Source organism: Microbacterium sp. NPDC078814 (genome assembly GCF_040702645.1).
Taxonomy (GTDB): Bacteria; Actinomycetota; Actinomycetes; order Actinomycetales; family Microbacteriaceae; genus Microbacterium.
The window spans coordinates 170973-227533 of the sequence record NZ_JBFBLT010000002.1; the positions used below are offsets into that span (position 1 = coordinate 170973).

Here is a 56561-nt window from a genome sequence, read left to right on the forward strand (position 1 = left end):
GCTTCTCGGACGGGTGTGGATGCCCGACCCCGACCGCCGTGCACGGCAGCGTCCGCAGGAGCTCTCCGGAGGATTGCGGCAGCGCGCGCTCATCGCCTCGGCGCTCGCCGGGAACCCCGCGGTGCTCGTCGCTGATGAGCCCACCACTGCCCTGGACGCGACCGTGCAGGCCCGGATCCTCGTGCTGCTGCGGGAGATCGCCGACGACGGCACCGCCGTGGTGTTCATCAGCCACGACTTCGCGGCCGTGCGGCGGGTGGCGGATCGCGTGCTCGTGATGAAGGACGGCCGGATCGTGGAGTCCGGCCCGGTCGCGGAGGTGCTCGCTGCCCCCCGCCACCCGTACACGCGGCAGCTCATCGCGGCGACGATGCATGAGCCGCGGGAGGAGCGTGCGGCGTCCTCGGACGTCGTGGTCGTCGCCGAGGAGGTGTCCAAGGCGTTCGGCGGGGTGGCCGCCGTCGTCGACGCCTCGTTCACGGTGTCTGCCGGTCGGACGCTGGGCATCGTCGGCGAATCCGGATCGGGCAAGACGACCCTCGCCCGGATGCTGGTGGGCGTCGAGAGGCCGGACACCGGAGTGCTGCGCTGGACCGGAACGCCGCGCGTGCAGCTCGTGCACCAGAACCCGCTCGGCGCCTTCGACCCGCGGTGGACGGTCGGGCGGTCGCTGGAGGAGGCACTGGAGGCGGGAGGGGTGCCGCGTGGTGCGCGTCGGAAGCGGGTGGCGGCGCTGCTCGCGGAGGTCGGGCTCGATGCGAGTCTGGCGGCCCGACGGCCGGCGGCGCTGTCGGGCGGGCAGCGGCAACGGGCGGCCCTGGCCCGCGCTCTCGCGGCGGACCCGGACGTGCTGGTGCTGGACGAGCCCGTCTCCGCCCTCGACCCCTCGGTGCGCGAGCGGGTGCTCCGGCTCCTCGGGCGGGTGCAGGAGGAGCGGCGGCTCACGATGGTCTTCGTCTCCCACGACCTCGACGTCGTCGGCGCCGTCGCGGACGACGTCCTGGTCATGCAGGACGGCCGGATCGTCGAGCAGGGGCCCACGGCGGCGGTGTTCGCGGCGCCGCAGCATCCGTTCACCCGGGAGCTGCTTGCGGCCAGCGGCCCCGTCAGTCCGTGACGGTGATCCCGAGCCCGGCCGCCATCACCGGGGCGAGCTGCTGCACCTGCACCGACGAGAGCGTGGTGCCGCGCAGGCTCTGGACGTCGAGGTAGGAGAGCGCGTCGAGGCCGCGGAGGTCCACGTCCTTCGCGCGCAGGCCCCGGGGGTCGACCTCGTCGCTGCGCGTGGCCTGGAACCGGACGCGTGTCAGTTCGGCCTGCGGGATGTCGATCGTGCGGACGGCGCATCCCACGACGTCGACGTCTTCGGCGCGGGCGGCGCCCAGGTTCAGGTAGTCGATGCGCACGTCCCGCAGCTCGAGCTCGGCCACGCGGGCGTCACCGAGGTCGAGGGTCCCGATGCGGCCGCCCGTGATCCGGAGTCGACGGATGCTCGCGTTCCGCAGCCGGAGCGACGCGATGCGCGGTTCGGGCAGGTCGACGTCGAGGAGCGTGGCCCCGGTGAGGTCGATGCTGTCGGCGTCCGCCTGGACCGCGCACTGCTCGAGCGTGGCGTACGCGAGGTCGACGGTGCCCGTGAGCTCCAGGGCGGCGGCGAGGAGGTCGGCCCGGCGCGCGGCTTCACGGGGCTCCAGCACGGGCGGGAGGTCGGGCGCGGACACACGGGGTGCGGTCGGGGAGTTCGGCATCCTCCGAGGCTATGTCCTCGCTCCGACACCCTCACTCCGTCCTGCTCCGGTCCCAGGTCGCAGATCCTCACCGTGTCGCCCCCTCTCGCGCAGCCCCTGCGACAGGAGTCCCAATCTGCGACCTGGCCCCGGCCCACCGCGGCCCTGACCCAGCTCCGTGGCTCCGGGCCTCAGCCTGCGAGAGATCGCTGATCTGCGCCGCGTCGCAGGCCCTCGGCGGTTTCCTCCGACGTGGGCGGGAATCTGCGACATCGAGCGGGGGTCCGGAGGAGAGGGACTCGGGCTGCACGGGAGGGGGTGTGGGGGGAGTTGTGCACAGGGAATGGGAGGAGCTGGCCGGGGTGGGGAGCACGGGAGGGGATGGGGAGCAGCATCGGGGGCATGAACGGGATGAGGCGGGCACGGCTGCTGCAGGCGATGCGCGAGGTCGACGGAGTCGCGCGGGTCGAGCGGCTCCGGGAATACGGGGTCAGCCGGTACGACCTCGAGACGGCGGTCTCGGAGCGGATGATCCAGCGGGTGCGGGTGGGGTGGGTGGCGCTGCCCGACGCCGATCCGCGTCGGGTGACCGCGGCGCAACACGGTGTTCTGCTGACGTGCGTGACGCAGGCGCGGCGGCTGGGCATCTGGGTGCACGACGAGAGACCGCGCCTTCACCTCGCGGCCAGCCCGGGCAGCCGGGGCGGGAAGCCGCCGGAGGCCCGCGTGCACTGGGCTCGGCCTCTGGTCCCGCGACACCCCGATGCCCTGGAGGACCCGATCGAGAACGTGCTGAGCCTGGTGTCCACGTGCGAGCCGTACGAACAGGCGCTCGCGACCTGGGAGTCGGCATTGAACAAGGGGCTCGTCGATCGAGAGAGCCTGCTCCGACTCCGCTGGGGACCGCGCGCGCGGCGGCTCCTGGCCGAGGCGCTGCCGTTCGCGGATGCGGGGCTCGAGACCTACCTGCGCGTGCGACTGCGCTGGCTCCGGCTGCCGCTGCGCTTCCAGACGTGGATCGCCGGGCACCGAGTGGACGCCCTGATCGGCGAGCGGCTCGTGCTGCAGATCGACGGCGGCACGCATGTCGGAGCCCAGCGCGACCAGGACAACCGCCACGAGGCGGAGCTGAAGCTGCGCGGCTACCACGTCATCCGTCTGGGCTACCACCAGGTGATGGACGAGTGGCCCGCGGTGCAGGACCTCGTCATGCGCGCCGTCGCCCAGGGACTGCATCGTGCTCGCACGGCGTGATGTCGCAGATCCCGCCCCGGGTCGCAGGGATGTCCCCAGGTCCTGCGACGTCGAAGAGAATCCGCGGGAGGAGGAGCACGCGTACAATGGGCACACGAGCATCGATCCGGCCATCACCGGGGAGCTCTCGGAAGAACGGTCCGGCGACGGACTCAGTAGAACCGAGCGGGGCAGGCCCGTCACAGCCGCAGTGAGAGTGGTCCGTGGGTCTCTGAGCTTGTCGAGGGGACGCAGGGGCACGCGAGGTGGTACCGCGGTCCGCGAGGATCGTCCTCGCAGCAGCATCCGCCACGACGACCACTGCGAGAGACCATGACCTACCCGCGCTCCTCCTTCGGCCCCGCTGCCGACCAGGCCACCACTGTGGCGCCGAGCCCCCGCTTCCCGCAGATCGAGGAGGAGGTGCTCGACTTCTGGAAGACCGACGACACCTTCCGCGCCTCCATCGAGCAGCGCGAGGGTGCCCCCGAGTGGGTGTTCTACGACGGCCCTCCCTTCGCGAACGGTCTGCCGCACTACGGCCACCTGCTCACGGGCTACGCGAAGGACGTGTTCCCGCGCTTCCAGACCATGATCGGGCACAAGGTCGACCGCGTCTTCGGATGGGACACCCACGGGCTCCCCGCCGAGCTCGAGGCGATGAAGCAGCTCGGGATCACCGAGAAGAGCGAGATCGAGGAGATGGGGATCGACGTCTTCAACGAGAAGGCGCGCTCCTCGGTCCTGAAGTACACGCGGGAGTGGGAGGACTACGTCACCCGCCAGGCCCGGTGGGTGGACTTCGAGCGCGGCTACAAGACGCTCGACCTCGGCTACATGGAGAGCGTGCTCTGGGCCTTCAAGACCCTGTACGACAAGGGGCTCGCCTACGAGGGGTACCGTGTGCTCCCGTACTGCTGGCGCGATGAGACGCCGTTGTCCGCCCACGAGCTGCGCATGGACGACGACGTCTACCAGATGCGACAGGACCCGTCGGTCACGGTCACCTTCCCGCTCACCGGCGCGAAGGCCGAGGCGCTCGGGCTCACCGGCGTGCGCGCCCTCGCCTGGACGACGACCCCCTGGACCCTGCCGACCAACCTCGCGCTCGCCGTGGGGCCGGACATCGAGTACGTCGTGCTGCCCGCCGGTCCCGCCGGCGCCTCCGACGTGCACCAGGGACGCGCCGCTCCCTCGGCCGACCAGCTCGCGGTCGAGGCCTCCGCGCACCGCTACCTGCTCGCGAAGGATCTGCTCGGCGGGTATGCCAAGGATCTCGGTTACGAGAGCCCGGAGGACGCGCTCGCCGCGGTCGACGCCACGCTGCGCGGTGCAGAGTTGGCGGACGTCACCTACGACCGCCTGTTCGACTACTACGCGGACGAGGAGACCTACGGCACGGGGAACGCCTGGCGCATCCTCGTCGACGACTATGTGACCACCACCGATGGCACCGGCATCGTCCACCAGGCACCGGCCTACGGTGAGGACGACCAGCGCGTCGCCGGCGCTGCGGGCATCCCGACGATCCTGTCGCTCGACGACGGCGGGCGCTTCCTCCCGAACGTCACGGATGTCGCGGGCGAGCTGTGGATGGACGCGAACACCCCGCTCGTGCGGATCATCCGCGACAACGGCCGTCTGGTCCGGCTTCAGAGCTACGAGCACTCCTACCCGCACTGCTGGCGCTGCCGGAACCCCCTCATCTACAAGGCCGTGTCGAGCTGGTTCATCCGGGTCACCGACATCAAGGACGACCTCCTCGCGAACAACGAGCAGATCACCTGGGTGCCGGAGAACGTGAAGGAGGGGCAGTTCGGCAAGTGGCTCGAGGGCGCCCGCGACTGGTCGATCAGCCGCAACCGCTACTGGGGCTCGCCCATCCCGATCTGGAAGAGCGACGACCCGGAGTACCCGCGCGTCGACGCCTACGGCTCGCTGGAGGAGCTGGAGCGCGACTTCGGCACGCTGCCGCGCAACCCGGAGGGCGAGGTGGACCTGCACCGCCCCTACATCGACGACCTGACGAGGCCGAACCCCGACGACCCCACGGGCAAGAGCACGATGCGGCGCATCGGCGACGTCTTCGACGTGTGGTTCGACTCCGGCTCGATGCCGTACGCCCAGGTGCACTATCCGTTCGAGAACCAGGAGTGGTTCGACTCGCACTCCCCGGCGGACTTCATCGTGGAGTACATCGGCCAGACCCGCGGCTGGTTCTACGTCATGCACGTGCTCTCGACGGCGCTGTTCAACCGCCCGGCGTTCACGGGCGTCAGCTGCCACGGCATCGTACTCGGCAGCGACGGCTACAAGATGTCGAAGTCGCTGCGGAACTACCCCGACGTGTCCGAGGTTCTGGACCGCGACGGGTCCGACGCGATGCGCTGGTTCCTGATGTCGAGCGCAGTGCTCCGTGGCGGCAACCTCATCGTCACCGAGGAGGGCATCCGGTCCGGCGTGCGGGAGTTCCTGCTGCCGCTGTGGAACTCGTGGTACTTCTTCGCGACGTATGCGAATGCTTCGACAGGCTCAGCAACCCAGGGAGGAGCAGGCTCAGCAACCCAGGGAGGCGGGTACGAGGCATCGTGGCGCACCGACTCGACCGACGTCCTCGACCGGTACATCCTCGCGCGGCTGGGCGACCTCGTCCGCGAGGTCCGGGCCGATCTGGAGGGTCTGGACTCGACCACCGCGTCCGCGCGACTGCGCGACTTCGCCGAGGTGCTGACGAACTGGTACATCCGCCGTTCGCGCGACCGGTTCTGGGTGGGCGTGACGGACGACCCGAAGAGCCGCGAGGCGTTCGACACCCTGTACACCGTGCTGGAGACGCTGTGCCGCGTGGCCGCGCCGCTCGTCCCGCTCATCAGCGAGCGCGTGTGGCAGGGGCTCACCGGCGGGCGCAGCGTGCACCTGCAGGACTGGCCGGATGCGGATCAGTTCCCCGCCGCCGACGAGATCCGCGACGCCATGGATGCCGTCCGTGAGCTATCGAGCGTCAGCAACGCGCTGCGCAAGAAGGAGAAGCTGCGCGTGCGCCTGCCGCTCGCACGGCTCACGGTGGTCTCTCCGCTCGCGGGCGACCTCGGCCAGTTCGAGGACATCCTCCGCGAGGAGCTCAACGTGAAGACCGTCGAGCTCGTCCCGCTGACCGACGAGGCGGCCGGGGAGTACGGCATCAGCCACCGGCTGAGCGTGAACGCCCGCGCCGCGGGTCCGCGCCTCGGCAAGGACGTGCAGAAGGCCATCCAGGCCGCGCGCTCGGGTGACTGGTCCGAGACCGACGGCGTCGTGACCGCCGGCGGCATCGCGCTGGAGCCCGCCGAGTACGACCTCGTCCTCGAGACCACGGGTCGCCCCGAGGGGGAGGCCCTGGCCATCGTCCCGTCCGGAGGGTTCGTCCTGCTCGACACCGACACGACGCCGGAGCTGGAGGCCGAGGGTCTAGCGCGCGACGTTATCCGCGCGACCCAGGAGACGCGGAAGAACGCGGGACTTGACGTGAGCGACCGCATTCGACTGAGGCTCTCCTTCGCTAACGCCGACGATGCGGACGCCGTTGCCGCCGCATTCGACGCCGCGCGAGTCGCTGAAGAAACGCTGGCCGAGGAGTATGCCGTCGTGGATCCGGATGGTTCCATCGCCCTCGGATACGCAGCCGTGTTTGCGGCGTCGGCGGACTCCGTTGCCGATGCTGCTATCGAATTCGCCGTGGATGTTCCGAGCGGGAAGTATGCCAACCGCGGTGACTTCACGATCTCCGTAACCAAGATCGAGGTGGGCGCATGAGTGCGAGAGACCGGGCCGACGCCGTCTACGAGACGCTGCTGAGCCGTGCCGGGGAACGCTGGGTGCAGCCGCGCAAGGAGCGGACGGCGCGGATCCTCGAGTACCTCGACGATCCCCAGCGCACCTACCGCGTCATCCACATCACCGGCACCAACGGCAAGACGTCGACCGCGCGGATGATCGAGAGCCTGCTGCGTGCCCATGACCTGCGCACCGGCCTGTTCACGAGCCCGCACCTGGAGCGCTTCACCGAGCGCATCATGATCGACGGCGAGCCGATCTCCGATGAGGCCGTCGCCGACGCCTGGGACGAGATCGAGCCGTTCGTGGGGATCGTCGACGCCGAGCTCGAGGCGGCAGGGGAGGCCCCGCTGACGTTCTTCGAGCTGCTCACGGTCCTCGCCTTCGTCGCGGTCGCCGACGCACCCGTCGACGTGCTCGTGCTCGAGGTCGGCATGGGCGGGGAGTGGGACTCCACGAACACCGCCGACGGCGACGTGGCGGTGTTCGCTCCGATCGACATCGACCACGCGGACCGCCTGGGAAGCACGATCGCCGAGATCGCCCAGGTCAAGGCCGGCATCATCAAGGAGGGCGCCGCCGTCGTCTCCGCCCAGCAGCCCGCCGAGGCCGCCGAGGTGCTGCGCCGCGTGGCCGCGGAGCGCCATGCCACCATCGCCTTCGAAGGCGAGGACTTCGGGCTCGCCGAGCAGAAGCTCGCCGTGGGCGGTCAGCTCCTCACCATCCGGGGCCTTGCGGGGCAGTACGAGGAGGAGTACCTGCCGCTGTACGGCGCGCACCAGGGCCACAACGCCGCGCTGGCCGTCGCCGCCGTCGAGTCGCTCATCGGCGGCGCCGGCCAGGCGATCGCCGGCGGCGTGATCTCCGACGGACTCCAGGGCAGCACATCTCCCGGCCGCCTGCAGCTCCTCGGCATCGCTCCCACCGTCATCGTCGACGCCGCGCACAACCCGCACGGTGCCGCGGCGCTCGCCCAGGCGCTGGACGACAGCTTCGACTTCGACGAGTGGGGCCTGGTGCTCGGCGTCCTCGCGGACAAGGACGCGGCGGGGATCGTCGCGCGGCTCGCGCCGGCCGCCGCGCACGTCTTCGCGACCGCGCCGGAGTCGGACCGCGCCAGCGATGCCGACCTCATCGCCGATCTCGTCGAACAGGCCGGACAGCGCGCCACCGTGCACCCGTCCCTCGCAGACGCCGCGGACGCGGCCCGGGAATGGGCGGCCTCGTCGGATCGTCGGGCCGTGGTCATCGCCGGCTCCGTCGTGCTCGCGGGCGAGGCGATCGCGCTCTCCGAGGAGGAGGACTGGAAGTCGGGGTGGCGCGCATGAGTGCCGCCGCCGCCCCGCGTCGACCGCGCGCCCCGCGCACCCTCGTGCAGAAGCTCGCCCCGGTGGTGCTCGGCTTCGAGGCGATCGTCGTCTTCCTCGTCGGCCTCACCATCTTCGGCTTGAAGGCTCTGCCCGCCGGCATCGAGCAGTGGTGGGGGATCGTGGGCGGTGCCGTCGTGGCCGTGGCCTGCGTCGTCATCGCGGGCATGATCACGAAGCCCTGGGCGATCCCCGCCGGATGGATCGTGCAGATCGTGGTCGCGTTGTCGGCCATCGCCGTCCCTGCGGTGCTTCTCGTCGTCCTGATTTTCGGCGGCATGTGGGCGTATGCGACCATCATGGGGGCCCGCCTGGACGCACGACGCCCGAGCGGGGCTCCGACCGCGCAGAACGCAGACACAGAGAGTGAATGACATGGCCACCGAAGAAACCCTCGTCCTCGTCAAGCCGGACGGTGTCGCCCGCGGCCTCACCGGCACGATCCTCGCCCGCATCGAGGCGAAGGGCTACGCGCTCGTCGACATCCGCCTCGTCGAGCCCGACCGCGACCTGCTCGCCGCACACTACGCCGAGCACGAGGGCAAGCCGTTCTACGAGCCCCTGCTCGAGTTCATGATGTCCGGCCCCTCGGTGGCGATCCGTCTCGCCGGCAACCGTGTCATCGAGGGCTTCCGCTCTCTCGCCGGCACGACCGACCCCACGACCGCCGCGCCCGGCACCATCCGTGGTGACTTCGGTCGCGACTGGGGCCTCAAGGTGCAGCAGAACCTCGTGCACGGCTCGGACAGCCCCGAGTCGGCCGCCCGCGAGCTGGGCATCTGGTTCGACTGATCCCGATCCTCACGACGAAGCCCGTCCGCCGGAATGGCGGACGGGCTTCGTCGTTCTCACGGAGAGATCAGAAGAGGATCTTCGCCATCTCGCCGAGGAAGTCGAGTCCCTGCAGCTGCGCGAGGAAGATGATGAGCGCGTACGCGATGACGGTCGCCAGCGGCACCCACGGCATGAGCTTCTCGGCGCGCGCTCGGACCTTCGCGTTGCTTGTGAAGGTGCCGTTGCGGGCCAGATGGACCATCGTGGCGAAGAAGGTGGGGATCGTCACGGCCCAGGTGACCATGCACCAGGGGCAGAGCACGAAGAGGCTGTACAGGCTCTGCGCGATCAACCAGCACACGAGGCCGAAGGCGAAGGTGATGCCCGCCCCGAACGCCGCCCAGAACCACCGCGGGAACCGCGCCCCGGCGAGGATCGCGACGCCGACGACGAGCGGCGCCATCCAGCCGGTGAGACCGATGATCGGGTTCGGGAAGCCGAACACCGATCCCTGCCACGACTGCAGGTTGACGCTGCACTGGATGAACGGGCTGAGATCGCACCCGAGCGCTTCCTGCGGCTTCTCCAGCAGTGCGAACTTCTCGACGGTGAGCTGGAAGGCGGCGTACCAGCCGATGACGCTCGCGATGATCAACCACACGGCATAGACGACGGGGCGGGTGCGCTGCTCGCTCATGCTCAGGATTATCCCAGCGACGGCTATGGAAAGGGCGAGAACCGCCCGGAGAAAACGGGTGGTGAGCGACGGGATGCCGCGATCGGACCGACTTGGTGCGATAATGACCTGTGATGCGATGAACGGCGTTGCCGCGACACGCGTCGAGCAGACTTCGGGGCCCATGCCCCACGCGACCAGAGCCATGAGCCGGTCGCAGGCCGATTGAGTTCGCGGCACCCGCGGGTGCCGCATGAGATTTCACGGGACACGCAGTGGACCGTGCCAGGGAGCACGCCAGAGATGGCCGATGAGAACAATGACAACAACGCCCCCGCCCTCGACGCCCCGGCTGATGCCGTGGAGCCGCTGACGGCGCCCACCGACGCCGCAGAGCTCGAGGCGGAGAGCGAGGCTCCCGCAGCGCAGGCTCTGACGGAGGATGCTCCTGCCGAGTCCGAGGCTCCCGCGGAGTCCGAGGCGCCTGCCGAGCCCGAAACTCCTGCCGAGCCCGAGGCTCCTGCGGAGTCCGAGGCTCCTGCGGAGTCCGAAACTCCCGCGGAGTCCGAAACTCCTGCCGAGCCCGAGGTCCCTGCGCAGCCGGAGAAGCCCGCGCCGGTCACCGCCGTGTCGCTCGGACTGCTGCCCGAGGTCTTCGTGTCGCAGGTGTCGACCCAGCTGCACTTCTACGCACCGGAGATCGTCCCGCTTCCTGCTCGCCCCGGTCGCGACGACCGTGCGCCGGAGCGCGACCAGGACGATTCCGGGGGAGGCCGCCGGGGGCGTCGTCGCCGTGGCGGCTCCGAAGGCGACGACCAGCAGCGCGACGAGCCGCGGCAGCGTCAGCGCGTCGTCGAGTACATCACCGAGCCGAAGGCGATCAAGGGCTCGACGCGCCTCGAGGCCAAGAAGCAGCGCCGTCGTGACGGCCGCGACGCCGGTCGTCGTCGTCCGGTCGTGACCGAGGCCGAGTTCCTCGCACGCCGGGAGTCCGTCGACCGCAAGATGGTCGTGCGCTCCAAGAACGGCCGTACGCAGATCGGCGTGCTTGAGGACGGCGTGCTCGTGGAGCACTACGTCGCCCGCAATCAGGACGCCTCGCTGATCGGCAACGTCTACCTCGGTCGCGTGCAGAACGTGCTTCCCAGCATGGAGGCCGCGTTCGTCGACATCGGTCGCGGCCGCAACGCCGTGCTCTACTCGGGCGAGGTGGACTGGGACGGCGTCGAGACCGGCAACCAGCCCCGTCGCATCGAACTGGCGCTCAAGCCGGGCGATCGCGTGCTCGTCCAGGTCACCAAGGACCCCGTGGGTCACAAGGGCGCCCGCCTCACGAGCCAGATCTCGCTGCCCGGCCGCTACCTGGTGTACGTGCCCGGCGGCTCGATGAACGGCATCAGCCGCAAGCTGCCCGACAACGAGCGCGCGCGACTCAAGCGCATCCTCAAGGAGGTGCTGCCGGAGTCGTCCGGCGTGATCGTCCGCACGGCGGCCGAGGGCGCCACCGAGGAGCAGCTGACCCGCGACGTGCAGCGCCTCACCTCGCAGTGGGAGCACATCCAGAAGCAGGTCGAGAGCCAGCAGGCCCCCGCGCTCCTGCACGCCGAGCCCGACCTGCTCGTGAAGATCGTCCGTGATGTCTTCAACGAGGATTTCACGAAGATGCTCATCCAGGGCGAGGAGTCGCAGCGCACGATCCGGGCGTACCTGGAGAGCGTCGCGCCCGACCTGCTCGAGCGCGTCGAGGCCTATGAGGACGACGTCGACCCCTTCGACGCGTTCCGCATCACCGAGCAGATCGAGAAGGCGCTGGACCGCAAGGTGTGGCTGCCCTCCGGCGGCTCGCTCGTGATCGACCGCACCGAGGCCATGACGGTCGTCGACGTCAACACCGGCAAGTTCGTCGGCTCTGGCGGAAACCTCGAGGAGACCGTCACCAAGAACAACCTCGAGGCCGCGGAGGAGATCGTCCGCCAGCTGCGTCTGCGGGACATCGGCGGCATCATCGTCGTCGACTTCATCGACATGGTGCTGGAGTCCAACCGCGACCTCGTGCTGCGTCGACTCATCGAGTGCCTGAGCCGCGACCGGACGAAGCACCAGGTCGCCGAGGTCACCTCGCTCGGTCTCGTGCAGATGACGCGCAAGAAGCTCGGCCTCGGCCTGCTGGAGACCTTCAGCGAGGCGTGCGAGGTGTGTGCGGGTCGCGGCGTGATCGTCCACCACGACCCGGTCGTGAAGCACCGCGCGAACGGCAACGGCAACAACAACAACGGCGGCAACGGCAACGGCGGACGCCGCCAGCGCGGCAACGGCGGCAACGGCAACGGGAACGGCGGCGGAAGCCACTCCGCCCCCGCCGCCCCGCCGGTGACCCACAGCATCACCGAGGGGGCCAAGTCGGCCCTCGCGCAGATCGCCGCATCCACGATCGCGCCCGCCGGTGACGTGGTCACCGAGGCTCCGGCCGCCGAGCCCGCACCGGCTCCCGCGTCCGAGCGCCCGAAGAAGGCCCGGAAGAAGCGCGGCGACCGCAAGGGGCCGAAGACGCCGACCGAGGAGCTTCTCGACTCGGTCCTGGACGCGCTCCCGGAGCCCAAGGCGCCGGGTCAGGGTCGTGGACGGCGTCGGGTCACCACCGCCGCGCTCTCCGGCACGCCGGTGTCCGTGAGCTCGGAGGCGTCAGTGGCGCCGGTCGCGTCCGCGGACCCGGAGGCCTGACGCGATCAGGCGGGTGACCAGGTCCCTGCCGGAGACGTGCTGTGCACCGCCGGCGATGAGCCGGGGGACCGCGTCCTCAGGGACGTCGTAGTGATCGAGGTCGAAGGCCCGCGCCGGGATCCCGTGGCTGCGCGCGAACGCGTGCAGCTCGTCGAGGTTGTCGTCGCTGACAAGGTGCGCCCACAGGCGTCCGTGGGCGGGCCAGCGGGGGTCGTCGACGAGTACGGTCACTCCGTCAGCCTACGACCGGCCCCGTCACCCGGCTCACTTTGCGAGGTCGTCCGGCATCCGGTAAAGTAGTCCCTTGGTGCGCATGCCGCCTCGTCCTCGACGGCCGAAGCGGAGAGTCTTGCATTCGCGCCCGTCGTACCAGCGACGCATGCAAGCAACAGTCTTCCCGTGAGATTCTCGGAGCCGCGTGCTCCCCAACGAAACAGGTATGAAGTGGTTTACGCAGTAGTGCGCGCCGGTGGCCGGCAGGAGAAGGTCGAGGTCGGCACCATCGTTCAGCTCGACCGTGTTCAGGCTGCCCAGGGCGACAAGATCCAGCTGCCCGCCGTGCTGCTCGTCGACGGCTCCACGGTGACCACCGACGCCGACGCGCTGGCGAAGGTCACCGTCACGGCTGAGGTCGTCGGCAACCTCCGCGGCCCGAAGATCGTCATCCAGAAGTACAAGAACAAGACCGGCTACAAGAAGCGTCAGGGCCACCGCCAGGAGCTCACGCGCGTCAAGATCACCGGCATCAAGTAAGACCGAGGAGACCAGGACATGGCACACAAAAAGGGCGCAAGCTCCACCCGTAACGGTCGTGACTCCAACGCACAGCGCCTCGGCGTGAAGCGCTTCGGCGGTCAGCAGGTCCTCGCCGGCGAGATCATCGTCCGCCAGCGCGGCACCCACTTCCACCCCGGCGCCAACGTCGGCCGTGGTGGCGACGACACGCTGTTCGCTCTGGCCGCCGGTGCGGTCGAGTTCGGCGCGAAGGGCGGCCGCAAGGTCGTCAACATCGTCGCTGCTGCTGAGTGATCACAGCACCACGCTAAACATCCGGTTCGGGGCGGGCTTCGGCTCGCCCCGTCCGTGTATCTGCCGTCAGGCACCCTGAGCAACCGAAGGACTCGCACATGGTCACGTTCGTCGACACCGTCACTCTGCACCTGCGTGCAGGCAAGGGCGGCAACGGCTGCGTCTCCGTGCACCGGGAGAAGTTCAAGCCCCTGGGCGGTCCGGACGGCGGCAACGGCGGCGACGGCGGCGACATCGTGCTCGTCGCCGACACGCAGACCGGCACGCTGCTGTCGTACCACCACTCGCCGCACCGCTCGTCGGGCAACGGCGGACCGGGCATGGGCGACCACCGCTCCGGCTTCGACGGCGAGACCCTGGAGCTTCCCGTCCCGGTCGGCACCGTGGTCAAGAACCCGAACGGCGACGTCCTGATCGACATGATCGAGCCGGGCGAGCGCTTCGTCGTGGCCGCGGGCGGTCAGGGCGGACTGGGCAACGCGGCCCTGGCGACCCCCAAGCGCAAGGCTCCCGGGTTCGCTCTGCTCGGCACCCCGGGCTTCGAGGGCGATGTCGTCCTCGAGCTCAAGACCGTCGCCGACGTGGCCCTCGTGGGCTATCCGTCCGCGGGCAAGTCGAGCCTCATCGGCGCGATCTCGGCCGCACGGCCCAAGATCGCCGACTACCCCTTCACGACGCTGCACCCGAACCTCGGTGTGGTCCAGGTGGAGGACTTCCGCTACACCGTCGCCGATGTGCCCGGCCTCATCGAGGGCGCCAGCGAGGGCCGCGGGCTCGGACTCGAGTTCCTGCGGCACGTGGAGCGCTGCTCCGCCCTGCTGCACGTGCTCGACTGCGCGACGCTGGAGCCGAACCGCGACCCCATCTCCGACCTCGACGTCATCCTCGCCGAGCTGGCCGCGTACGAGGTGCCGGAGGGGCAGACGCCGCTGATGGAGCGCCCGCAGTTCGTGGCGCTGAACAAGGTCGACGTGCCGGAGGCCCGTGACCTCGCCGACCTCGTGCGTCCTGACCTGGAAGCCCGTGGTTTCCGGGTGTTCGAGATCTCCACGGTCTCGCACGAGGGCCTGCGCCCCCTCACGCTCGCCCTCGGCGAGCTGGTCGAGCAGCACCGCAAGGAGATCGCGGTCGAGGCGCCGCGCGAGCGCGTCGTCATCCGGCCGAAGGGCTCCGTGAAGCCGTTCACGATCCGCGTCGAGGGCGGCACTTACGGCAACATCTACCGCATCCTCGGCGAGAAGCCGGTGCGCTGGGTGCAGCAGACCGACTTCCAGAACGAGGAGGCCGTGGGCTACCTCGCCGACCGCCTGGAGAAGCTGGGCGTCGAGGACGAGCTCTTCCGCCTCGGCGCCGTGCAGGGTTCGACCGTCGTCATCGGCGAAGGCGACAGCATCGTCTTCGACTGGGAGCCGACGATGAGCTCCGCCGCCGAGCTCATGACCGCGCCACGCGGCACCGACCCGCGTCTGGCGCCGAACGCCCGCCGCACCACGTCCGAGCGGCGCGAGCAGTACTACGAGCGCATGGACGCCAAGGCGCAGGCGCGCGCCGAGCTGGAGGCCGAGCGCCTGGCCACCTACCGCGAGGACGAGGCGTGACCGCACGCACGCGCGCCGACCTCGCGACGGCGACGCGGATCGTCGTCAAGGTGGGCTCGTCGTCCATCAGCGGCGAGTCGTCCTGGCGCATCCCGGTGCTCGTCGAGGCGCTGGCCGCGGCGCACGCCCGCGGAGCAGAGGTCGTGCTCGTGTCGTCGGGAGCGATCGCGTCCGGCATCCCCTTCCTCCGCCTGGACGCGCGGCCCACCGACCTCGCCACGCAGCAGGCCGCGGCCGCGGTCGGCCAGAACATCCTCGTCTACCGGTATCAGGAGGCCCTGCGGCCCTTCGACATCGTCGCCGGTCAGGTGCTGCTCACCACCGGAGACCTCGAGAACCCGACGTCGCGGTCGAACGCGCGTCGCGCCATGGAGCGTCTGCTGGGGCTGCGCATCCTGCCGATCGTGAACGAGAACGACACCGTTGCGACACAGGAGATCCGCTTCGGCGACAACGACCGGCTCGGCGCTCTCGTCGCCCAGCTCATCGAGGCCGACGCGCTCATCCTCCTCAGCGACATCGAGTCGCTGTACACGCGCCCGCCGAGCGACCCCGGCGCGGCGCCCATCGACATCGTGGCCCCCGACGCCGATCTCTCCGGGCTGGAGTTCGGCGCCACCGTCGTCAACAGCGTCGGCACCGGGGGAGCGGCCACGAAGGTCTCCGCCGCCCGGCTGGCCGCGGCTTCCGGCATCGGCGTCCTCGTGACCAGCGCGGACCTCGTCGCCCAGGCGCTCGCGGGTGCCGACATCGGAACCTGGTTCGAGCCGGCCACCTCCTAGACTGGGCGGATGACCGACCTTACCCCTCAGACGCGCCTGGAGCGGGCCAAGGAGGCCTCGCGGGAGACCGCCGCCCTCACCAGCGACGACAAGGCGCGGGCGCTGGAAGCCGTCGCCGTCGCCCTCGAGGCGAACGCCGCCCGGATCATCGAGGCCAACGAGCGCGACGTGGCGCGCGGGCGTGAAAACGGCATCGGCGAGTCCCTCATCGATCGGCTCCGCCTCGACGAGAAGCGGGTGTCGGCTCTCGCAGCCGCCGTCCGGCAGGTGGCCGCGCTGCCCGATCCCGTCGGCCGGGTGGTGGGTGGCCATCGGATGCCCAACGGCGTGGCCCTCGAGCAGGTGCGCGTCCCGTTCGGGGTGGTCGGCGCGATCTACGAGGCGCGTCCCAACGTGACCGTCGACATCGCGGCTCTCGCGCTGCGATCCGGCAATGCCGTGGTCCTGCGCGGAGGCAGCGCCGCGCGCGATTCGAACACGGTGCTCGTCGACGTGATGCGCGCCGCCCTCGGGACGGCGCGCGTGACGCCGGAGGCGATCCAGACCGTCGACGACTTCGGGCGCGACGGGGCGAAGGCGCTCATGCACGGCCGCGGCTTCATCGACGTGCTCGTGCCGCGCGGCAGCGCCGGTCTCATCGAGACCGTCGTGACGGAGTCGACCGTGCCGGTCATCGAGACGGGTGCGGGGAACGTGCACATCCTGCTCGACGAGAGCGCCCCGGACGACTGGGCCTGCGACATCGTCGTGAACGCCAAGGTGCAGCGGCCGAGCGTGTGCAACGCGGTCGAGACGGTCCTCGTGCACCGGCAGGCCGCCCCGCGGCTGATCCCCCTCGTCGCGAGCGCGCTCATGAGCGAGGGCGTGGCGATCCACGGCGACGATGTCGTGGCGGGCCTCGTCGCCAACGTGATCCCGGCCACGGAGGAGGACTGGGCCACCGAGTACCTCAGCCTCGACGTCGCCATGAAGGTGGTCGACAGTCTCGACGACGCTCTCGACCACATCCGCCGCTACAGCACGGGTCACACGGAGTCGATCATCACCACCGACGCGCGCAACGCGGAACGCTTCCTGGCCGAGGTCGACTCCGCGGTCGTGATGGCCAACGCCTCGACCCGGTTCACCGACGGGGCCGAGTTCGGCTTCGGCGCCGAGGTCGGGATCTCGACGCAGAAGCTGCACACGCGCGGTCCGATGGGGCTCGCCGAACTGACCAGTACGAAATGGCTCGCGCGTGGGGCAGGTCAGACGCGCGGGTGAGGGCTAGACTGGGGGACGCTGTATCCCCACAGGACCCCCGAGACAGCACGCCACGAACGGAGTCAGGATGAACCTCGTCGCACAGATCGCGATGGCCGCCGCAGAGACCGAGCACCACGGCAACGTGGCCCTCGACACCCTGATCTTCGGAGTCATCGCCGCGATCGTGTTCGCCGCGCTCGGGATCGTGACCCTGTCGTACAAGAACGTCGCGAACCGTCACTCGGCGAAGGCCGAGGCCTGGGCGGCCAAGCACGGCAAGGACCACGAGGCGGGACACGGCCACTAGGCCCTCATGAGCACCGCGACCACGCGCGCACCGCGCATCGGCGTGATGGGCGGCACCTTCGATCCGATCCATCACGGCCACCTGGTCGCCGCCAGCGAGGTCGCGCACTCGTTCGATCTCGACGAGGTGGTGTTCGTCCCGACGGGTCGCCCGTGGCAGAAGGCGGACGTGACGCCCAGCGAGCACCGCTATCTGATGACCGTGATCGCCACGGCGTCCAATCCGCAGTTCACGGTGAGCAGGGTCGACATCGACCGCGCGGGACCGACGTACACGATCGACACCCTCCGCGATCTCAAGGCCCAGCGTCCGGACGCCGAGCTGTTCTTCATCAGTGGCGCCGATGCCGTGGCGCAAATTCTCAGTTGGAGAGACCATGATGAACTGTGGGAGTTGGCCCACTTCGTCGCGGTCTCCCGCCCAGGACACGTTCTGAGCATCGACGGCCTCCCGAGCGACGACGTCAGCCAGCTCGAGGTGCCGGCGCTGTCGATCTCGTCGACGGACTGTCGTGAGCGCGTCCGTGACGATCAACCGGTCTGGTACCTCGTCCCCGACGGGGTCGTCCAGTACATCGCGAAGCATCATCTGTATCGGAGCAAGGCATGAGCACATCGGATCAGCGAGGTCCGCTGACGCGGAAGCAGCTGCGGGAGATCCGGTTGACGGGATCCACCCCGATCATCACCGAGGAAGAGGCCAAGGCCGCCGCGGAGTCCGCTCCTCCCGCCCAGCCGCTGCCCCGCGCCGCGGAGCCCGTCGTCGTCCCCCCGGCGCCGGTCGCCGAAGGCCCCGTCGAGCCCGGTGCCGCTCCGCTGACCCGCCGCCAGGCGCGGGAGCAGGAGAAGATCAAGACCGCCTCGGTCCCGGTCCACGGCGCGGAGGATCAGGCCGCGCACGACGTCGCGGCGGATCAGCAGCCGGCGGCACCGACGGAGGAGGACGACGTCGTCGATGACGAGGTCGCCGCGGAGCCCGTCAGCGCCGCCGACGTCGCCGACACCGTCGGCACGGTGCCCCTCGTCGAGGACGAGGGTGCGCAGACGGAGTCGGCCCCGGAGGAGCTGTCGGAGGTCCTCGGCGTCCCGGCGGAGGACGAGGTCTCGGACGAGGATCTCCTCGAGGAGGAGGGCGACGACGACATCGAGCCGGGCGAGCGCCCGACCGTGAGCCCGACGTTCGGGGAGGGGGTGCTCCAGGAGGATGCACCCGCCGAGCCCGCACCGTTCCGTCCCTCGTTCGACGAGCTGCTCACCTCGAACGACTCCGGGGGCACCCAGCACTCGGCACCGAACGCCCTGATCTTCACGCCGTCGGCCGGTGAGGGTTCGCTGTCCGGGCCGGTGGCCTCCACGGGCGAGATCCTCGTCACGGGGTCCTACGAACTGCCCAAGGGGCTCGGTTCGCAAGGGCACGCTCACGGCACCACGGACGGCAAAGAGGTCGACGCCGTCCTCATCGACGGGGAGCTCCCGCCCGCGTCGTCCCCGACTCCGATCGCGGCGAGCTCCGCGGTCAGCACCATCAAGCCCGCCGGCGAGGTGATCCGTCCGCCGGCACCCGAGAAGGGCAACCGGCTGATGCTGATCGCCGCCATCGTCGCGGGCGCCCTCGCGCTGGGCCTGGGCACGGCCCTGGTCATCGCCTTCACAGGAAACGTCTTCTGATGCAATCACCCGAAACCGCCGAAGAGATGCTGCGCATCGCCGCCGACGCCGCCGTGGCCAAGGGCGGTGAGGATCTCGTCGCACTGAACGTCTCCGAGCCGCTTCCGCTCGTCGACATCTTCCTCCTCGTGACCGGCAACAGCGAGCGGAACGTCGCCGCGATCGCCGACGAGATCGAGGACCGTCTCGTCGAGTCCGGACACAAGCGCGTGCGCCGGGAGGGGCGTGCCGAGGCGCGCTGGGTGCTGCTGGACTTCGGCGACCTCATCGTCCACGTCTTCCACCAGGAGGAGCGGGTCTACTACGGCCTGGAGCGTCTGTGGAAGGACTGCCCGGTCATCCCGCTCGAAGTCGCCGAAGCGTCGGCTGACAACGCCTGACATGGCCACGCACCTGCTGACCGGTGCGGGGTCGGGCATCGGCGCGGTCCTCGCCCGACGGCTCGTGGAGCGCGGTGACGACGTCGTGGTGCTCGCGCGCGACGCGGGACGCGCGCGACAGATCGCCGAGGAGCTGCCGGGGGTCTCGACCCTGGTCGGCGACCTCGCCCAGCCGGGACGCCTCTCGTGGGCGCTCTCGAAGCAGAGTCTGCCGGATCGCATCGACTCCCTGGTGCACGCGGCCGGCGTCGTCGATCTCGGGACGGTGGGGGAACTCACCCCGGCGCTCTGGGACCAGCAGCTCGCCGTCAATCTCGTCGCCCCGGCGGAGCTCACCCGTCTCCTGCTGCCCGTGCTCCGGGTCTCGCGGGGGCACGTCGTGTTCGTGAATTCCGGCGCCGGGCTCCGGGCGAGCCCGGGGTGGTCGGCCTACGCGGCCTCGAAGCACGGCCTGCGGGCTCTCGCGGACGCGCTGCGGCAGGAGGAGGCCGAGCACGGTATCCGCGTGACCTCGGTGTATCCGGGGCGGACGGCGACGCCCATGCAGGAGCGGGTGCACCGGCAGGAAGGCCAGGAGTACGACGCGACGCGGTTCATCACGCCGGAGGCGGTGGCGACGACGATCCTCACCGCGCTCGACCTGCCGCGGGACGCCCACCTCACGGATCTCACGGTGCGTCCCCAGGGCTGAACGAGCCGATCACACCATTCTCCTGCACCTCCTCGTGAGGGTGTCAAGGCCCTTCCCTTCCCTGGCGGGGTATCGGAGGCTCGTCATCAGAGAGTCCTGGAGGGCCGACTGATGTCAGAAGTTCCTGATCCCCGTTTCGTGCTTCACCGCATCACGCCGTCGGAGTGGGTGATCAACGATCTGCGCTATCCCCCGAACGACCCGCGCCATGTCGTCGCCTGCGTGTACGAGCTCGCCGACACCGAGGTCGAGGTGACGTGGCTGCGCGATCTTCCGCTCGCGATCCGATACGGCACGGCGTTCGAGGTGCTGGAGGAGGTCGAGCGGATGCAGGGGGCGAGCCGGGCGACGCGTCCCATCGCGATCCCGCATCGACCGCCGCTGCTGGCCACCTGAGCCGGCTCCGCGTGAGAAAGGGCACCCCTCCGTGAGGAGGCGGTGCCCTTCCTGTGTCCGGATCAGTCGTCGTCGCCGGCGACGGCGGCGCGGTCGGCCTCCGCACTGTCGATCTGAGCGTCGTCCGCATCCTCGTCGAGCACTTCTTCGCCGTCCACCTCGCGCGTCGGGACGTCGTCGGCGTCCCCGTCGGCGATCGGCGGGAGAGGCGGGATCGGGGGAGTCGTGTTGGACATGTCGTCTCCTTTCGTCGGATGCCCTCTGTCTACGCCGGCATGCGCACCCTGGGGAGACCGTTGACGGGCCATGGCGGGGGCGGCTACGAAGCCCACTCCGGCTTCAGGAGGCGGGGGGCGTGCCACCGCCTCCCGGGCCGCCGCTCATGCCGGACGCGGCCTGCTGGGTGACGCTGTTCGCATAGTCGTTGGTCGGATCGCGGTAGATGGTGTGCACGTGCCCCCAGCCCGACGTGGTCACGCCGTCGACGTCGGCGCCCGCGGAGCCCTGCTGCGCCTGGAACGCGACGTACACCTTCGGGCCGGAGATCGAGAAGTCGATGCCGTTCCCGGTGCTCATGTCGTACGTCGTCGCCCCGGACCAGGCGATGACGGTGTCATCCAGCGTCTCCTCGATCTCGGCCAGCGTGGACGCCGTGGTCTCCTCGTCGCTCATCCCGGCCCAGTTCGCGATGAGCTGGAGCAGCAGGTCCCGCTGCTCGTCGGAGAGGTCGGCCCCGGACAGCCCGGCTCCGCTGGCGAAATCGCACGTGTCGCCCGGTGCGCACATGCTCACATCGCCGGAGGTCAGCGTGGCCTGCTGGTCGGCGGTGAGGCTGTCGAAGAACGCGAAGGCGTCCGTGTAGATCCCGTCGAACGGCTGCACCTCCTCGCCGTCCTCGTTCGTGTAGACGGCGGGCTGGACGCCGAGGTGCGTGGGCGCGAACGTGATCGCGTCGGTGCTGCCGTCCAGCGTGGCGTTGATACCGAGGTGATGCCCGCCGAACTGCACCTCGAAGGCGCTGTCGGTCGCCGTCGGATCGCCGAAGAAGGCGATGTAGTACTGCCCGAGGGAATCCTCGGTGCTGCTGCTGTTCTCGGCGAGGTACTCGTCGCCCCCCATGATCCCGGTGACGGTGGCGTAGGCCTCGTCGCTCAGTAGAGCCTCCAGCACGGCGAGCGCCGCCGTCTGCTGCTCTTCGGTCAGATCGGTGAGGTTCAGTCCTGCCCTCTGCACGAAGGTCACCGGAAAGTTCGACCACGACGTCGTCTTCGTCTCGTCATCGAAGTCGTACAGCACGGCCTCCCTCTGCTCGTCGGTCAGCGTTGCGAGGAAAGCCTCGGCGGCGGCGGACGTGTCGGCGATCGTCCCCGCGGTCGTTCCGGCATCCGTCGAGGCGGCGGCGGAAGCCGAGGCGGACGACGAGGCAGAGGTCGTCGGTTCGGCGGTCGTGGCTGCGGCGCAGCCGCTCAAGACGAGGCCGCCCGCGAGGACGAGGCCGGAGAGCCAGGCGAGGCGCTTCTGTGCGGGAGAGGATGTCGTGTTCATGCCTCCACGGTAGGAAGGGGACCGGTGGCAGCCCTATGATCTGTCGATGTCCTTCCTATGACGATGGAGCCGCGGCCACGCCACACCGTGTTTTTCCGGGCGATGTCCGGGACGCCGCCTCAGGCCCGCTCGCGAGATCAGGCGACCTCGCACATCGGAGCCTGTTGTCGCGCGAATGCCTGAGGTTGAGCGGGATCAGGGGAGATAGCGGTCCACGATCGTGCGGAGCTGTGCCTCGTCGGGTGCCGTGGTCACGCCGGTCACGCGCTGCAGCGTCGCGAACGGGGTCGACGCGGACCCGACGGGAGCCGGCTCGATCTGCGTCTTCCAGTCGGGAGCGATGCGGTCGAGGAGGAGGCCGAGCTGGGCACCCGTGAAGTAGGAGTAGTCGCGTTCCAGGACGGTCTGCTGATCCGGGTCGTCGATCAGAGCGTCGAGGCCGTCGGTGAAGGTGGTCTGTACGGGCGTGAGGCCTCGTGCCTTGTCGAAAGCCCGCTCGACGTAGGTCGCCGTCCCTTCGATGGCCTCCACCTCGATCTCCAACTCCAGAGTCGGCCACGTCGTGTGGCGCGCCATGCGCACCGTGGCGAGGTCGGATGCGAGGGTGGCCAGCGCCTGCGGGTCCGTCTCGGTCTCGACCTTGTCGAAGATCCGCGCCTCGACGCGGAGCAGCTCGTACTGCGCCTCCGTGTGCGGGTAGTCGGGGATGAGCCCACCGGCCACCCAGGGCCAGGCGTCGGGCGCTTCCGGATCGAGCCCCTGCTTCGTGACGTGGAAGTTCTCGTGCAGGGAGAAGCGCTGAAAGCCCTGCGACGTCGTGGTCTCGGTGTCGAGCATCGTCTGGTTGTACTTGAACGCGAGGACATCATCGCCGCCCACCTCGATCACACCGAAGTTGGACGGGGCGTACAGCAGCGCGTCCCCGACGGCGAACGTCCGGCTGATGCGGACGTCATCGAGGTGGGTGGCCCCGGGAACGTCGAGCTTCGTCATGCCGGAGGTGTCCGTGACACCGCTCATGTTGACGAGGATCGCGTGCGACCAGAAGGAGCTCTTCTCCCCGTCCGTGCGCAGCAGAACCAGCGGTTGGTCCTCATACCGGTAGGCGTCCGTCCAGATCTCCGCCGCATGTGCGGCTGCGACGTCGTACTGCTCCGACAGCTGCGTGAGCATCTCCTTGTCGGTGGCGTCGAGGCCCTCGTAGTCCGACGGGGTGGGAGCGAGGAGGCGCCAGGCGATCACCCCGCCGATCCCGAGCGCGAGGACGGCGAGAACACCGAGGATCACGGGAGCGAAGCGGCGACGGCGTCGCGCGACGGAAGCGTGCATATGTAACACGCTACCGTGACGACTGTTTCGTCTTCGTATGCTCCTCCGTCAGGCGATGGCGCGGCATCAGGCAGGGAGGGCGGTGAATGCCTGATGGAGCGCGGGCGCCTGATCTCGCGTGATGCAGCACGCCGCGGAAACACGAAAACCCCCGGCGAACCGAGGGTTTTTCGTGGACCTGAGGGGACTCGAACCCCTGACCCCCTGCATGCCATGCAGGTGCGCTACCAGCTGCGCCACAGGCCCAGACGCTGTTCCGGAGTGCTCCGGGCAACGTGAAAACACTACTACACGAATCCGCATCCGCACCAATCGGGACGGGCCGCCCGGGCGCGTCGGGGCGCGAGGAACATCCGGAGGAGCGACGGCGTTCGATCCATCGTGAGCACTCTCGACAGCATCGTGATCGGCGCCGGCCAGGCCGGGCTGTCCGCGTCGTTCCACCTGCGCCGCCGCGGGATCGAGCACGTCGTCCTGGATGCCGATGCTCGCGCCGGGGGAGCGTGGCAGCACCGGTGGGACGCTCTCACGATGCGCGACGTGCACGGGGTCGCCGAGCTCCCGGGCGACACCGCGCCGCCGCGGGACGAGCGGCGGGCCAACATCGCGGTACCGGAGTACTTCGCCGCGTACGAGGAGGCCCACGAGCTGCCGGTGCTGCGGCCGGTGCACGTCCGCCGGGTCCACGATGACGACGGCGTCCTGGTCGTCGAGGCCGACGAGGGGGAGTGGCGCACCCGCACCCTCGTCAACGCGACCGGCACCTGGACGCAGCCCTTCCTCCCGCACTATCCGGGGATGGAGACGTTCCTCGGGGAGCAGTTCCACACCGTCGACTACCCGGGTCCGGAGCACTTCCTCGGCAAGCGGGTGCTGGTCGTCGGCGGCGGTGCATCCGCCGTGCAGTTCCTCGGCGCCCTCGCTCCCCTCACCGAGACCCTGTGGGTCACCCGACGCCCGCCCGTCTGGCGCGATGACGACTTCACACCGGAGGCCGGTGCCGCCGCCGTCGCGCTCGTCGAGAAGCGGGTGGCGGCCGGGCTGCCCCCGGAGAGCGTGGTCAGTGTCACGGGTCTCATGCTGCGCCCCCAGGAACGGGAAGCGGAGCGCCTCGGCGCGTACGCCGACCGTCGACCGCTCTTTCAGCGCATCGAGCCCGACGGCGTGCGCTGGGCCGACGGATCGTTCGAGCGGGTGGACGTGATCCTGTGGGCGACGGGGTTCCGGCCGGCCATCGGCCACCTCGCCCCGCTCCACCTGCGCAGTGCCGCGGGTGGGATCCAGCTCGACCGCGGCGGCCGCGGTACGACGGCGGTGGCCGACCCCCGGGTGCAGCTCGTCGGGTACGGCCCCTCCGCGAGCACCATCGGCGCGAACAGAGCGGGGCGAGCCGCTGCGGCCGGTGTCGTCCGGGCGCTCGCGAAGACGGGAGCCGCGGTCTCGTCCTGACTGGTTCGTCGTCCGGCGCGTCCTGTGGATACGCTGGGAGGCATGCTGCGCATCGTCCTGACCGTCGTCTGGCTGCTGCTCTCCGCGTGGCTCGTGGTGTGGGTGGGGGAAGGCCTGTTCGGTGTGAACCAGCGCGAGTCGATCCTCCCGTTCGCGAGCGGTGACGGTCTCGGCGGCCCCATCGTGATCGGTGTGGCGTGGGGTCTGCTGCTCACCTTCGGCGGATCGATGTCGGGTCTGGCGCGGCGCAAGAAGGTTCGCGGGCCGGCGCAGATCGGTGTCGGCACCGTCGTCGAGATGTCGCGCACCGGCGTGACCGTGAACGACGTGCCCCAGTACGACCTGTTCATCCGGGTCAGCCCCAGCGTCGGCGACGATTTCATCGGACAGCTGCGCATGCTGCTCGACGCCGGTGACGTCGGAGCGCTGCAGGTGGGGCAGCCCGTCCCGGTCCGCTACAACGTCGACGACCCCGACACGGTCGAGCTCGCCGACCTCAGCGACCCGAGCGTCCGAGAGGCGATGCTCCAGTGGCGCATCGACCGGGGCCTCATCGACCCGTCCCAGGTCCGCGCGCGTACGACGGGGACCCAGGTGCCCGCGTCCGTCGTCGAGGTGCGTCCGACCGGACGGCGCCGTGAGGGGCAGAGCGAACTCGCGCTGAAGGTGCTCGTGGCCCCCGAGGGGGCAGAGCCGTGGGAGGCCGACACCACCGTGTTCGTCTACCCGCAGGCCGTGTCGCGCCTGCAGGTCGGGGCACCGATCTGGGCGTTCTACCGGCGGGAGGACCCGCACACGGTCGCCGTCACGATCGAGAAGGAGGCGGCACGATGAACCCCCTCGACACGCTGATGTGGCTGGTGAACTTCCCCGCCGCGCACGGCTATGCGATGGTCTTCATCGCGGCGTTCTCGATCCTCGGGCTGTTCGCGGTCTCCGCGCGAGGCACGACCGGAGGCGGCTCGCTGCGGGCTGTCCGTGAGCGGGAAGGCCTTGTTCCGGCGGGCACGCGATCCAGGGGCAGCGTCGGTGGCTCCGTGGTCCGCGTGTTCTTCCGCGTCCTGGCCTTCGTGATGCTCGGTTCCCTCATCATCGGGATCCTGAGCCTGACCGGTGTCCCGGTGACCCGCGCGTACATCTTCGAGAACGGTCGTCCCACCACGGGTACGGTCGACGGGGACTGGGTGACGTTCACGGCGGCCGACGGCACCGAGTACACGCTGGAGAGCGACTTCTTCACCCCCGCCGTGTACCCGGACCGTGACGCGTGGATCCCGACCGGGACGCCTGTCGTCGTGCGGTACCTCCCCTCGCATCCGCAGGCCTTCGTCATCGACAGTTCGCAGACCCCGGGCTGACGTCAGTCGGGGCGCGTAGGGTGAAGACATGTCGCGCATCCTCGTCTTCGGCGGCCACGGCCGCATCGCCCTGCTGCTCGCCCCGCTCCTCGTCGCCCGCGGTCACGAGGTCACGGGGGTGATCCGGAACCCCGATCACGTGACGGAGGTGGAGGACGGCGGCGCGATCGCGCTCGTCGCCGACATCGAGACCATGGACGTCGACGCCCTCACCGAGATCATCCGCGGACACGATGCCGTGGTGTGGTCGGCGGGTGCCGGAGGCGGGAGCCCGGAGCGTACGTACGCGGTCGACCGCGACGCGGCGGAGCGGACCATGGACGCGGCGGAGCGCGCGGGCGTGCGACGCTACGTCATGGTGTCGTGGATCGGCTCCACGGCCGATCACGGCGTCCCGGAGGACGACTCCTTCTTCCCGTACGCCGACGCGAAGTGGGCCGCAGACGAGCACCTGCGCGCTTCCGACCTCGACGGGACGATCCTCGGCCCCGGCACGCTGACCTTCGATGACCCGACCGGTCGCATCCGCATCGATCCGGAGGGGCGCGGCGAGGTCTCCCGCGCCGACGTCGCGGCGGTCATCGTCGCGACCCTGGAGGACCCGGGCACGATCGGGCGCACGATCCGCTTCGGCAACGGCGACGAGGAGACCTCGGTGCCGATCGCCGAGGCGCTCGCGCGCTGAGGGCGATGAAGCGGAGTCGGTCCCTCGGGCGCCGGGCACGGCGAGGTGCCGGCGCCGCGCTCGTCCTGATCGTCGTCGTGGGAGGTGCCTGCGCGTCGGCGGCTGCCCAGTCCAGCACGGAGCCCGCTGAGGCGGTATCGGTGCAGGCCGCAGGGCCCGGCGAGCTCCGACAGCAGGCCGCCGCTCTCGTCGCGGACATGAGTACCGCGGAGCAGGCATCGTCCATCGTGATGGGACACATCGGCGGGACCGATCCGGCGGCGCTGCGTGCCTATATGCAGTCGGGGCTCGGCGGATTCATCCTCATGGGCGGGAACATCCCGGCCACGGAGGAAGAGCTCCGCGCGCTGACGGCCGCGCTGACCGTCGACCCCGCCCTCCCGCCGCTGATCGCCGTGGACCAGGAGGGCGGCATCGTCTCGCGCCTGCCCTGGGACACCTTCCCGGCGTCGACGACCCTGAAGAGCCGTCCGGTCGCCGAGACCTCGGCAGCCTTCGCGGCCCGCGGCGCGCTCGTCGCCCGCGCGGGGATCACCGTCGACTTCGGCACGGTCGCCGACGTCCCTTCCGACCCCGGCTCGTTCATCTTCGGGCGGGCACTCGGCACCGATCCAAAGAATGCCGCCGAGCGCACCGCGGCGGCGACCACGGCCCAGGAGCACTTCGTCGCGTCCACGCTCAAGCACTTCCCCGGGCACGGAGCGGCGCCCGGCGACTCCCATCACGCGATCCCGAGCACCGGCATGACGAAGGCCGCCTGGCGCGAAACGGACGCCGTCCCGTTCGCCGCCGGTATCGACGCCGGTGCCTCGGTGCTCATGTACGGCCATCTCGCGTACACCGCCGTGGACTCCCGTCCGGCGTCGCTCTCCGCGGAGTGGCATCGCATCGCGCGGGAGGAGCTCGGCTTCGACGGCGTGGCCGTGACGGACGACCTCGGCATGCTGCTGTCCTCGGGGGACCCGGCGTACGCCGACCCGGTCGCGAACGGCGTCGCCGCAGTCGCGGCCGGCAACGACCTCGTGCTCATGATCGCGGGGTCCACCGCGCAGACCGCGACCGACATGGCCGCGGGGATCGCCGCGGCGGTCGACGCCGGGACGCTGCCCGCCGACCGTCTGGAGGACGCGGCGACCCGGGTGCTCACCCTGCGCCTGCAGCTCGCCGCAGCGTCGTCGTCGTGGGCCGTCTGCGGGGACTGCGCCGCCGGCTGACGCTCAGGCGGCGGCGCGCTCATCCGGGCCGAGCCAGGCGGTGAGGAGGGAAGCGCGGAGGGCGGCGCCACGGTCCGCGAAACCACGCTGGCGCCGGACGTACTCGGCCTTGCCCTCCGGCGTCTCGATGCGTACCGGTTCGACGTCCCACGCCGACAGGTCGTACGGGGCGGCCTGCATGTCGAGCAGCCGGATGTCGCGCGCCAGCTCGAACGCGTCCAGCAGCAGCTCTCCGGGAACGAGCGGGCCGAGCTTCATCGCCCACTTGTACAGGTCCATGCCGGCGTGCAGGCAGCCGGGCTGTTCGAGGAGGGGCTGATCCTCTCTCGTCAACGCCGCCCGGTTGCGAGGCACCGCCTCCGGAGTGAAGAACCGGAAGGCGTCGAAGTGCGTGCAGCGGAGATCGTGCGCCTCCACCACGGCATCCGTGCCCGCCTGCCCCAGCCGGAGGGGGACGGCATGCCGATGCTCTGCGGCGCGGTAGACCATCGCCCATTCGTGCAGACCGAAGCAGCCGAACTGCCCGGGCCGGGAACCGGTACGGCGCAGCATCAGCGAGACGAGGCGAGCGAGCTCGGGCTTCTCGGCGGCGAAGCGCTCGGCATCCGGCGTCACGCCGTCCGGTGTCGTCCCGGGGGCGTACCAGCGCCAGGCCGCTCGTTCGGACGCGTCCGCCAGCTCCACACCCGCTCCGGGATGCCAGCGGCGGAGCTGCGCGGGCTTGTAGCCGTAGTAGGTGAAGAGGAAGTCCCACACCGGGTGCTTCTCGCCGCGCGCCACACGGTCTCGGTGCGAGGCGGTCAGCGCGTCGGCCCGCTCCCGATGCGCGTCCTCGCGCCGAAGCCAGTCGTCACGGGTGAGGATCATGTCAGTGCAGGATGCCGGCGTCGCCGAGCTGGTCGCGCAGGCCCGCGCCGTCCTCGGCGCTCACCCACGGCACCTCGTCCGCGTCATGGGATTCCATCTCGGCACGGCCGCCGGCGAGCACCGCCTCGGCAGGCAGCAGCCGCCGGATCGCGACACCCGCGACCGAATCCGGGTGCTCCTCCTGGAACTGCGTGTAGATCGCCTCGTCATGCTGGCCGTCGTCGCCGATCAGGAGCCACTTGATGTCGGGGAACTCGGTGGCCAGTCGCCGGAGGTTCGTGAGCTTGTGGTCGCGCCCGCTGCGGAACCAGCGATCGTGCGTGGGGCCCCAGTCGGTCAGCAGCAGCGAGCCTGCGGGGAAGAGGTGACGACCGAGGAACCGCGACAGCGTGGGGGCGACGTTCCAGGCGCCGGTGGAAAGGTAGACCATCGGAGCCCCCGGGTGCTGCCGGAGCAGCTGGTCGAGCAGCACGGCCATCCCCGGGACCGGGATGCGGGCGTGCTCGTCGACGACGAACGAGTTCCAGAAGGCGATGAAGGGCCGGGGGAGCGCCGTGACCATGACCGTGTCGTCGACGTCGGAGACGACGCCGAACCGGGTGCTCTCCGCGACGACGAAGGCCCGCGCCTCGATCGGCTCCTGTCCCTCGACGGTGATCGTGAAGGTCTGCCAGCCGGGTTCGAGGTCGGCGCGGATGACGGTGTCGATGACGCCGCCGCGGTCGGCGACCACCCGATGCGTGCTGTCGCCGACATGCACGTCGACCGAGGCGAAACCCACGGGGATGCCGACGAAGCTGCGCCAGCCGCGGATGCTCGCCGGTTCCCCGTCGCGGCCTCGGCGCTGCGGCGGGACGATCAGCACGCGACCGAGCACACGGACCCACCCGGGGCCGCCGTAGCCCGGGAAGGGCAGCACGGTGGCGCTCCGGCCGCGGCGGCGCGCTCGTCCCTCGCGCCACACGTGCAGGCGGTGCTCGAGACGGGCGAACCAGTGGATCCTGGGCGCCGGGGGTGCGGGGGCCATTGCCTCAGTCTTTCACGTCGGCGTCGGACTCCGCCGCCGGGGCCTCCAGATGACGAGCTTCGAGACGGTGCAGCAGCCGCTTGCCCAGGTAGGCGAGCACGAGGAACAGGGCGATGACTCCGACGAAGAGGTAGCCCGCGAAGTGCACGCGGTCGACGAGCTCGCGGAAGCTCCCGGCCGCCAGCGAGGTCACGCTCACGTACGCCGAGGCCCAGATGATGCAGGCCGGGGTCGTCCAGGCCAGGAAGCGCCGGTAGGGGTACTCGCTCATCCCCACCGTGAGGGGGACGAGGGAATGGAGGACGGGGAGGAAGCGGGAGAGGAAGATGGCGATGCCGCCGCGTCGGGCCAGGTAGTTCTCCGCGCGGACCCAGTTGTGCTCGCCGATGCGCCGTCCGAGCCAGGAGGCACGGATGTAGGGGCCCAGCCAGCGGCCGAGCCAGAAGCCGATGCTCTCGCCGATGAGGGCGCCGACGACGACCGCCACGCCCATCGCGATGCCCTCGAGGGGAGTGGCGACGCCCATCGAGGCGATGATGACGATCGTGTCGCCGGGGACGATGAGGCCGATGAGGATGCTCGTCTCCAGCATGACGGCGAGACCTGCGACCAAGGTGCGCGTGACCGGATCGATCGACTGCACGGTGTCGAGGAGCCAGAGCAGGAGGTCGTCCACCCCATGAGGATACGGGAGCAGCCCGGTCCTAGGCTGGAAAGGTGCCCGACCGCCTGACCCCCCGAGCCCTGCCGTCCTGGGTGGCGCCGGAGCGACTTTTCGGGGTGCTCGCGCAGCGGCCGGCGGACGTGTTCTGGCTCGATGCGGGCGCTGACGCCGTCGAGGGATGGAGCTTCCTCGGCACCGGGATGGCGGAGCCGCTTCCGGAGGACGTGCGCCTGGATGCCGGGTCCGTCGAGGCCGGGATGCCGCCGTTCCGCGGGGGATGGGTGGGCTGGCGTGATTACGAGAGCGGAGCCGCGCGCGCGGGAGCTCCGGTCGCCACCGAGCCGGAGCCGGAAGCCCGGACGTGGCTGCGCGTGACCAGGGCCGTGGCGGTCGATCACGCCGCGCACCGCCTGTGGCTGCTGGCCCCGGAGGAGGAGACCAGTGAGGGGGAGCGCTGGCTGCAGTCCCTTCTGAGCGACGCCGGCCCCGAGGCGCCGACGCCGCGGGCAGTGGAGGACCGACACGTCGCCGAGGCCCGCCATACTCCCGCCGCGTACGAGCAGCTCATCGACCGCTGCCGCGACCTCATCCACGCCGGGATCGCCTACCAGCTCTGCCTCACGACGCGGTTCACCGTGCCCGGGGCCCACGACCCCGTCGCGGTGTACGGGCGGCTCCGGGCGGCGACGCCGGCGCACCACGGGGGATTCCTGCGGATCGGGGGACGTGCGCTCCTCAGTGCCAGCCCTGAGCAGTTCCTCCACGCCGGCGGGGGCGTCATCCGCACCCGTCCCATCAAGGGCACGCGTCCTCGGGGCGCCGATGCCGCGACCGATGCCGCGCTCGCCGCAGAGCTCGCCGCGGATCCGAAGGAGCGGGCCGAGAACGTCATGATCGTCGACCTCATGCGCAACGACCTCTCCCGGGTGTGCGTCCCGGGGTCGATCCGGGTCGACGGTCTCTGGGAGGTCGAGAGCTATCCGGCCGTGCATCAGCTCGTCAGCACGGTCAGCGGCACGGCCGCGGAGGGGATCACGGTCGGGGCGCTGCTGGAGGCGGCGTTCCCCGCCGGGAGCATGACCGGAGCACCGAAGCTGTCGGCGATGACACAGCTGCGCGACCTCGAGGGCGCCCCTCGCGACATCTACGCCGGCTGCTTCGGCTACATCGGCGTCGACGGTGCTCTTGATCTCGCGATGGTCATCCGCAGCATCGTCGTGGACGAGGAGGCGGCGTTCGTCGGCGCCGGTGGCGGGATCACGTGGGGATCGGTGCCCGCGGCCGAGGTGCGTGAGGTCGCCACGAAGGCCCGAGCCCCGCTCGCGGCGCTGGGCGCGGAAATGCCCGCCACCTGGCGTTCCGATATCCTGAACTGATCCCGTTTTTCCCTTCAGATTGGTCGTGCGTTCGTTGTCCGAGAACATGTCCACCGCTCCCGTCGACGAGGAGTTCTCCTCGCCGCACGCCATCCAGGCCAAGTGGCAGAAGTACTGGGCGGAGTACGAGACGTTCCTCACGGGCGGAGACGACGACACCCGGCCGCGGCGCTATGTGCTGGCCATGTTCCCGTACCCCTCCGGCGACCTGCACATGGGGCACGCGGAGAACTACCTCTACTCCGACATCGTCGCCCGCTTCTGGCGGCACCGGGGCCACAACGTCCTGAACCCGATCGGGTGGGACTCCTTCGGCCTGCCCGCGGAGAACGCCGCGATCCGCCAGGGTGCCGACCCGCGCGAGTGGACGTACCAGAACATCGCGCAGCAGAAGGTGGGCTTCCAGCAGTACGGCGTCTCGTTCGACTGGAGCCGGGTGCTGCACACGTCCGACCCCGAGTACTACCGCTGGAACCAGTGGCTGTTCCTGAAGATGTACGAGCGGGGCCTGGCGTACCGGAAGAAGAGCCCGGTCAACTGGTGCCCGAACGACCAGACCGTGCTGGCCAACGAGCAGGTCGTGGACGGGCGCTGCGAGCGCTGCGGCTACGAGGTCGTCAAGAAGAAGCTCACCCAGTGGTACTTCCGCATCACCGACTACGCGGACCGCCTGCTCGACGACCTGAACCAGCTCGAGGGGTTCTGGCCGCACAAGGTGCTGCAGATGCAGCGCAACTGGATCGGCCGCTCCGTCGGCGCCGACGTCGACTTCCGCATCGAGGGGCGCGAGGAGCCGGTGACGGTGTTCTCGACGCGCCCCGACACCCTGCACGGTGCGACGTTCTTCGTCGTGGCGCCCGACGGCGACCTGGCCGCCGAAATCGCGGCGGACGCCGAGCCCGAGGTGCGCGAGCGCTTCCAGGCCTACCTGGCCGAGGTGCAGAAGACCACCGACATCGATCGGCAGTCCACCGACCGTCCCAAGACGGGCGTCTTCCTGGGCCGCTACGCGATCAACCCGGTCAACGGCGAGAAGCTGCCGATCTGGGCGGCCGACTACGTGCTGGCCGACTACGGGCACGGCGCCGTCATGGCGGTCCCGGCACACGACCAGCGCGACCTCGACTTCGCACGCGCGTTCGACCTGCCGGTCAAGGTCGTCGTCGACACCACCGCTCCGGTCACCGGTGCCATGCCGGTCATCGAGGTGGACGAGGACGGCGTCCCGATCGATGCGGACGCCGCGCTCGACGAGCAGAACCCGGCGAAGACCGGCGTCGCCCTCACCGGCGAGGGACGCATGATCAACTCCGGTCCGCTGAACGGACTGTCGAAGCGCAACGCGATCGCACGCGCCATCGAGCAGCTGGAGGCCACGGGGACGGGCCGGGCGGCGAAGAACTACCGCCTGCGCGACTGGCTGATCTCGCGGCAGCGGTTCTGGGGCACGCCGATCCCGATGCTCCACACCGAGGACGGCCGCATCGTCCCGGTGCCGGAGGACCGGCTGCCGGTCAAGCTGCCGAGCGTCGAGGGCCTCGACCTCAAGCCGAAGGGGACGTCCCCGCTGGGCGGCGCCGAGAGCTGGGTGCGCACGACGGATCCGGAGACCGGCGACCCGGTGCTGCGCGATCCGGACACGATGGACACCTTCGTCGACAGCTCCTGGTACTTCCTCCGGTTCCTGTCGCCGAACAGCGACACGGTGGCGTTCGACCCCGCCCAGGCGGCGCGCTGGGCCCCGGTGGACTCGTACATCGGCGGTGTCGAGCACGCGATCCTGCACCTGCTGTACGCACGCTTCATCACGAAGGTGCTCTTCGACATGGGGCTGATCGACTTCACCGAGCCGTTCTCCAACCTGATCAACCAGGGCATGGTGCTGCTCGACGGCCAGAAGATGTCGAAGAGCAAGGGCAACCTGGTGCTGTTCCAGGAGGAGCTCGACGCCCACGGTGCCGACGCGCTCCGCGTCGGTCTGGCCTTCGCCGGTCCGGTCGAGGACGACAAGGACTGGGCGGACGTGTCGACCACCGGTGCGCAGAAGTTCCTCGCGCGCGCCCTGCGGATCGCGCACGAGGTCGCCAGCCCCGTCGACGTCGTCTTCGACGGGGGCGACGCGGCCCTGCGCCGTGCGACGCACAAGCTGCTCGCCGAGGCGCCCGCGCTGGTCGAGCAGACGAAGTTCAACGTGCTCGTCGCCCGTCTGATGGAGCTGGTCAACGTGACCCGCAAGACGATCGACGGCGCTGCCGGTGCTGCCGACCCCGCCGTCCGTGAGGCGGCGGAGACCATCGCCGTCATGCTCGACCTCATCGCCCCGCACACCGCGGAGGAGATGTGGGAGATCCTGGGACACGAGCCGTCCGTCGGACTCGTGTCGTGGCGCTCCGCCGATCCGGCGCTGCTCGTCGAGGACACCGTCACCGCGGTCGTGCAGATCGGCGGCAAGGTGCGCGCGCAGCTCGAGGTGCCGGCACGCATCGGCGAGGCCGAGCTCGAGGCGCTGGCGCGCGCCGATGAGCGCGTCATCCGGTCGATCGGCGACCGCGAGATCGTCAAGGTCGTCGTGCGGGCCCCGAAGATCGTCAGCATCGTCGTCAAGGGCTGAGTCCTCGGCGTACTCCGCTGTTCCGCCAACCCGGACGCGAAGGGATGATGCCGGACCAGGCTGCGATCGGGAACGGCCGTCCTCCACGACGAGTCCCTTCTGAGCGTCTCTCCACGGTCGCTGTGTCCGGAGCCCGGAGGCGGTGGGCGCGGAGCTTAGGGTGACCGGATGACCTCGGCCCCACCTCCACCTCCTCCGCCCCGTCGGAGGCTCCGCCTCGGGCTCGGCGCGGCGGTCGTGCTGGCGATCGTCGCGATCTCGGCGGCCGTCGGTCTTGGGCTGGTGCAGGGCCAACCGTCATCCGTCGAGGCCGTTCCGCTCGCGGAGCGCTCGGCGTCGGTCGAGTCCGCGCCCGCGGAGATCTACGTGCACGTGCTCGGCGCGGTCGAGCGCCCGGGGCTGTACGTCCTGCGCGCCGACTCCCGGGTCGTCGACGCTCTCGCGGCCGCCGGCGGGTCGACGGACGCCGCCGAACTCGCGGGGGTCAATCTCGCCCGCCGGGTCGAGGACGGTGAGCAGATCCTGGTTCCGGTCGTGGGTTCTGTCGCCGACCCGTCGGCGCCGCCATCCGGAGACGGGACCGTCGATCTGAACACGGCGGATCAGGCGGCTCTGGAAGAGCTCCCGGGAATCGGACCGGCGCTGGCCGAGCGCATCGTCGCGTGGCGCGAGGACAACGGTCGGTTCCGCACGGTGGACGATCTCCTTGCGGTGCCGGGGATCGGGGAGAAGGTCTTGGAGGGGCTGCGCGACGGGGTGCGCGTGTGAGAGTCGCCTACCCCTGGGGATCGCAGGTCAGCGTGGCATCCGTGATCACCTGGGTCGCCAGCTCCCGCTCGGACTCGAGCGGATCGCGTCCGTCGACCAGGAGCTGGACGCTCTCATCGGACAACTCGGAGTCGTAGACGTACTGCCCGACGCACGGATAGAAGTCCGGCATGTCGTCATAGGTGGTCAGGCCGTTCGACCGGTTGATCTCCTCCGCGGACGCGCCGATCTCCGCAGGCGTCGGACGGCTCTCACTGGCGCCGCTCGGCGGGTCCGATGGCTGGGCGCTGGCCGGGGGCGCGCTTTCGGCGGGCAACGGGTCGTTCGGCGCCGACGAGGCCAGCACCAGCGACACGATGAGCACGATGACCCCGATCACGGCGCCGACGACCGACACGACCATGCCGACGACCGACGGCCACTTCGCGGCGTTCTTCGTGAACAACCCGATCAGCGACACGACGAACCCGGCGAACAGGATCACCGCGCCGACCACGAACAACACGGGGATGAAGGCGAGAACGGCGCCGAGGACGGCCAGGCCCAGCCCGATGAACCCGAGGACCGGCGTCGGCCGAGAAGCAGCGTCAGAGACCTGTTGCGACGGGGCGGCCGACCCGTAGGTCGGCGCCTCGGGATGAGGCGGCGAGGGATTCGTCGGAGCCGAAGGGGGAGCGTAGGCGTCGGTCCACCGTGCTCCGTCCCACCACCGCTGGCGCCCGGAACCATCGTCGTACCACCCAGCCGGGACATTCATGCGCTCTCCTCCTCGTCGCGGCAGCGTCCGCCGCGCGCGAGTACCCAGGCTACTCAATCGCCTCCGACGAGGTCGTCACCGCGTCCGACGCCGGCGGTCTCCTCATCGGAGAAGTGCTCCTCCACACACTGACCTCCAGGGTCGTTGTCCTCTGCTCGTGCGGCGGCGGTCGCGGCGGGCGGAGCGGGCACCGGCGCGACTCTAGGGTGATCCGATGCATGAGAGGCAGCGTTCGTCCCTGGGGCCCGAGGAGGGATCGGCGTGACGCGCGATCTGCGCCTGCTGCCGGTGGCGGTCGGTGCCTGGGGTGTGGCCCTGGTCTGCGTGTTCGTGCCGGGAGCGGCGGCGTGGGTGGCGGGTGGATGCCTGGCGGCCGCGGGGATCATCGTCGCCGCTCTGGCGATCCGGCGCCGCGCAGTCGCGACGATCGGGGGACTGGTCATCGTGGTTCTCGCGACGGCGGCGGCCGTGGCGTTCACCGTGTTCGCACAGTCCGCGGGCCGTGACGCCGTGCACGCGTGGGGAGGCAGAGCCGTCGAAGCGGTCGGTGAAGTCTCGTCGTCGGCGTCCGTGGGACGCGATGGGCGTCTCTGGATGGACGTGCAGCTGAGCGGCATCGGTGCGCCCGGGGCCGTGGAGCCGGCGGCCGGTCCGGTGCGCATCGGCATCGAGGAATCGGAGGGGTTCGTCCTCGGCGCGCAGGTGCGCGTGACCGGAGAGAGTGCGGAAACGAATGCGGGGGAGCGGGCGGCCCTCGTCGTCTTCGTCACCGCCGGAACGGTGGAACGGTCCGCACCGGGCGTCTTCGGGTTCGCTGCCGACCTCCGCCGGTCGTTCGTCGAGCGCGCGACGCGGCTCCCGGAACCCGGCGCCGGGCTCCTTCCGGGGTTGGCGGTGGGCGATACGACCGCTGTGCCCGCCGCAGTCGACGCCGACATGCGTACGAGCGGCCTCAGCCACCTCACCGCCGTGTCCGGGGCGAACTGCGCGATCGTGGTCGCCGCGGTGTTCGCGATCGCGGCGCTGAGCGGCGGGACGCGAGCGCTGCGGGTCGTGCTCGCGGCCCTCGCGCTGGCGGCCTTCGTCGTGCTCGTGACGCCGGAGCCGAGCGTCATCCGGGCCGCCACGATGGCCGCGGCAGGCATGCTGTCGATCCTCGTCGGGCGGCCGAGCGCAGGCGCCGGGATCCTGGCCCTGTGCGTGGGCGCGCTCCTCGTCGCCGATCCCTGGCTCGCATCGACGCCGGGGTTCGCGCTGTCCGCCGTGGCCTCCGGGGCCCTCATCCTGCTCGCCCCGGCGCTGGCGAACGGCATTGCTCGCTGGCTGCCCGGTCCGCTGGCCCTCGCGATCGCCGTGCCTCTGGCGGCGCAGCTCGCGTGCGCGCCCGTCATCGCGGTGTTCGCGGAGCAGCAGTCGCTCGTCTCGGTCGTCGCGAACCTCCTCGCCGAGCCGGCCGCGCCGGTCGCCACGGTGATCGGGCTCGTCGCCTGTCTCGCTGCGCCTCTCCCACCCGTCGCGGATCTGCTCGCCGCGTGCGCCTGGCTGCCGTCTGCGTGGATCGCGACCGTCGCGCATGTCACTTCCGGGCTCCCCGGCGCTCAGGTGCTCCTCCCCGCGGGGCTCGGCAGCGCTGCCCTGGTCGCGCTGGTGAGCGTCGCGATCGCCATCGTGTGCTGCCGCGGAAGGCCGCGCCTACGGGACGTCACGCGCCCGGACGTCGTGACGGTGTGGTCTCGTCGGCCGGGGCCCTCGATGTCCGGCGGCGTCCCCACCATCGTCCGATGCGTGGCGGCCGGCGTTCTCATCGTCGTGGCGTCCATTGGCGCCTCCCGCGTGCTGGTCGACGGTCCGCTCGCCCCGCTGGTGACGCCGCACGGGTGGGCGATCGCCGCGTGCGACGTGGGCCAGGGCGACGCGATCCTGGTGCGTTCGCAGGACGCGATCGCCCTCATCGACACCGGTCCGGACCCCGGGGCGCTCGACGCCTGCCTCCGCTCGCTGAGCATCGACCGCATCGACCTGCTCGTGCTCACGCACTTCGACGCGGACCACGTTGGGGGTGCGGCCGTGCTCGAAGGGCGAGTGGACACCGTGTTGCACGGACCACCCGCCGACGATGCCGATGCGCGCGTGCTCGATGGCCTGGCGCGGGCGGGCGCGGCCCTCCGCGCGGTCGGCGCCGGAGACCGGGGCACTCTCGGCGGAGCATCGTGGCGGGTGCTCTGGCCGCGGAAGGACAGCGTCGCCTTCCCGCCGGGCAACGATGCGAGCGTCGTCACCGAGTTCGCCGGGGGAGGAGTGCCGCGCGCCCTGTTGCTGGGCGACCTCTCCGCGGCCCCGCAACGCGCGCTGCTCCGCGATACGCCGCTGACACGATACGACGTGGTCAAGGTCGCCCACCACGGGAGCGCTGATCAGGAGCCCGCTCTGTACGAGGCTCTGCAGCCGAGCGTGGCGCTCATCACGGTCGGCGCGGGCAACGACTACGGACACCCGCGTCGGGAGACCCTGGAGCTGCTGTCGGCTCTCGGCGCGCACGTCTACCGCACCGACCGCGACGGTCGCACCCTGCTCGGCATCGAGGACCATGCCCTCCGCGTCTGGACCGATGTCGCGCCGCCCTGAGTCGGGTGTCCGACACCGCCGGTAGGCTGGTCCCATGGCAGCTTCCCGTCCTCCCTCCCGCGGCGGCGCGAAGGCCACGAAGATCCCGCAGGTGTCGTGGCGGGAGCCGCACCCCGCGCCGCTGGTGCTCGTCTCGGGCCCGGAAGAGGTCTGCGCCGAGCGCGCGATCGCCGGGGTGCGCGACTACCTCCGTGCGGAGGATCCGGCGCTCGAGGTCAGCGACGTCCGTGCCGACGACTACGCTCCCGGCACGTTGCTCTCCCTGACCTCGCCGTCGCTGTTCGGAGAACCGCGCCTGGTTCGCGTGTCCGGCGTGGAGAAGTGCTCTGACGCCTTCCTCCAGGAGGCCATCGGGTATCTGGAGAACCCGCAGGAGGGGGCCACGGTCGTGCTCCGCCACACGGGCGCCAGCGTCCGCGGGAAGAAGCTCCTCGATGCGCTGCGCGCGGGGACGGGCGGCGGGATCGAGATCGCGTGCCCCGCCATCAAGCGCGACGGCGACCGGGTCGACTTCGCGGCGGGGGAGTTCAAGGCGGCGAAGAAGCGCATCGCCCCGCCGGCACTCCGAGCGCTCGTCTCGGCCTTCGCCGACGACCTCACCGAGCTCGCCGCCGCCTGTCAGCAGCTCATCGGCGACGTCGAGGGCGACATCACCGAAGAGGTCGTCACGAAGTACTACGGCGGCCGGGTCGAGGTGTCGGCATTCGTCGTCGCCGACACCGCCATCGCCGGACGCTACGGCGAGGCTCTCGTGGCGCTCCGCCATGCCCTGTCCTCCGGCGCGGACCCGGTGCCGATGGTCGCCGCGTTCGCGATGAAGCTGCGCACGATGGCGCGCGTCGCCGGCAACCGTGAGCCCAGCAGACAGCTCGCCCAGCGCCTCGGAATGAAGGACTGGCAGGTCGACCGCGCGCGTCGCGACCTGGCGGGCTGGAACGAGCGCTCCCTGGGGATGGCGATCCAGGCGACCGCGCGCGCCGACGCCGAGGTCAAGGGTGCGGCGCGCGACCCCATCTTCGCGCTCGAGCGCATGGTGACGGTCATCGCCACCCGTGAGCCGTTCGGAGGCTAGGGCACCCGCCTCCCGGGAAAGCAGAAAGCCCGCCTCACGAGGAGACGGGCCTTCGGAAGTCAGAAGCTCAGAGAGCCGAGACCTGCTTGGCGATCGCCGACTTGCGGTTCGACGCCTGGTTCTTGTGCAGGACACCCTTGCTGACGGCCTTGTCGAGCTTGACCGAGGCCTTCTTCAGGCTCTTCTCGGCGGCGGCCTTGTCGCCGGCGGCGACGGCCTCGCGGGTCTGGCGGACGAGAGTCTTCAGCTCGCTCTTCACGGCCTTGTTGCGCTCGTGAGCCTTCTCGTTGGTCTTGTTGCGCTTGATCTGCGACTTGATGTTTGCCACGTGTGGACGCTTTCTGTACAGGAGTGATTCGGAGTGCCGGCAGCAGAAGAGGGCTGCTGCACGGCGGTCGTGAGGGAAGAACCCACACGCAAGCCAAGAGTCGAGTCTACCAGTACCGGGCGGGATCGTGCGAAACGACGCCACTCGGGCGAGACGCCGTCGCGCGGGAGGTGGGACCGGGTGCAGAATCATCCACAACGACGACGACGTCAGGAGCCCGATGACCCCCCTCAGCACCGACCCGGCCGCGCGTGCGCGGCTCCGCTGGTCCGCCGCCACCTCGTCCGTCCAGATCGAGGGTTCCCGCCGCGCCGACGGCGCGGGCCGGTCGATCTGGGACGACGAGATCGCCAAGCCGGGACGCATCCGGGACGGCTCGACGGCGGAGCCGGCCTGCGACAGCTATCGCCGCGTGGCGGATGACCTCGCCCTGGTGGCCGGTCTCGGGCTCGATCGGTATCGGTTCTCGATCCCCTGGGCGCGCGTGCAGCCGGACGGACGCGGCCCCGGGAACGTCGCGGCGCTGGACCACTACGCGCGCGTCGTCGATGGTCTGCTGGCGGCCGGCGTCACCCCGTTCCCGACCCTCTATCACTGGGAGCTGCCGAGCGCTGTCGAGGCCGACGGCGGCTGGCTGGCCCGCGATACCGTCGAGCGCTTCGGCGAGTACGCCGCCCTCGTCGCCGCACGCCTCGGAGACCGGGTGTCGTCCTGGTACACGCTGAACGAGCCCGCGATGACCACTCTGCAGGGCTACGCCGTCGGCGCGCTCGCACCCGGAAGGCAGCTCCTCTACGGCGCCCTTCCGACCGCACATCACCAGCTGCTCGCCCATTCCCGAGCCGCCGAGGCGCTGCATGCCCGTGGCGCGGCGAGCGTGGGACTCGTCAACAACCACACCTGGGTCCTGCCGCTGCGGGACACCGAGGAGGATCAGGCCGCGGCCGCGGTGTACGACCTCCTGCACAACCGGCTGTTCAGCGAGCCGCTCCTCTCCGGGACGACATCGGACCTGGAGGTCCTCGGGCTCCCGCCGCTGCCCGTCCTCGGTGACGACCTCGCACGCATCGCGGGATCGATCGACTTCTACGGCGTGAACTTCTACAACCCGACCACGGTCACCGCCGCCGCCGCCGAGGACGACATCCCGTTCGAGATCGTTCCGACTCCCGGAGTGCCCGTCACCGGGTTCGGTCCCGAGTGGCCGATCATGCCGTCCGCGCTGCGCGACCTCCTGATCGATCTGCACCGCCGCCACCCGAGCATGCCTTCGATCATCATCGGGGAGAACGGGGCATCCTTCCCGGAGCCCGACGTCGCCGGCCCTGTGGAGGATACGGATCGGATCGCCTACCTCTCCGCGCACATCGACGCGGTGGGCGAGGCCATCGACGCCGGCGTCCCCGTCGAGGAGTACACGGTCTGGTCGCTGCTCGACAACTGGGAGTGGACGGACGGCTACACGCAGCGGTTCGGCCTCGTGCACGTGGACTTCTCGACGGGGGAGCGCACCCCGAAGGCCTCCTACGGCTGGTACCGCGACCTCATCGCGGGTGCGCGCGCAGCCGAAGACGCCGAGGCGGCACGCGCATGAGCGCGACCCCGGGCCTCGGCACCCACCGAGCGGGCCTGCGCTGGATGTCGCTGTTCACCCTCGCCTGGCTCGCGATCTGGACCGTCCAGCTCACCCCGGTCCAGCTCCTCCTCCCGCTGCAGCTCGACACTCCGGAGGACGACTGGATCCGCGGCGTCGTCTCCTCCGGGATCGTGCTCGGACTGGGTGGCCTCGCCGGCGTCGTCGCCGGGCCGCTCGCCGGGGCACTCTCGGATCGCGCCCGCGCCGGCGCGCATCGGCGGCGGCCATGGGCTCTGGGAGGGGTCGCGCTCACGGCTGCCTGTCTCGTCCTCACCGGCTTCGCCGACGGCCCGTGGGCGGTCGGCGCCGGCTGGGTCGGCGTCTCGATCGGCGTCGCCGTCTCCTCCGCCGCGTTCACCGCGCTCATCGCCGACCAGCTCCCGACGACGCAGCGCGGTGCCGCATCCGCCGCGGTCGGGTCGAGCCAGGCGGTCGGGATCGTGCTCGGGGTCGGACTCGTCGTGCTGCTCGGCCTCGGCATCGTCGCCGGGTATCTGCTCCTCGCCGGCATCATCGCGGTGGTGGGCGTCGCGGCGGCACTGCTGCTGCCGGACCCGCCGAGCACGGAGGCGCTGCGCCCTCAGCGCATCGGGCGGCCCCGCCTGGCGTCGCTCCGCGACCGCGACTTCGCCTGGATGCTCTCGGGCCGGCTCGTCACCAACATCGGCAACGCCCTCGGCACGGCGCTGTTCCTTTTCTTCCTCCTCCACGGGCTCGGACAGGAGAGCACGACCGCACAGGACAACCTCCTCCTGCTGATCGTCGTCTACACGGTCTTCGTGGTACTCGCCTCCGTGATCACCGGGATCATCTCCGACCGCACCGGGGAGCGCCGCCGGCTCGCCGTGGGGGCCACGGTCGTCCAGGCGGCGTCGGGTGTGGTGATCGTGGCTCTGCCCACCTTCGAGATGACGATGATCGCCGCCGCGCTCATGGGCGTCGGCTACGGCGCCTTCTCGACCGTGGGGCTCGCGTTCGCGGCCGACCTGCTCCCGGATGAGCAGGACCACGCGCGCGACCTCGGCATCGTGAACGTCACCGCCGCCCTCGGACAGCTCATCGGGCCCGTCCTCGGGGCCGGCCTCGTCGCGCTGGCCGGCGGGTTCTGGCTCGTCTTCCTCGCGGCAGCCATCCTGTCGCTCGTCGGCGGAGCGCTCACCGCCGCCGCGCGGCCTCGGGTGCTCTCAGCCTGACGCCGTGCGCTGCTCGATCGTCGCGATCGCGAGGGAGAGGACGGCGTTGAACACCCGCGGGCGCATGGCCGTGATCAGGTGCGTGGTCCGTGGCACGACGATGAGCTCCGCCTCCGGGGCCAGGCGCCGGAACAGGGGTTCGTTAAGCCGGAGCTGATCGTACTGGCCGTTCACGAACCAGAGGGGCACCTGGATGCGGGGGACGGCGGCCGCCACATCCAGGGTGGCGAGGCTGCGCAGCGTCTGGTCCTGGATGTCGAGGGCGTACCCACCGGCGGCGAAGTCTCCGCGATTCTCCTCGGGGATCGTCGCGGCGAGCATGCGCTGCGTCAGCCACATGCCACGGTCGGGCAGGGAGTCGACCGCCCGGGCGAACAGGCGGTACGCGCGCAGCCCGGCGCCGCGGGGAAGCGAGGTGCATGCGGCGGCGACGAGTCCGTCGACGGGCGGAGGCTCAGCGCCACCGGTGTACGCGAGCGAGAGCAGCCCGCCCATGGAGTGGCCGACCAGCAGCACGGGGCCCGTCTCGGCCGCGGCGCGGACGGCCGCATCGATCGTGTGCAGCGCCTCGTGGAGGGTGAAGTCCTCGTCCATCCGGCTGCCGTGGCCGGGGAGGTCGACGGCGGTGACGGGGAGCCCGCGTGCCCCCAGGTACTCGATCTGCGACCGCCACATGGTGGCCGACGTGCGGATGCCGTGCACGAGGACGGTCTGGACGGTCACGCCTTCAGCATAAGGAAAGCGGGGCCGGTGGATGGACCACCGACCCCGCTTCGACACGAGGTGTCAGAGGATGTTACTTCTCCCAGCCGACGTTCTCGACCGGCGTGACGCCGAACAGGTCGAGACCGACGTAGGGCTCCGGCGTGAGGTTCGCCAGGCCGTTCTTGACCACGTAGATCGAGGGGCCGCTGTACAGCGGGATGAGGCCCCAGGTCTGCTCGATGATCTTCGGCTCGAGGTCCATCGCCGCGGTGGTCCAGGACTCCGCGTCCTTCTGGCTCTCGACCTCGTCGGCGATCTGCTGGTCGATCTCCTCCGTGCCGGTCGCCGACAGGTTCAGACCGCTGTCGGAGCAGTAGAGCTGGCAGAACCAGGCCGGGCCGAACGGGTCGGAGTCGGTGAAGCGGAGCGAGACGACGTCCCAGTTCTTCGTGGTGAAGTCGCTGGAGAAGTCGGCGGAGGCACGGACATCGATCTTGAGGTCGATGCCGATCTCCTTCTGCTGCGCCTGCAGCGACTTCGCGAGGGCCTCGATGGTCGGGTCCTCACCGAAGATCGGGAAGGTGACGGAGAGCTTCTCGCCGTCCTTCTCGCGGATGCCGTCCTCGCCCTCGGTCCAGCCGGCGTCGTCGAGGAGCTTCTTGGCGCCCTCGACGTCGTGCTTCAGACCGGCTTCGGCGAACGAGTCCTTGTAGCCGTCCTGGAACGAGTACAGGTTGAGCGAACCGGCGACCGGCTCCTCGTAGCCGAGGCCGTTCCACGCGATCTGCTTCTGCTGGTCGACGTTCACGCCGAGGAAGAACGCCTTGCGCACGTCGATGTCCTCGAACTGCGGCTTGTCGGCGTCGACGAGCAGGACCGTCTTGGCGGTCTGCTGCGCACGGCGGACGACGGTGTCGTCCACTTCCTGGACCTGCTTCAGGCGGTCGTTGGTGTTGGCGCCCACCATGTCGATCTCGCCGTTCTTGAAGGCGTTGATCGAGGCGTCGGGCTCCATGGCCGTGAAGGTGACCGTGTCGAGCAGCGGCGCGTTGCCCCACCACTCGGGGTTCGGCTTGAACGAGACGAAGCCGCCGTTCGCGTCAAACGTGTCGACGGTGTACGGGCCGGCGCCCCACTCGGGGTGCATGTTGCCGATGAAGGCCTCGTTGAACACGGCCGGGTCGGCGATGTCCGGGTGCAGGACGCCACCCGTGAGGAACGCCATGGACGGCCAGGCGTAGATGCCGTCGAACGTCACGACGGCGGTCTTCGCGGTGTCACCCTGCTCGACGGTCTTGATCTGCTTGTAGCCGTCGGTCGCGTTCGGGTTGAAGCCCTCGTCGTAGGAGCGGTTGGCCTTCCACGTGGCGTCGACGGACGTCCAGTCCATGTCGGTGCCGTCGTTGAAGTGCGCCTCGTCCTTGAACGTGAAGGTGATGGTCGTGTTGCCATCCTCCTCGCCGATCTCGTACGCGTCGAGGTAGGCGTCGTTCTTCGTGACCTCGCCCTCCGGCGAGACCAGGAGGATCTGCGGCATGTACCACGACCACAGGCGAGCGGTGTCAGCACTGGCATCGCTGTTGAAGCCGTTCAGCTGCTCCGGGATCTCGTTGATGGGGAAGTTGACCTCGCCACCTTCCTGGAGGTTGCTGCGGTCCTGCGGGTTGTAGTCGGCGGTCTTGGTCTCGACCTTCTCGCCGTTGTCCCCGCCACCGGTGTTCCCGGAACCGCTCGCGCAGCCCGCGAGGGCGAGTGCGAGGGCGCCGCCGACCGCGACCGCCCCCAGCAACTTCTTGTTCTTCATGGTGCTCCTTTCGCCTTTCGGCGTTTCATAAAGGGAAGACTAGTTCGCGCTGTATCCCGGAACACGGCGCTGCGGTGAATGCCGCCTAACCGTTATCGGACGGTGACCAGGAACGCGCGCATGGGATCCGGGTCAGACCGTCGCGGGCTTCGTCGACATCGTCTCGGCGTCGAAGACCACCCGCTCGCGGGTGCGCTCGATGTCGGGATCCGGCACGGGGATCGCCGACAGCAGCGCCTTCGTGTACGGGTGCTGCGGGTCGTCGAAGACCTGGTCGACGTCGCCGTGCTCCACGAACTCGCCGAGGTACATCACGGCCACGCGGTCGGCGATGTGACGCACCACCGAGAGGTCGTGCGCGACGAAGAGGTACGACAGCCCGAGCTTGGTCTTGAGCTCGTCGAGCAGGTTGATGACGCCGGCCTGGATCGACACGTCGAGCGCGGACACCGGCTCGTCGAGCACGACGATCTTGGGGTTCGTCGACAGGGCCCGGGCGATGCCGATGCGCTGCCGCTGACCACCCGAGAACGCCTGCGGGAAGCGGTCGCTGTGCGCGGGGTTGAGCCCGACGAGGTCCATGAGCTCGTCCACCCGCCGGTGCGCCTCCTCCTTCGGCGTGCCGATCGCGAAGAGCGGCTCCGAGATGATGTCGGCCACCGTCATGCGCGGATCGAGGGCTCCCATCGGGTCCTGGAAGACGATCTGGATGTCGCGGCGCAGGGCGCGCTCGACCTTGCGGCTGTGGATGTCGTTGACGCTGGTGCCGGCGATGACGATGTCGCCGTCGGTCTGCTTGACCATGTCCATGATCTGCAGCAGCGTCGTCGTCTTGCCCGAGCCCGACTCGCCGACGATGGCCATCGTCTCGCCCTCGCGCACGTCGAAGCTGATGCCCTTGATCGCCTGGACCTCGCCGACCTTGCGCTTCAGGAACGCGCCCTTGACCAACGGGAACGTCTTGCGGAGGTTCTTCACCTCGAGCGTGATCGGCCGCTCCTCGCGGGGCGTCCGTGTGAGGTCGCTCTCCGGGACGGGGCGGACGGGGTAGACGGGCAGGCCCCCGAGGAGGCCGCCGTCCTCGATCTCGTGCGCGCGGATGCAGGCGGCCTGGTGCAGGTCGCCCGAGCCCGTCGGCACGGGGAGCAGTTCCGGCTCCTTGGCGCGGCAGGCGTCCATGACGATCGGGCAGCGGTCGGCGAACGGGCAGGCGTCCGGCAGGTTGATGAGCAGCGGCGGGTTGCCCTTGATGGGGGTCAGCGGCTCCTTCTCGGCCTTGTCCACGCGGGGGATGGCGCCGAGCAGGCCGATCGAGTACGGCATGCGGGTCTTGTGGAACAGCTCGCGCACGGGCGCGTGCTCCACGGGCTTGCCGGCGTACATCACGAGCACGTCGTCGGCGGTGCGGGCGACCACGCCCATGTCGTGCGTGATCATGATCACCGCGGCGCCGGTCTCGTCCTGCGCCTTCTCGATGAGGTCGAGGATCTGCGCCTGGATGGTGACGTCGAGGGCCGTGGTGGGCTCGTCGCAGATGATGAGCTTCGGATCGTTGGCCATCGCGATGGCGATGACGACGCGCTGCCGCATGCCTCCGGAGAACTCGTGCGGGAAGGACTTCATCCGGCGCTCGGGCTCGGTGATGCCGACGAGCTTGAGCAGCTCGACGGAGCGGTCCCAGGCGTCCTTCTTGGACAGGCCGCGGTGGACCGTGAGGGCCTCGATGAGCTGATCGCCGACCGTGTAGACCGGCGTGAGCGAGGTCAGCGGGTCCTGGAAGACCATCGACATGCCGTTGCCGCGGATGACCGACAGCTGCTTGTCGCTCATGCCGACGAGCTCCTGCCCGTCGTACATGATCGATCCGGTGACCTTGGCGTTCTCGTCGAGGAGACCCATGATCGCGAGCGAGGTCACGGACTTGCCGGAACCGGATTCGCCGACGATGCCGAGGGTCTTGCCGGCTTCGAGGTCGAAGGAGACGCCGCGGACGGCGTCGACACGGCCGGCCTCGGAGGCGAAGCTGACCTTGAGGTCGCGGACGGAGAGGACGTTGGTCATGCGCGGCCTCCAGCAGCCGAGGTGGGATCGAGGGCGTCGCGCAGGCCGTCGGCGATGAGCGCCATCGACACGGTGAGCAGGGTCAGCGCCGCCGCCGGGAAGTAGAACAGCCAGGGCGCCGTGGTCAGCGAGCTCGAGCCGGCGCCGATGAGGGCACCGAGCGACACGTCGGGGATCTTGACGCCGAAGCCGAGGAAGGACAGGCCCGTCTCCGTCACCACGGCGTTGACGACGCCGAGGGTGAAGTTGATGACGAGGAGCGAGCCGATGTTGGGCAGGAGGTGGCGGAGCACGATGCGCATGCCGCCGACGCCCATGTAGCGGGAGGCGCTGACGTACTCGCGCTCGCGCAGCGACAGGGCCATCGTCCAGATGACGCGGGCGGGGAAGTACCACCCGATCACGAAGATCATGATGAGGGCGATGACGCGCCAGTCACCGCCGGCCTTGTTCGAGATCATCGCGAGGATGAGGAAGCTCGGGATCACCATCATGAAGTGGATGACCAGGAGCGAGATGCGCTCGGTCCAGCCGCCGAAGTAGGCCGCGGCCGTGCCGACGAGCGCGGACACGATCGTGACGCCGACGGAGACGGTGATGGCGATCATGAGCGACCGCTGCAAGCCGACGGCGACCTGGGCGAAGAGGTCGTTTCCGGCGTTGTTCGTGCCGAACCAGTGCTCCGCGGACGGGGGAGTGCTGAGGTTCAGGAAGTCGAGCTCGATGTGGTCGTACCGGGCGATGAAGGGCCCGACGATGGCGAACAGCACGAGGACGACGAAGATCACGAGGCCGATGAGGGCTCCGCGGTTCCGGGAGAAGCGTCGCCAGTACAGCGTCCACTTCGACAGCCGCTTGGTGGCGACGCGGGTGGTCTCGGGGCCGGCGGTCTCCGGCTCCGGGTGGATGGTCGGGTCGAGCATGTCGGTGCTCATGTCAGCTCACTCTCACGCGCGGGTCGAGGACGACGACGGCGATGTCGGCGAGGATGGCGCCGATCGCCGTGAGGACCGCACCGAAGGCGGCGATCGCGACGGTTCCGTGGATGTCGTTCTTGGTGATGGTCTCGATGAAGTACCGGCCCATGCCGTTCCACGCGAAGATCGTCTCGGTCAGGACCGCTCCGGTGAAGATCGCGGGGATCGTGAAGGCGACCTGCGTGGCGACGGGGATGAGCGACGTCCGGAGCGCGTGCTTGCGGATGGCCTGCTGCTTGGTCAGGCCCTTCGCGCGGGCCGTGCGGACGTAATCGGCGTTGATGTTGTCCAGCAGGAGCGACCGCTGCAGGAAGTGGATGCTCGCGTACCCGGTGAGCACCAGCGCGATCGTCGGCAGCGTCAGGTGTTGCAGCACGTCTATGAGGGTGGGGAAGAAGCCCTCGACCCCTTGGCTGGCGTTACCGGTCACGTAGAAGATGCGGGTGCCGGTGGCGTTGTTCAGGCCGATCGCGAGCAGGACGATCGCGAACGCCGCGACGACGATCGGGATGTTCAGGGTGATGATGCTCGTCGCCTGGCCGATGCGGTCGGCGAGCTTGTACTGCCGAGACGCGGTGTACACGCCGAGCGCGATGCCGAGGACCGTCGTGAGGATCGTCGCGCCGAGGACGAGCTCCGCGCTGACCCACATGCGGTAGGCGACCTGCTCGTTGACGGATCCGCCCGTCGGGCTCACGCCCCAGTCCCAGCGGAGCAGGATGCCGGTGAGCCACGTCCACCACCGCTCGATGAGCGGGACGGTGTCGCTCAGGTTGCGGGGAGCGAGGGTGTTCACGATCTGCTCTTCGGTGAGCGGAGGGCGACGACCCACGTAGTTGCTGCGCGGATCGAGGAAGCCCCACGCGAGGAAGTAGGTGAGGTTCGTCGCGACCACGATCATGAGCAGCCAGCCGAGGGCACGGCGCGCGAGGTACTTGATCAAGGGGGATTTGTCTTTCTCTTCTCCAGACGCGCTCGGGGTCTGCCGACGCAACGCTGAGCCGGGCGGATGATCGGGTTTCATCCGCCGTTCCGCGCGACGCGACAGCCCTCACGGAGTCTGTGACGGAGTCGTATCGCTTACGGGATCCGGTGTCACGGATTGATCCCGGGCAACTTCGGGAGACTATCACCGATACGCACGAATGGGGATTATGAGGACCCTCACCGTAGAATCGACGGGACATGTCCCCACGCGCTCTCACCCCGCTTCAGCCTGCCGCGACGCCGGCTGCGCAGATCCGTAACTTCTGCATCATCGCCCACATCGACCACGGCAAGTCGACCCTGGCCGACCGCATGCTCCAGATCACCGGCGTGGTCGCGGAGCGGGACATGCGCGCCCAGTACCTCGACCGGATGGACATCGAGCGGGAGCGCGGCATCACGATCAAGAGCCAGGCGGTGCGGATGCCGTGGGCTCTGGGGCAGGCACAGGGCCCGGACGAGGTCTTCGCGCTCAACATGATCGACACCCCCGGTCACGTCGACTTCACGTATGAGGTGTCCCGGTCGCTGGCCGCGTGCGAGGGTGCCATCCTCCTCGTCGACGCCGCGCAGGGCATCGAGGCCCAGACGCTGGCCAACCTCTACCTCGCGCTGGAGAACGACCTCCACATCATCCCCGTCCTCAACAAGATCGACCTCCCCGCCGCAGACCCCGAGAAGTACGCGAAGGAGCTCGCCTCGCTCATCGGCGGCAAGCCGGAGGACGTGCTGCGCGTGTCCGGGAAGACGGGAATGGGGGTCGAGGATCTGCTCGACCGGATCGTCGAGGAGATCCCGGCTCCGGTGGGGGATGCGGACGCACCCGCGCGGGCGATGATCTTCGACTCCGTGTACGACGCCTACCGCGGCGTCGTCACCTACGTGCGGATGGTCGACGGCAGCCTCTCGCCCCGCGAGCGCATCCAGATGATGTCCACCGGCGCGAACCACGAGGCCCTCGAGGTCGGGGTGTCGAGCCCGGAGCCCACCCCGACCAAGGGTCTCGGCGTCGGCGAGGTGGGCTACCTCATCACCGGCGTGAAAGACGTGCGGCAGTCGAAGGTCGGCGACACGATCACGAACGCGCGCAAGCCCGCGGCGGAGGCGCTTCCCGGCTACACGGACCCGAAGCCGATGGTCTTCTCGGGCATCTACCCGATCGACGGCAGCGACTACGCGGAACTGCGCGAGGCGCTGGACAAGCTCAAGCTCTCCGACGCCTCGCTGCAGTACGAGCCGGAGACCTCCGTGGCGCTCGGCTTCGGGTTCCGCTGCGGCTTCCTCGGCCTGCTGCACCTGGAGATCGTGACCGAGCGCCTCTCGCGCGAGTTCGGCCTCGACCTCATCACCACCGCCCCGAGCGTGATCTACGAGGTCGTGACGAGCGACACCGGCGAGACGGTGACCGTGACGAACCCGAGCGAGTACCCCGACGGCCGTATCGGCTCGGTGTCCGAGCCGATGGTGAAGGCGGCGATCCTGCTTCCCAAGGACTACGTCGGCACCGTCATGGAGCTGTGCCAGTCACGGCGCGGCACGCTGCTGGGCATGGAGTACTTCTCCGAGGAGCGCGTCGAGCTGCGCTACAACATGCCCCTCGGTGAGATCGTGTTCGACTTCTTCGACCAGCTCAAGTCCAAGACGCAGGGCTACGCCTCCCTGGACTACGAGCCGTCGGGGCAGCAGGAGGCCGACCTGGTCAAGGTCGACATCCTCCTGCAGGGGGAGAAGGTCGACGCGTTCAGCTCGATCGTGCACCGGGACAAGGCCTACGCCTACGGCACGATGATGGCGGAGCGGCTGCGCAAGCTCATCCCTCGCCAGCAGTTCGAGGTGCCGATCCAGGCCGCGATCGGTGCGCGCATCATCGCCCGGGAGACGATCCGCGCGATCCGCAAGGACGTGCTCGCCAAGTGCTACGGCGGTGACATCACCCGCAAGCGCAAGCTCCTCGAGAAGCAGAAGGAGGGCAAGAAGCGCATGAAGATGGTGGGCCGCGTCGAGGTTCCGCAGGAGGCGTTCATCGCCGCGCTCTCCGGCGACGTCGAGACCAAGGACAAGAAGTAGCCCACCCCGCTGGTCGCTGAGCCCGCCGAAGCGGTCAGCCGTCGTTGGGGCGCTGAGCCTGTCGAAGCGGTCAGTCCGCGTTGGGTCGCTGAGCCTGTCGAAGCGGTCAGCCGTCGTTGGGTCGCTGAGCCTGTCGAAGCGCACCGTACGACCTCGACAACGACGGAAGGTCCTTCCACCGACTCTCGATCAACGCAATCTTCTTCCGACGACTCCATCCCTGGATCTGCTTCTCCCGGAAGAAGGCCGCGTCGACGGTGTCGAAGTGCTCCGCGTAGACCAGCTCCGCAGGCCTGCGTCTCCGGGTGAAGTTCGCGGCGAACGGGTCGTCGTGGTTGTGCTCCCAGACGCGGGCTTCGAGGTCGCCGTTCGTGCTGCCGGTGTAGAAGCTGCCGTCACGGCATTCGAGGATGTAGGTCCATGGCATCGGGCCATCCTGGCCGAGGAGTGTGTGGGTTTCCCGGGGCGTGGGGGATCCCTTCGACAAGCTCAGGGACCCAGCGTTGTGGAGGAGCCCTTCGACAGGCTCAGGGACCCAGCATCAGGGGCCCAGCCCTCCCGGGGATGTGACGGCGTGCGGCGCGGGGGGTGTTCGCTCAGGGAACCCGAAGTAGGCTGGATCTCATGCGGCGCGGGACTTTCCGAGACGACACGGTGGACTATGCGGCCGTGGGTGCGACCCACGCCCCCGATCTGATGCAGTACCCGCCGGAGCGCAGCATCCCGGCGGAGGAATACTGGCGGATCGGCAGCGGCGAGGAGCGTTTCCAGACGGCCGGCGAAGCCCTGCTGTCGTGGACGGCGCAGCGTGCGGCCGGGCTGTCCGTGGAAGACGTCCGCCCTGCTCCCGGCCCCGCCTATGCGGGCGTGAGCTTCGACGCCGAGGGCAATCCCATCGCGCCGAGCAAGCGGGATGTGGAGCCGCGCTACGACGCCGAGGGGATGCCCTTCGTGGGCGCGGGCATGACGCTCCACCTCCGCGGTCGCGTCGGCGGCATGCGCGCCGACTCCGAGCTCCGTGTGATCTCGGTCACCGAGGAGACCCGGCGGATCGGTTTCGTGCTGGGCACGGTCGGGGGCTCCGTCGTGAGCGGCGAGGAGTCGTTCGACGTGGACTGGCGCGAGGACAACGACGAGGTCTGGTTCACGGTCCGGGCTTTCGACGCCCCGAACACGCTGCTCTATCGGCTCGTCCCCGCCCTGATGAAGCGCCGCCGTCGCGAGCTGTTCGCGCGCTACCTCCGCGCGATCTCCCCGCTCTACGCGACTCCGGTGTGATGGCGGGACCACTTCCGCTCGGGGATCCGGCGCCCGCGGACGGGCGACTCCCCGCCGACCTCCCGATCTCCGCCGAGACGCCGTTCTCCGCCTACCTGCACATCCCGTTCTGCCGCGTGCGCTGCGGCTACTGCGACTTCAACACGTACACGTCCGGTGAGCTCCGCGGGGCGAAGCAGGAGGACTACAGGTCCACCCTCATCGGCGAGATCGCCCTCGCGCGTACGGTGCTGGACGAGGCCGGAGCGCTGCGCCCGATGAACACGGTGTTCTTCGGCGGCGGCACGCCCACGCTGCTTCCCGCGGGGGACCTCGCCCGCATGCTGGGAGCGGCCACCGCGGCGTTCGGTCTCGCACCGGGCGCGGAGGTCACGGTCGAGGCCAACCCCGACACCGTGACCCCGGAGGTCGCGCGCATCCTCGCCGAGGCGGGGGTCACGAGGCTGTCCATCGGCATGCAGTCCGCCGTCCCGCACGTCCTCGCCGCGCTCGACCGGACGCACCGGCCCGAGAACGTCCGCACCGCCGTCGCCGCGGCGAAGGAGGCAGGACTCGCAGTCAGCGTCGACCTCATCTACGGCGCACCGGGGGAGAGCCTCGCCGACTGGGAGGCCTCGCTCGACGCCGCCCTCGCCCTGGAGTCCGACCACGTCTCCGCGTATGCCCTCATCATCGAGGACGGCACGAAGCTCGCGCGACAGATCCGTCGCGGTGAGGTGCCGACCCCGGACGACGACCTGCAGGCGGACATGTACGAGCTGGCGGACGAGCGCCTCGCCGCCGCCGGGTTCGAGTGGTACGAGGTCAGCAACTGGGCCCGCAGCGAGGGGCAGCGGTCGCGGCACAACCTCGCGTACTGGCGGGGGAGCGACTGGTGGGGCTTCGGCCCCGGCGCCCACAGCCACGTCGCCGGACTCCGGTGGTGGAACGTCAAGCACCCGGCGGCCTACGCGCAGCGGCTGGCCGCCTCGTCCTCGCCGGCGGCCGGACGCGAGCGTCCGGACCCGGAGGCGCGGACCCTGGAGCGCATCCTCCTCCTCAGCCGCATCCGTGAGGGGATCGCGGTGACCGACGTCCCGGAGCAGAACAGGGACCGCATCGCCGGCCTCATCGCCGACGGTCTCATCGATGCGCCGGCGGCGATCCGCGGGCGCGTGCAGCTCACGCTCCGCGGCCGCCTCCTCGCCGACGCCGTCGTGCGCGAACTGACGGATTGAGCGGCTCCACCGGCGCTGCCCCGCCTTCGGAGATCTCCCGGTCGCAGGAGGTAGGATTGGCACTCAGGGCAGCAGAGTGCCAGCATCCGGTCGGCGGGAAGGGGAAGCCATGGTCACAGAGCGAGGGCTGCAGGTCCTCCGCGCGATCGTGCAGGACTACGTCGAGACGCACGAGCCCGTGGGCAGCCGTTCCATCGTCGACCGGCACTCGTTCGGGGTCTCGGCCGCGACCATCCGCAACGACATGGCGCAGCTGGAGGACGAGGAGCTGATCACGGCTCCGCACACGTCGTCCGGGCGCGTCCCCACGGACAAGGGCTACCGGGTGTTCGTCAATCACCTCGCCCAGCTCCGTCCTCTCTCCACCGCTCAGCGTTCCGCCATCGAGTCGTTCCTCGCCGACCCGGCCGACCTCGACGACCTGATGGTCCGGACCGTCCGCGTCCTCACGCAGCTCACCGGCCAGGTCGCGTTGGCGCAGTATCCGTCGTTCGCGCGGGCGCACGTGACCCACGTGGAGCTCGTGACGCTGGCCCCGAACCGGCTCCTCACGGTCCTGGTGACGGACGCCGGTGGGGTGTCGCAGCGGATCACCGCTCTGCCGGACGCGATCGACGAGGCCGACCTCGCCGTGCTGCGCGCGCGGCTGTCCGCCCTCATCACGGGGCAGGCGATCGCGGCGGCCTCCGACCGGCTTCAGGCGCTGCTCGCCACGGAGGAGACGCCGCAGGATCGCGTGCTCCGCACCCTCGCCGGCGTCGTGATCGACGAACTCGGCGGCTTCCGGCAGGAGCGGCTCGTGATGGCCGGAGCGGCGACCCTGGCGCGGCGCGAACAGGACTTCCGCGGCAGCATCCACCCCCTCCTCGAGGCCATCGAGGAGCAGGTCACGCTGCTGCGGCTGATGAGCGAGATGGTGCCGGACGAGCACGGCCTCGCGGCGAGCATCGGCACCGAGAACGCCTCCTTCGGGCTCGGCGAGGCGTCGATCGTCGCCAGCAACTACGCGGCGCCTTCGGGGACCGCACGGGTCGGCGTCATGGGACCGACCCGGATGGACTATCCGAGCAACCTCGCGGCAGCGCGGGCGGTCGCCCGCTACCTGTCGCGCATGCTCGACGACGACGAGGCCGGCCGCTGACGCGGCCCCACGGAAATCACACGCAGAAAGGCGATTGTGGCGGACCACTACGAGGTTCTCGGGGTGTCCCGGGACGCTTCCACCGACGAGATCAAGAAGGCGTATCGGCGCCTGGCGCGGCAGCTCCACCCGGACGTGAATCCGGGGGAGGAGGCTGCGGAGAAGTTCAAGCTCGTCACGCACGCCTACGACGTGCTCAGCGACGAGGAGTCGCGCCGACGGTACGACATGGGCGGCGGTGACGGCGCGAACAACTTCGGCGGCTTCGGAGGCTTCGGCGACATCTTCGAGACGTTCTTCGGCGCGTCACAGGGTGGCGGACGCGGCGCCCGTCCGCGATCGCGGCGAGAGCGCGGTCAGGACGCGCTCGTCCGGGTCACCCTCGATCTCGGCGATGTGGTCTTCGGTGCGCACCGCGACATCGAGGTCGACACGGCCGTGCTCTGCGAGACCTGTCAGGGCTCGTGCTGCCAGGAGGGCACGTCGCCCGTCACCTGCGACATCTGCGGCGGCACGGGGCACGTGCAGCGTCAGGTGCGGAGCCTTCTCGGCAACGTCGTCACCTCCCAGCCATGTGGCACCTGCGAGGGCTACGGCACGACCATCCCGTACCCCTGCGGCACCTGTGGCGGGCAGGGACGCGTCCGCTCGCGCCGCACGGTGTCCCTCGACATCCCGGCGGGCGTCGAGACCGGACTGCGGCTGCAGCTCCCCGGCTCCGGCGAGGTCGGCCGCGCGGGCGGCCCGAACGGCGACCTCTACGTGGAGGTCACGGTCAACCCGCACCCCGCCTTCAGCCGTGACGGCGACGACCTGCTCGCCACCCTCGAGGTGTCCATGACCGACGCCATCCTCGGCACCGAGACCTCGATCGAGGGACTCGACGGGGAGGTCGACCTGGAGATCCGCGCCGGCGTGCAGTCCGGTGACGTGCTGACCATCAAGGGCCGAGGAATCACGCCGCTGCGCGGGACCCAGCGCGGCGACCTCCGCGTCGGCGTGCAGGTGGTCACCCCCACCAAGCTCGACTCCGCGCAGCGCAAGCTCATCGAGGACTTCGCCAAGAAGAACAAGGCGCCGGGCCCGCAGCTCGCGCAGTTCCAGCAGGGCCTGTTCTCCAAGCTGCGTGACCGGTTCCGCGCCCACTGATCGTGGCGCTGCACTTCCTCGTCGAATCCGCGGGTGATGCCGCGGTGGGCGGCCTCGTCTCCCTGACCGGGGCCGAGGCGAAGCATGCGGCCGTCGTCCGGCGGCTGCGCGTCGGCGAGGCCGTCACGGTCGGTGACGGTCGGGGCATCTGGCTGACGGGCGTGGCCGAAGCGGTGTCGCCGTCGCGCGTCGATGTCCGGATCAGCGCGCGCGTCGAGCACGAGCCGGCGAGCCCGCGCCTCGTGCTCGTGCAGGCGCTCGCGAA

At 70.1% G+C, this 56561-nt stretch carries 54 protein-coding genes and 1 tRNA gene (2 of these 55 cut by a window edge); 36 read left to right on the forward strand and 19 right to left on the reverse strand.

Going from position 1 to position 56561, the window contains the following annotated elements:
• Positions 1 to 1117, forward strand: the 3' portion of a protein-coding gene (locus AB0300_RS04050; protein WP_366215511.1) for an ABC transporter ATP-binding protein. The gene continues 392 nt to the left of window position 1, outside the view; only the last 1117 of its 1509 coding nucleotides appear in the window; its start codon lies beyond the left edge, outside the window; its stop codon occupies positions 1115 to 1117.
• Here AB0300_RS04050 and AB0300_RS04055 read toward each other — a convergent pair.
• The gene (locus AB0300_RS04055; protein WP_025104982.1) at positions 1107 to 1748 is read right to left on the reverse strand and encodes a pentapeptide repeat-containing protein; all 642 of its coding nucleotides are present in this window, start codon (positions 1746 to 1748) and stop codon (positions 1107 to 1109) included. The genes AB0300_RS04050 and AB0300_RS04055 overlap by 11 nt on opposite strands.
• A gap of 381 nt (positions 1749 to 2129) precedes the next feature.
• Here AB0300_RS04055 and AB0300_RS04060 point away from each other — a divergent pair, with 381 nt between their 5' ends.
• From AB0300_RS04060 to ndk, 5 genes are all read left to right on the forward strand, one after another.
• Positions 2130 to 2981 carry a DUF559 domain-containing protein gene (locus AB0300_RS04060; protein ID WP_240183581.1) on the forward strand — a complete coding sequence of 284 codons (852 nt, stop codon included), beginning with the start codon at positions 2130 to 2132 and terminating at the stop codon, positions 2979 to 2981.
• Positions 2982 to 3293: 312 nt separating this feature from the next.
• Positions 3294 to 6752 (forward strand): isoleucine--tRNA ligase, encoded by a 3459-nt coding sequence (ileS, locus tag AB0300_RS04065; RefSeq protein ID WP_366215512.1) that lies wholly within the window; start codon positions 3294 to 3296, stop codon positions 6750 to 6752.
• Complete coding sequence (locus AB0300_RS04070; protein WP_062766693.1) at positions 6749 to 8101, forward strand: folylpolyglutamate synthase/dihydrofolate synthase family protein; 1353 nt, start codon at positions 6749 to 6751, stop codon at positions 8099 to 8101. Before ileS ends, AB0300_RS04070 begins: the two co-directional genes overlap by 4 nt.
• Positions 8098 to 8514, forward strand: a complete 417-nt coding sequence (locus tag AB0300_RS04075; RefSeq protein WP_231919630.1) for a DUF4233 domain-containing protein — start codon at positions 8098 to 8100, stop codon at positions 8512 to 8514. Before AB0300_RS04070 ends, AB0300_RS04075 begins: the two co-directional genes overlap by 4 nt.
• Position 8515: 1 nt before the next feature.
• Positions 8516 to 8932: a nucleoside-diphosphate kinase gene (gene ndk / locus AB0300_RS04080; RefSeq protein ID WP_071329548.1), complete on the forward strand. Its 417-nt coding sequence runs from the start codon at positions 8516 to 8518 to the stop codon at positions 8930 to 8932.
• Positions 8933 to 8999: 67 nt separating this feature from the next.
• Here ndk and AB0300_RS04085 read toward each other — a convergent pair whose 3' ends face one another.
• On the reverse strand, positions 9000 to 9611 hold the full coding sequence (locus AB0300_RS04085) for a vitamin K epoxide reductase family protein (protein WP_025104976.1): 612 nt from the start codon (positions 9609 to 9611) through the stop codon (positions 9000 to 9002).
• Positions 9612 to 9893: 282 nt separating this feature from the next.
• Between AB0300_RS04085 and AB0300_RS04090 the strand changes: the two genes are divergently transcribed.
• A complete protein-coding gene (locus tag AB0300_RS04090; RefSeq protein ID WP_366215513.1) occupies positions 9894 to 12311 on the forward strand; it encodes an Rne/Rng family ribonuclease in 2418 nt (805 codons plus the stop codon).
• Here the strand turns inward: AB0300_RS04090 and AB0300_RS04095 are convergent.
• The gene (locus AB0300_RS04095; RefSeq protein ID WP_366215514.1) at positions 12273 to 12542 is read right to left on the reverse strand and encodes a DUF4031 domain-containing protein; all 270 of its coding nucleotides are present in this window, start codon (positions 12540 to 12542) and stop codon (positions 12273 to 12275) included. The two genes, AB0300_RS04090 and AB0300_RS04095, sit on opposite strands and share 39 nt — an antisense overlap.
• A 213-nt stretch (positions 12543 to 12755) precedes the next feature.
• On the opposite strand from AB0300_RS04095, the gene rplU reads away from it, so the two are divergent.
• From rplU to AB0300_RS04150, 11 genes are all read left to right on the forward strand, one after another.
• On the forward strand, positions 12756 to 13064 hold the full coding sequence (rplU, locus tag AB0300_RS04100) for a 50S ribosomal protein L21 (protein ID WP_025104973.1): 309 nt from the start codon (positions 12756 to 12758) through the stop codon (positions 13062 to 13064).
• Positions 13065 to 13082: 18 nt separating this feature from the next.
• Complete coding sequence (gene rpmA / locus AB0300_RS04105) at positions 13083 to 13340, forward strand: 50S ribosomal protein L27 (protein WP_025104972.1); 258 nt, start codon at positions 13083 to 13085, stop codon at positions 13338 to 13340.
• 98 nt (positions 13341 to 13438) lie between these two features.
• The gene (gene obgE / locus AB0300_RS04110; protein WP_366215515.1) at positions 13439 to 14938 is read left to right on the forward strand and encodes a GTPase ObgE; all 1500 of its coding nucleotides are present in this window, start codon (positions 13439 to 13441) and stop codon (positions 14936 to 14938) included.
• On the forward strand, positions 14935 to 15720 hold the full coding sequence (gene proB / locus AB0300_RS04115; RefSeq protein WP_366215516.1) for a glutamate 5-kinase: 786 nt from the start codon (positions 14935 to 14937) through the stop codon (positions 15718 to 15720). Before obgE ends, proB begins: the two co-directional genes overlap by 4 nt.
• Positions 15721 to 15729: 9 nt before the next feature.
• Entirely contained in the window at positions 15730 to 16983 is a 1254-nt protein-coding gene (locus tag AB0300_RS04120) for a glutamate-5-semialdehyde dehydrogenase (protein ID WP_366215517.1), read from the forward strand.
• Positions 16984 to 17050: 67 nt separating this feature from the next.
• Positions 17051 to 17272, forward strand: coding sequence for a hypothetical protein (locus AB0300_RS04125; RefSeq protein ID WP_025104968.1), 222 nt, complete (start codon positions 17051 to 17053; stop codon positions 17270 to 17272).
• Between the two features lie 6 nt (positions 17273 to 17278).
• The gene (gene nadD, locus AB0300_RS04130; protein WP_029989831.1) at positions 17279 to 17881 is read left to right on the forward strand and encodes a nicotinate-nucleotide adenylyltransferase; all 603 of its coding nucleotides are present in this window, start codon (positions 17279 to 17281) and stop codon (positions 17879 to 17881) included.
• Complete coding sequence (locus tag AB0300_RS04135) at positions 17878 to 18939, forward strand: hypothetical protein (RefSeq protein WP_366215518.1); 1062 nt, start codon at positions 17878 to 17880, stop codon at positions 18937 to 18939. Before nadD ends, AB0300_RS04135 begins: the two co-directional genes overlap by 4 nt.
• Positions 18939 to 19319, forward strand: coding sequence for a ribosome silencing factor (gene rsfS / locus AB0300_RS04140; protein ID WP_025104965.1), 381 nt, complete (start codon positions 18939 to 18941; stop codon positions 19317 to 19319). The genes AB0300_RS04135 and rsfS overlap by 1 nt, the downstream gene beginning before the upstream one ends.
• 1 nt (position 19320) lies before the next feature.
• Positions 19321 to 20010, forward strand: a complete 690-nt coding sequence (locus tag AB0300_RS04145; RefSeq protein ID WP_025104964.1) for an SDR family oxidoreductase — start codon at positions 19321 to 19323, stop codon at positions 20008 to 20010.
• Between the two features lie 138 nt (positions 20011 to 20148).
• Entirely contained in the window at positions 20149 to 20406 is a 258-nt protein-coding gene (locus AB0300_RS04150) for a hypothetical protein (protein ID WP_164498151.1), read from the forward strand.
• Positions 20407 to 20468: 62 nt separating this feature from the next.
• Here the strand turns inward: AB0300_RS04150 and AB0300_RS04155 are convergent, their stop codons facing one another.
• From AB0300_RS04155 to AB0300_RS04170, 4 genes are all read right to left on the reverse strand, one after another.
• Positions 20469 to 20642, reverse strand: coding sequence for a hypothetical protein (locus AB0300_RS04155; RefSeq protein WP_164498152.1), 174 nt, complete (start codon positions 20640 to 20642; stop codon positions 20469 to 20471).
• A 103-nt stretch (positions 20643 to 20745) separates the two neighbouring features.
• Positions 20746 to 21951, reverse strand: a complete 1206-nt coding sequence (locus AB0300_RS04160; protein ID WP_366215519.1) for a DUF3500 domain-containing protein — start codon at positions 21949 to 21951, stop codon at positions 20746 to 20748.
• Positions 21952 to 22146: 195 nt separating this feature from the next.
• Positions 22147 to 23280, reverse strand: a complete 1134-nt coding sequence (locus tag AB0300_RS04165) for a hypothetical protein (protein WP_366215520.1) — start codon at positions 23278 to 23280, stop codon at positions 22147 to 22149.
• A 173-nt stretch (positions 23281 to 23453) separates the two neighbouring features.
• A tRNA-Ala gene (locus AB0300_RS04170) sits at positions 23454 to 23526 on the reverse strand.
• A 135-nt stretch (positions 23527 to 23661) separates the two neighbouring features.
• On the opposite strand from AB0300_RS04170, the gene AB0300_RS04175 reads away from it, so the two are divergent.
• The 5 genes from AB0300_RS04175 (at position 23662) to AB0300_RS04195 (ending at position 27986) form a co-directional block, all read left to right on the forward strand.
• Positions 23662 to 24729, forward strand: coding sequence for an NAD(P)/FAD-dependent oxidoreductase (locus AB0300_RS04175; protein WP_062766675.1), 1068 nt, complete (start codon positions 23662 to 23664; stop codon positions 24727 to 24729).
• Positions 24730 to 24771: 42 nt separating this feature from the next.
• Positions 24772 to 25563, forward strand: coding sequence for a hypothetical protein (locus AB0300_RS04180; protein ID WP_062766672.1), 792 nt, complete (start codon positions 24772 to 24774; stop codon positions 25561 to 25563).
• A complete protein-coding gene (locus tag AB0300_RS04185; protein WP_025104958.1) occupies positions 25560 to 26087 on the forward strand; it encodes a hypothetical protein in 528 nt (175 codons plus the stop codon). Before AB0300_RS04180 ends, AB0300_RS04185 begins: the two co-directional genes overlap by 4 nt.
• Positions 26088 to 26115: 28 nt before the next feature.
• The gene (locus AB0300_RS04190; RefSeq protein WP_025104957.1) at positions 26116 to 26772 is read left to right on the forward strand and encodes an SDR family oxidoreductase; all 657 of its coding nucleotides are present in this window, start codon (positions 26116 to 26118) and stop codon (positions 26770 to 26772) included.
• A 140-nt stretch (positions 26773 to 26912) separates the two neighbouring features.
• Positions 26913 to 27986 (forward strand): glycoside hydrolase family 3 N-terminal domain-containing protein, encoded by a 1074-nt coding sequence (locus tag AB0300_RS04195; protein WP_238695574.1) that lies wholly within the window; start codon positions 26913 to 26915, stop codon positions 27984 to 27986.
• A 3-nt stretch (positions 27987 to 27989) separates the two neighbouring features.
• Here AB0300_RS04195 and AB0300_RS04200 read toward each other — a convergent pair whose 3' ends face one another.
• The 3 genes from AB0300_RS04200 to AB0300_RS04210 are packed head-to-tail and all read right to left on the reverse strand — an operon-like array spanning position 27990 to position 30556.
• Complete coding sequence (locus AB0300_RS04200; RefSeq protein ID WP_366215521.1) at positions 27990 to 28853, reverse strand: 3-methyladenine DNA glycosylase; 864 nt, start codon at positions 28851 to 28853, stop codon at positions 27990 to 27992.
• A 1-nt stretch (position 28854) separates the two neighbouring features.
• Positions 28855 to 29880 carry a phosphatase domain-containing protein gene (locus AB0300_RS04205; RefSeq protein WP_338566237.1) on the reverse strand — a complete coding sequence of 342 codons (1026 nt, stop codon included), beginning with the start codon at positions 29878 to 29880 and terminating at the stop codon, positions 28855 to 28857.
• Positions 29881 to 29884: 4 nt separating this feature from the next.
• Complete coding sequence (locus AB0300_RS04210; RefSeq protein ID WP_025104953.1) at positions 29885 to 30556, reverse strand: DedA family protein; 672 nt, start codon at positions 30554 to 30556, stop codon at positions 29885 to 29887.
• Positions 30557 to 30597: 41 nt separating this feature from the next.
• On the opposite strand from AB0300_RS04210, the gene AB0300_RS04215 reads away from it, so the two are divergent.
• From AB0300_RS04215 to AB0300_RS04225, 3 genes are all read left to right on the forward strand, one after another.
• Complete coding sequence (locus AB0300_RS04215; protein ID WP_174235358.1) at positions 30598 to 31920, forward strand: anthranilate synthase component I family protein; 1323 nt, start codon at positions 30598 to 30600, stop codon at positions 31918 to 31920.
• A 46-nt stretch (positions 31921 to 31966) separates the two neighbouring features.
• Complete coding sequence (gene leuS, locus AB0300_RS04220) at positions 31967 to 34531, forward strand: leucine--tRNA ligase (RefSeq protein WP_366215522.1); 2565 nt, start codon at positions 31967 to 31969, stop codon at positions 34529 to 34531.
• 168 nt (positions 34532 to 34699) lie between these two features.
• Entirely contained in the window at positions 34700 to 35299 is a 600-nt protein-coding gene (locus AB0300_RS04225; RefSeq protein WP_085607757.1) for a helix-hairpin-helix domain-containing protein, read from the forward strand.
• Positions 35300 to 35306: 7 nt separating this feature from the next.
• On the opposite strand, the gene AB0300_RS04230 is transcribed toward AB0300_RS04225, so the two are convergent.
• Both AB0300_RS04230 and AB0300_RS04235 read right to left on the reverse strand, forming a co-directional pair.
• Positions 35307 to 36056, reverse strand: coding sequence for a DUF2510 domain-containing protein (locus tag AB0300_RS04230; protein WP_366215523.1), 750 nt, complete (start codon positions 36054 to 36056; stop codon positions 35307 to 35309).
• A gap of 53 nt (positions 36057 to 36109) precedes the next feature.
• Positions 36110 to 36247, reverse strand: coding sequence for a hypothetical protein (locus AB0300_RS04235; protein WP_157544465.1), 138 nt, complete (start codon positions 36245 to 36247; stop codon positions 36110 to 36112).
• A gap of 70 nt (positions 36248 to 36317) precedes the next feature.
• Here AB0300_RS04235 and AB0300_RS04240 point away from each other — a divergent pair, with 70 nt between their 5' ends.
• Both AB0300_RS04240 and holA read left to right on the forward strand, forming a co-directional pair.
• Positions 36318 to 38681: a ComEC/Rec2 family competence protein gene (locus AB0300_RS04240; RefSeq protein WP_366215524.1), complete on the forward strand. Its 2364-nt coding sequence runs from the start codon at positions 36318 to 36320 to the stop codon at positions 38679 to 38681.
• Between the two features lie 34 nt (positions 38682 to 38715).
• A complete protein-coding gene (gene holA / locus AB0300_RS04245; protein WP_025103705.1) occupies positions 38716 to 39753 on the forward strand; it encodes a DNA polymerase III subunit delta in 1038 nt (345 codons plus the stop codon).
• 67 nt (positions 39754 to 39820) lie between these two features.
• On the opposite strand, the gene rpsT is transcribed toward holA, so the two are convergent.
• On the reverse strand, positions 39821 to 40081 hold the full coding sequence (gene rpsT, locus AB0300_RS04250; RefSeq protein WP_025103704.1) for a 30S ribosomal protein S20: 261 nt from the start codon (positions 40079 to 40081) through the stop codon (positions 39821 to 39823).
• 220 nt (positions 40082 to 40301) lie between these two features.
• Here rpsT and AB0300_RS04255 point away from each other — a divergent pair, with 220 nt between their 5' ends.
• On the forward strand, positions 40302 to 41675 hold the full coding sequence (locus AB0300_RS04255; protein WP_366215525.1) for a family 1 glycosylhydrolase: 1374 nt from the start codon (positions 40302 to 40304) through the stop codon (positions 41673 to 41675).
• Positions 41672 to 42910: an MFS transporter gene (locus AB0300_RS04260; protein WP_366215526.1), complete on the forward strand. Its 1239-nt coding sequence runs from the start codon at positions 41672 to 41674 to the stop codon at positions 42908 to 42910. The genes AB0300_RS04255 and AB0300_RS04260 overlap by 4 nt, the downstream gene beginning before the upstream one ends.
• Here the strand turns inward: AB0300_RS04260 and AB0300_RS04265 are convergent.
• The 5 genes from AB0300_RS04265 to AB0300_RS04285 form a co-directional block, all read right to left on the reverse strand.
• A complete protein-coding gene (locus tag AB0300_RS04265; RefSeq protein ID WP_025103701.1) occupies positions 42902 to 43633 on the reverse strand; it encodes an alpha/beta hydrolase in 732 nt (243 codons plus the stop codon). The genes AB0300_RS04260 and AB0300_RS04265 overlap by 9 nt on opposite strands.
• 73 nt (positions 43634 to 43706) lie before the next feature.
• Positions 43707 to 45419, reverse strand: a complete 1713-nt coding sequence (locus AB0300_RS04270) for an ABC transporter family substrate-binding protein (protein ID WP_025103700.1) — start codon at positions 45417 to 45419, stop codon at positions 43707 to 43709.
• A 132-nt stretch (positions 45420 to 45551) separates the two neighbouring features.
• Positions 45552 to 47480 carry an ABC transporter ATP-binding protein gene (locus AB0300_RS04275; protein ID WP_025103699.1) on the reverse strand — a complete coding sequence of 643 codons (1929 nt, stop codon included), beginning with the start codon at positions 47478 to 47480 and terminating at the stop codon, positions 45552 to 45554.
• Complete coding sequence (locus tag AB0300_RS04280; protein WP_025103698.1) at positions 47477 to 48415, reverse strand: ABC transporter permease; 939 nt, start codon at positions 48413 to 48415, stop codon at positions 47477 to 47479. The genes AB0300_RS04275 and AB0300_RS04280 overlap by 4 nt, the downstream gene beginning before the upstream one ends.
• A 1-nt stretch (position 48416) precedes the next feature.
• Entirely contained in the window at positions 48417 to 49400 is a 984-nt protein-coding gene (locus AB0300_RS04285; RefSeq protein ID WP_025103697.1) for an ABC transporter permease, read from the reverse strand.
• 242 nt (positions 49401 to 49642) lie between these two features.
• Between AB0300_RS04285 and lepA the strand changes: the two genes are divergently transcribed.
• A complete protein-coding gene (gene lepA / locus AB0300_RS04290; RefSeq protein ID WP_025103696.1) occupies positions 49643 to 51511 on the forward strand; it encodes a translation elongation factor 4 in 1869 nt (622 codons plus the stop codon).
• A 106-nt stretch (positions 51512 to 51617) separates the two neighbouring features.
• Here the strand turns inward: lepA and AB0300_RS04295 are convergent, their stop codons facing one another.
• On the reverse strand, positions 51618 to 51938 hold the full coding sequence (locus AB0300_RS04295; protein WP_366215527.1) for a GIY-YIG nuclease family protein: 321 nt from the start codon (positions 51936 to 51938) through the stop codon (positions 51618 to 51620).
• A gap of 197 nt (positions 51939 to 52135) precedes the next feature.
• Between AB0300_RS04295 and AB0300_RS04300 the strand changes: the two genes are divergently transcribed.
• The 5 genes from AB0300_RS04300 to AB0300_RS04320 all read left to right on the forward strand — a co-directional run.
• Entirely contained in the window at positions 52136 to 52789 is a 654-nt protein-coding gene (locus AB0300_RS04300; RefSeq protein ID WP_366215528.1) for a DUF1990 family protein, read from the forward strand.
• Complete coding sequence (gene hemW / locus AB0300_RS04305) at positions 52789 to 54006, forward strand: radical SAM family heme chaperone HemW (RefSeq protein ID WP_366215529.1); 1218 nt, start codon at positions 52789 to 52791, stop codon at positions 54004 to 54006. Before AB0300_RS04300 ends, hemW begins: the two co-directional genes overlap by 1 nt.
• A gap of 109 nt (positions 54007 to 54115) precedes the next feature.
• Positions 54116 to 55147, forward strand: coding sequence for a heat-inducible transcriptional repressor HrcA (gene hrcA / locus AB0300_RS04310; protein WP_025103693.1), 1032 nt, complete (start codon positions 54116 to 54118; stop codon positions 55145 to 55147).
• Positions 55148 to 55183: 36 nt separating this feature from the next.
• On the forward strand, positions 55184 to 56296 hold the full coding sequence (dnaJ, locus tag AB0300_RS04315) for a molecular chaperone DnaJ (RefSeq protein ID WP_025103692.1): 1113 nt from the start codon (positions 55184 to 55186) through the stop codon (positions 56294 to 56296).
• Between the two features lie 2 nt (positions 56297 to 56298).
• Positions 56299 to 56561: the 5' portion of a 16S rRNA (uracil(1498)-N(3))-methyltransferase gene (locus AB0300_RS04320; protein WP_366215530.1), read on the forward strand. It continues 466 nt past the right edge of the window; the window shows 263 of its 729 coding nt (coding positions 1-263); it begins with the start codon at positions 56299 to 56301; its stop codon lies beyond the right edge, outside the window.

Coding starts and splice junctions, on each gene's coding strand:
- AB0300_RS04190 (WP_025104957.1), top strand. CDS start 26,116: ATGTCGCGCATCCTCGTCTTCGGCGGCCACGGCCGCATCGCCCTGCTG.
- hemW (WP_366215529.1), top strand. CDS start 52,789: ATGGCGGGACCACTTCCGCTCGGGGATCCGGCGCCCGCGGACGGGCGA.
- holA (WP_025103705.1), top strand. CDS start 38,716: ATGGCAGCTTCCCGTCCTCCCTCCCGCGGCGGCGCGAAGGCCACGAAG.
- AB0300_RS04135 (WP_366215518.1), top strand. CDS start 17,878: ATGAGCACATCGGATCAGCGAGGTCCGCTGACGCGGAAGCAGCTGCGG.
- AB0300_RS04085 (WP_025104976.1), bottom strand. CDS start 9,611: ATGAGCGAGCAGCGCACCCGCCCCGTCGTCTATGCCGTGTGGTTGATC.
- AB0300_RS04230 (WP_366215523.1), bottom strand. CDS start 36,056: ATGAATGTCCCGGCTGGGTGGTACGACGATGGTTCCGGGCGCCAGCGG.
- AB0300_RS04120 (WP_366215517.1), top strand. CDS start 15,730: ATGACCGACCTTACCCCTCAGACGCGCCTGGAGCGGGCCAAGGAGGCC.
- AB0300_RS04070 (WP_062766693.1), top strand. CDS start 6,749: ATGAGTGCGAGAGACCGGGCCGACGCCGTCTACGAGACGCTGCTGAGC.
- AB0300_RS04260 (WP_366215526.1), top strand. CDS start 41,672: ATGAGCGCGACCCCGGGCCTCGGCACCCACCGAGCGGGCCTGCGCTGG.
- AB0300_RS04160 (WP_366215519.1), bottom strand. CDS start 21,951: ATGAACACGACATCCTCTCCCGCACAGAAGCGCCTCGCCTGGCTCTCC.
- AB0300_RS04200 (WP_366215521.1), bottom strand. CDS start 28,853: ATGATCCTCACCCGTGACGACTGGCTTCGGCGCGAGGACGCGCATCGG.
- AB0300_RS04280 (WP_025103698.1), bottom strand. CDS start 48,415: ATGAGCACCGACATGCTCGACCCGACCATCCACCCGGAGCCGGAGACC.
- AB0300_RS04075 (WP_231919630.1), top strand. CDS start 8,098: ATGAGTGCCGCCGCCGCCCCGCGTCGACCGCGCGCCCCGCGCACCCTC.
- AB0300_RS04205 (WP_338566237.1), bottom strand. CDS start 29,880: ATGGCCCCCGCACCCCCGGCGCCCAGGATCCACTGGTTCGCCCGTCTC.
- rsfS (WP_025104965.1), top strand. CDS start 18,939: ATGCAATCACCCGAAACCGCCGAAGAGATGCTGCGCATCGCCGCCGAC.
- AB0300_RS04300 (WP_366215528.1), top strand. CDS start 52,136: ATGCGGCGCGGGACTTTCCGAGACGACACGGTGGACTATGCGGCCGTG.
- AB0300_RS04185 (WP_025104958.1), top strand. CDS start 25,560: ATGAACCCCCTCGACACGCTGATGTGGCTGGTGAACTTCCCCGCCGCG.
- AB0300_RS04225 (WP_085607757.1), top strand. CDS start 34,700: ATGACCTCGGCCCCACCTCCACCTCCTCCGCCCCGTCGGAGGCTCCGC.
- AB0300_RS04255 (WP_366215525.1), top strand. CDS start 40,302: ATGACCCCCCTCAGCACCGACCCGGCCGCGCGTGCGCGGCTCCGCTGG.
- leuS (WP_366215522.1), top strand. CDS start 31,967: ATGTCCACCGCTCCCGTCGACGAGGAGTTCTCCTCGCCGCACGCCATC.
- hrcA (WP_025103693.1), top strand. CDS start 54,116: ATGGTCACAGAGCGAGGGCTGCAGGTCCTCCGCGCGATCGTGCAGGAC.
- AB0300_RS04180 (WP_062766672.1), top strand. CDS start 24,772: ATGCTGCGCATCGTCCTGACCGTCGTCTGGCTGCTGCTCTCCGCGTGG.
- AB0300_RS04060 (WP_240183581.1), top strand. CDS start 2,130: ATGAACGGGATGAGGCGGGCACGGCTGCTGCAGGCGATGCGCGAGGTC.
- ndk (WP_071329548.1), top strand. CDS start 8,516: ATGGCCACCGAAGAAACCCTCGTCCTCGTCAAGCCGGACGGTGTCGCC.
- AB0300_RS04275 (WP_025103699.1), bottom strand. CDS start 47,480: ATGACCAACGTCCTCTCCGTCCGCGACCTCAAGGTCAGCTTCGCCTCC.
- AB0300_RS04055 (WP_025104982.1), bottom strand. CDS start 1,748: ATGCCGAACTCCCCGACCGCACCCCGTGTGTCCGCGCCCGACCTCCCG.
- AB0300_RS04165 (WP_366215520.1), bottom strand. CDS start 23,280: ATGCACGCTTCCGTCGCGCGACGCCGTCGCCGCTTCGCTCCCGTGATC.
- AB0300_RS04295 (WP_366215527.1), bottom strand. CDS start 51,938: ATGCCATGGACCTACATCCTCGAATGCCGTGACGGCAGCTTCTACACC.
- rpmA (WP_025104972.1), top strand. CDS start 13,083: ATGGCACACAAAAAGGGCGCAAGCTCCACCCGTAACGGTCGTGACTCC.
- nadD (WP_029989831.1), top strand. CDS start 17,279: ATGAGCACCGCGACCACGCGCGCACCGCGCATCGGCGTGATGGGCGGC.
- AB0300_RS04155 (WP_164498152.1), bottom strand. CDS start 20,642: ATGTCCAACACGACTCCCCCGATCCCGCCTCTCCCGCCGATCGCCGAC.
- AB0300_RS04270 (WP_025103700.1), bottom strand. CDS start 45,419: ATGAAGAACAAGAAGTTGCTGGGGGCGGTCGCGGTCGGCGGCGCCCTC.
- lepA (WP_025103696.1), top strand. CDS start 49,643: ATGTCCCCACGCGCTCTCACCCCGCTTCAGCCTGCCGCGACGCCGGCT.
- AB0300_RS04125 (WP_025104968.1), top strand. CDS start 17,051: ATGAACCTCGTCGCACAGATCGCGATGGCCGCCGCAGAGACCGAGCAC.
- AB0300_RS04145 (WP_025104964.1), top strand. CDS start 19,321: ATGGCCACGCACCTGCTGACCGGTGCGGGGTCGGGCATCGGCGCGGTC.
- AB0300_RS04090 (WP_366215513.1), top strand. CDS start 9,894: ATGGCCGATGAGAACAATGACAACAACGCCCCCGCCCTCGACGCCCCG.
- obgE (WP_366215515.1), top strand. CDS start 13,439: ATGGTCACGTTCGTCGACACCGTCACTCTGCACCTGCGTGCAGGCAAG.
- ileS (WP_366215512.1), top strand. CDS start 3,294: ATGACCTACCCGCGCTCCTCCTTCGGCCCCGCTGCCGACCAGGCCACC.